The organism is Pseudonocardia kujensis, assembly GCF_021283305.1.
GTDB lineage: Bacteria > Actinomycetota > Actinomycetes > Mycobacteriales > Pseudonocardiaceae > Pseudonocardia > Pseudonocardia kujensis.
In genome coordinates this window covers 57,005-112,985 of the sequence record NZ_JAJSOK010000005.1, presented here as the reverse complement: position 1 = coordinate 112,985, position 55,981 = coordinate 57,005, and the positions used below count along the sequence as shown (strand labels likewise).

Genomic DNA, 55,981 nt, shown 5'->3' with positions numbered 1-55,981 from the left:
CGGCGCGGCGAGCCTCGACTCCGCGGTGGACGCGGCCCGGATCGGCCTGGGGCTGATCACCGGCACGGTGCTGCACGGGTTGGAGCCGGGGGAGACGTTTCCGGAGTACCAGGCGCGGGTGATCGAGGCGTACCGGGAGGCCTGGCGGGCGGAGCACCGCACCGAACCGCCGCCCGTCGCGGTGGCCGCGTCGATCCTGCCGGGAACGACGGCGGAGTTGCGGGAGACCTACGCGGCCTACGACCACGAGCGTCGGACGCAGGGCATGGCTGCGTCGCGACCGAAGGGTGCCCTGGAACCGGTGATCGGGGGGACCCCACCGAACGGCAACGTGATCAGCCCGGTGCACCACGGTGACCCCGAACAGGTCACGGAGGCGGTCCTGGCCGATCCCGGCCTCGCCGCTGCGGACGAGATCGTGCTCTTCCTGCCGCCGGCCTTCGGCCCCGACGCCAACCTGCGACTGATCACCGACCTGGCGCAGCAGGTCGCCCCGGCCCTCGGCTGGTCCCCCTAGCACTGCCCGTGAGCGGCGCTGGTCGTCATGGCGACCAGCGCCACCCACCCCCGCCACTCACAGGGGCGGGCGGTGGGCGCGGACCTCGCGGACCGGCTCGTCGTAGCGCTCGAGCTGCACGGTCGTGTGCTGGCCGGTGCAGCCCTGGGCCAGCGACGACGTGCCGTGGTCACGCGTGAGGACGTTCGGGTTGCCGTGCACGCAGAACGGCACCTCGGCCTCGGGGTCCAGGGGGTCGAACCAGGCACCCGTCGGAAGCTGGACCACCCCGGCCCGGACGTCGTCGGTCACGAGGGCGGCGGCGAGGCAGGAGCCGCGGTCGTTGACCAGCCGGACCAGGTCCCCCGAGGCGATGCCGCGCACGGCGGCGTCGTCCGGGTGCACGCGCACGACCTCGCGGCCGCGCACCTTGTGCGCCAGGGAGTGCGCGCCGAAGTCGAGCTGCGAGTGCAGGCGGGTCGCGGGCTGGTTGGCGACGAGCCACAGCGGGTGTCGTGAGTCCGGCAGCTCGGTGGGCGGCAGCCAGGCGGGGTGACCGGGGGCGTCGGCGTACCCGAATGCGCCGATCGTCGCGGAAGCGAGCTCGATCCGGCCGGAGGGGGTCGGCAGTGGAGCGGTGTCGGGATCCGCACGAAAGGCGCCGACCAGCGCCCCGTCGTCCGGCCGCTGCGGCAGCGACAGCTCCCCGGCTGCCCAGAACTCGTCGAACGGGGGCGCCGAAAGGCCCCGCGCCGCGAGCCCGTCACGAGTCCGCGCGTAGAGGTGCTCCAGCCACCCGCGCACGTCCCGGCCCTCGGTGAACGCCGCGCCGACCCCGAGCCGCTCGGCGAGCCCCGTGAAGATCGCGTAGTCGTCGCGGGCCTCGCCCGGCGGGTCGACCAGCCGGTGCATCGCCGTCATGACCGGATCGAACGGGCCGGCGCCGATGTCCTCCCGCTCCAGGGTCCAGGTCGTGGGCAGCACGACGTCCGCGTGCCGCGCGGTTGCCGTCCAGACCGGCTCGTGCACGACGAAGGTGTCGAGCCGCCCGAACGCCCGGCGCAGCCGACCCAGGTCCTGATGGTGGTGGAACGGGTTGCCGCCCGCCCAGTACGCGAGCCGGACGTGCGGATAGCGCCGGCGCTCGCCGTCGAAGTCGTACCCCGCCCCAGGATGCAGCAGCATCTCGGCGACCCGCGCGACCGGGATGGCCACGTCGATCCCGTTGGCTCCCTGCGGGAGGGTGCCGACCGGGACGTCCACCCTGCGGCGCCCGTAGTGCCCGATCGAGCCGAGGCCATAGCAGAACCCGCCGCCCGGCAGGCCGATCTGCCCGAGGGCCGCGGCGAGCGCCAGGCCGGCCCAGACCGGCTGCTCACCGAACTCCGCGCGCTGCAGCGACTGGGCGACGGTGACCAGCGTCCGCCCACCGGCAGCGCGGCGGGCCAGCTCACGGATCTCGTCGGCGGGGACGCCCGTGATCCCGGCGGCCCAGGCCGCGTCCTTCGGGGTGCCGTCGTCCGCGCCGAGCAGGTGCTTAGCCACGCGCTCCCATCCAACGCAGTACCGGTCCAGGAACGCCGTGTCGTGCCGGTCCTCGACGAGGAGGGTGTGCAGTAGCCCGAACATCAGCGCGGTGTCCGAGCCCGGCGGTATGGACAACCATCGCGCTCCGGTCTCCGCAGGCAGGTCTGAGCGCAGCGGCCCGATGTTCACGAACAGTGCGCCGCGGCGGGCGGCGGCAGCCATCGCACCCCGCTCGACGTGCGCGCTGATCCCACCGCCGGCGACCGCGCTGTTCTTGAGGTTCATCCCGCCGAAGGCGAGCACGGTGTCGGTGTGGGCCGCGACCTGGTCCCAGGTCACGGTCCCCTTCGACACCAGTTCGGAGGGGCCGAGGACGTGGCGCAGGACCACCTGGGCTGCCGCGCCGCTGTAGTCGCCGACGGACCGGACGTACCCGCCGACAGCGTGGTTGAGGAAACGGTGCACCTGGCTCTGGGCGTGGTGGAACCGCCCGGCGCTGGCCCAGCCGTAGCTGCCGCCGTAGACGGCCTGCGGCCCGAACGCGTCCCGAACCCGGGCGAGTTCCGCTGCCAGCCGGTCGAGCACCTCGTCCCAGCCGACCTCGACGAACCCCTCGCGTCCCCGGCGGTCCGTGGGGCCCGGCCCGTCCTCCCACCACCCTCGCCGGACGGCGGGCCGGCGCACCCGCGCGGGGTGGTCGACCGCCGACGGGACGTTGTGCAGGATCGGCGAGGGATCCGGGTCGCCGTCACGCGGGTGCAGCCGCAGAGTGCCCGCGACCATCTCGCCGCGGAACGAGCCCCAGTGTGTGCTGTGCGGACGGCTCATCGCACTCTCTCCACGTCGGGCGCGGGATCCGTGGCGGAGCTGACGAGCGGCATACCCCGAGCCAATCCGAGGGCGCGCCCCTCGTCCAACGACGATCCTGCATCACGACCGATCAGGACCGGCGATCGATCCGTACGAGAGAACCCGATCAGCTCGCACCGAGCAGGTCCGAGGTCAGCAGCACCAGGCCGAGCGAGCAGCCTGCCACGACGACCAGGCCGAGCGCGGCCACGATCAACGGTCGCACACCGCTGCGGGCGACCTCGCGCAGGTCGAAGTTCAGGCCGACACCGGCGAAGCAGAGGAGGAAGGCCCACTTCGACAGGTTCCCGAGGCTGGTGATCTCGGCCTTGCCGAGCACCCCGGCGGTGGCCAGGGCCGAGACCGCGATGAACCCGAGCACGAACTTCGGGAAGGTGCGCCACACGAACGCGCCGCGCGCCCGCCAGCCCGGCGCGACGGCCACGCCGCCGCGGGTGGACCAGTACAGCGCGTAGATCAGCACGACCACGCCGATCAGGGCGTTGCGGGTGTTCTTCACCGCCACGGCGACCTGCTGGGCCTCTTGCGAGAACGCGGCGCCCGTCGCCGTCGTCTCCGCGGTGTTGTCCACGGCGAGCCCCGCCCACAGGCCGAACTGCGCGTCGGTCAGGGCGAGTGCGTGCCCGATCGCGGGAAAGCTGAACAGGGCGACGGCACCGAGCGCGAGGATGGCGGCGATGGCGTAGCCGGAGTCCTCGTCGTCGGCGTCGATGGCGCCCTTGCCCGCGATGATCGCGGAGACGCCACAGATCGAGGTCCCCACCGCGAGCAGGGTGGACAGCTTGCCGCCGAGTCCGAAGGCCCGCCCCACCAGCAGGATCACCGTCGTCGCGACGACCATGTCGACCAGGATCAGGCCGAGGCTGAACCCGCCGAGCTTGGCCAGCTCGCCGAGCAGGAAGCGGGCACCCAAGAGCACGATGCCGATCTTGAGCCAGAACTCGTAGGTCGCGACGCCCGGGCGGAACACTGCCGGCACACCCACGGTGTTGCGCACGGCGAGCCCGATGAGGATGGCCCAGAGCACGTACTCGATGTCCGGGAGCTTGGTGCCGGTCGCGGTGCCGAGGGCGCGGAGCCCGGCCTGGAGGGCGACCCCCACGAGCCCGACCACGAGCAGGAGCAGCAAGCCGGGGAGCACTCGCGCGATGCCCCTGCCGGCTGCGCCGACTCGTGCGGCCGGGGCGGAGACGGCGGTGGACGCGGGGGCGTTCACTTGACCAGGAAGGGGATCGACGGCAGCAGGCCGGTCGCTGCCAGCAGGACGAGGACGGCCGCGACGATCACGGCGATCCAGTCGGCGCCGAGCCGTCGGGCGGGGCGCTCGACGGTGACCGGATCGGTCGCCGCGGAAGTGGCGGGGCCGGTGGCGTGCGCGGCCGCAGGGTCGGACGAGGACATGGGTGCTCCTGGGTTCGCGCCCGCGGGTCGCGGGCGGTCGGCGGGTGACGGGGTCAGGCGTCAGCCGCGACAGCCGGACGTCGTGACGAGGCCGCGGTCGATCCACCGCCGCTGCGTCAGACGTCCGGGAAGCACGCGGAGGACGGTAGCTGCGTCGGTCGACTTGCCGCATCCCTCCCGTCCGGAGCATCCCGAATATCCAGATCAGCCCCAACCGTGGCCCGGGCGACACGGACGACCGATCGCATCTGCTTCTCGATTGCGATGCGGTTTCGTCGTTGGACATCACCAGGGGCCATCGGCTTTGCTCATGTCCGTGCCTCGAACGCCGCGCTCCGTCACGTCCGGACCCCGTCCGGGCGCCTCGGCGTCGCTGCGTGTGCTCGTCCGCGCGGCGGGAGGCCTGACGCAGCGTCGGGTCATCGACCACGGCACCGTCCACTCCGCGAGCTGTCTCGCCCGCTGACCGCCCGACCGCCGCGCGCGGTCCGGCCTTCGCCGTGTCCCGTCCCGGGCACGCTCCCCGGGCGTGTGCCCTCGTTCTTCCCGGACCCCCGTTCGACGTGCGCCCGTCGAGGCGCTGCCGCACGGGCCGGTCCGGCCCGTCCTGCAGAGGTGATGCCGCGTGACCGACGCGCACCCCGTCCCCGGCCCGCGCGGGCGGGAACCCGCCCGCACCGTCGAGTTCGTGGGCATGATCGGCGCCTCGTACTACAGCGAGGCGACCGTGCCGACCGGCGAGCCCGTCGACCACGACTATCTGGCCGAGTTCGCCCGCGCCTACGAGGACGGGGGGTTCGACTGGACCCTCGTGCCGTACAGCTCGGGCGCACCGGAGTCGGGCCAGCTCGCCGGCTGGGTCCTCGCCCACACGGAGCGGCTCAAGGTCATGCTCGCGCACCGGACCGGTGTGGTGCACCCCGTCCACGCCGCCCGCACGTTCGCGACACTCGACCGGCTCTCCCGCGGGCGCCTCGGCATCCACGTGCTGGCCGGCAGCGACGCCGAGCAGCGGCGGGAGGGCGACTACTTGGACAAGGACACGCGCTACCGCCGGGCCGCGGAGTACATCCGCATCCTGCGGCGGCTCTGGAGCGGTCCGGGCCCGCACGACCACCGCGGCGAGTTCTACCGGTTCGACGGTTTCACCGCCGCTGTGCGGCCGGTCGGCGGCCCGCTCACCATCTCCGTGGGCGGGTCCTCCGAGGCGGCCTACCGGCTCGGGGGCACCGAGGGCGACGTGTTCGGCCTGTGGGGTGAGCCCCTCGCCGAGACCGCGGAGCAGATCGCCGCGGTCGACGCGCACGCCGACGCCGTCGGCCGGGCCCGCCCGCGGATCTGGGTGTCGTTCCGTCCCATCCTCGCGCCGACCGATGCCCAGGCGTGGCGGCGGGCCGAGGACATCCTCGGCGGGATCCGCAACCACCACGTCCGCAACTCCACCACCGGCGGTCCGAACCCCCGGAACGTCGGCTCCCAGCGCCTGCTCGCGGTCGCGGCCCGCGGCGACCGGCACGACCGGGCACTGTGGACGGCTCCGGCGGCCGCGACCGACGCAGCCGGCGCCTCCACCGCGCTGGTCGGTTCGCCGGAAACCGTCGCCGCCGCGCTGCTCGACTACGTCGACATCGGCTGCGACATCCTCTCCGTGCGCGGCTACGACCCGCTGCGGGACGCGCGAGACCTGGGCCGTGAGGTCCTCCCGTTGGTGCGTGCCGAGCTCGCCCGCCGTGGGACGGCGGTGCCGGCATGACGGTCACTCGTCACGAGCCGAGCCCCCTCGAGGTCGGGCCACCACCCGGCGCCCCGGCGCGCCGCCCCCGCCGCCGGGCGCCTCTCTCGGCCCGTTACGTGGCGGGCCGGCTGGCGACCGCTCTGGTGGCGGTCTGGGCCGTGTTCACCCTTGTCTTCTTCTCCCTGTTGGCCACGGGCAACCCCGCCCAGCTGCTCGTCGCCCCCGACGCGCCACCCGGCGAGCTCGAGCGGATCACCGCCCTGATGGGCTTCGACCGGCCGCCGCTGGAGCAGTACGCGACCTTCCTCGGCCGCGTGGTGACCGGGGACCTGCCCGACTCGATCCGCTATGACGAGTCGCCGCTCGCCCTGGTGGCCGAGCGGTTGCCCGCGAGCATCACCCTGGGCCTGACCGGACTGTTGCTCGGCACGCTGCTCGGTGCCGCGGCCGGATACCTCGGGGCGACGGCCCGGCGGCCCCTGCTCCGCCGGCTCCCGCTGTCGCTGCTCACCGCGCTCGATGCGATCCCCAGCTTCTTCCTGGGCATCCTGCTGATCTTCGTGTTCGCGATCGTGCTCCGTTCGCTCCCCGCGACCGGAGGGGGCACGCTCGCGCACCTCGTCCTGCCCGCCCTGACGCTCGCCGTCGTCGTCGCGGCGCCGGTCGGGCGGATCTTCCGGACCGCGCTGCTCGACGTGGCCGAGCTCGACCACGTCCGCACGGCCAGGTCCAAGGGCATCGCGCCGGCCGCGGTGACGGCCCGGCACGTGGTCGCCAACGCCCTGCCGCCCGTGCTGAACGTCCTGGGTGTCCAGGCCGGCATGGTGCTCGGCGGCGCGATCGTCACCGAGGCCCTGTTCGGCTGGCCCGGGCTCGGGCAGCTCTCGGTGTCGGCCTTGAACAACCGCGACTACCCGCTCGTGCTCGCCTGCGTCTGCGTGATCGCGATCGGCTTCGTGTTGGTCAACCTGGCCGTCGACCTGCTCGCAGCCCTGCTGGACCCGAGGAACCGCCGATGAGCGTCATCACCACCTCCACCGACGCCGTCACCGCGGCACCGGCGCGCCGCCGGCCCGTCTACGGGATCGTCGGCTCCGTCGTGGTCGTCGCGGTCGCCGTCCTCACCATCGCGGCGCCCCTCGTCGCGCCGCACGATCCTCTTGCCCAGGACCTCACCGGCCTGCTCCGACCACCGTCCGCGGTGCACCCCTTCGGTACCGACGAGCTGGGCCGCGACGTGCTGAGCCGGGTGCTCCACGGAGGGCGGGTCGCCCTGGGCGTCTCGCTCGTCGCCACCGTGCTGTCCGCGGTGCTCGGCGTCGGCCTGGGCGTGGTCGCCGCGCTCGGCGGCCGGTACTGGGACGCCACGCTCGGTCGGCTCGCGGACGTACAGCTCGCGGTGCCGGGCATTCTGCTCGCCCTGGTCGTGCTCGCGTTCGCCGGATCGGGCACCGTCGCGCTGGTCGTCGTCCTCGCCCTCGGCTCGTGGGTGCTGAACTTCAGGATCGCGCGCGTCCATGCCACCTTCGTCGCGGCGCAACCTTTCATCGAGGCCGCCCGGTTGGCGGGTGCGTCCACGGTCGAGGTCGTGCGGCGGCACGTCGTGCCGGCGCTGGGCCCGCTCGTGCTCGTCGCCGCCACGTTGACCTTCTCCACGGTCCTTCTCCTCGAGTCCAGCCTCGGCTTCCTCGGCCTCGGGGTGCAGCCGCCGACCCCGGACTGGGGCCAGATGGTGGCCTCCGGACAGGCGCAGCTGGCCGGCGCCTGGTGGGTCTCGATCTTCCCCGGCGCCGCGTTGGTCGTGGTGATCGTCGGGGTCCAGCTCGCCGGCGACCGGCTGGCCGAACGCTTCTCCACGGCCGGGAGGGCCGACGAATGACCGGTGGACACCCCCTGCTCGAGGTCACCGACCTCCGCACGCGGATCAAGGAGGCGGACGTCGTCGACGGGGTCTCGCTGACCGTCGGTCGTGGCGAGACCGTCGGGCTGGTCGGCGAGTCGGGTTCGGGGAAGACCCTCACCGCGCTCTCCGTAGTGGGCCTGCTGCCCCGTGCCGCTCGGGTCGTCGGCGGCCGGGTCGCGCTCGACGGGCAGGACCTCCTGGCGCTGACCGACAAGCGGCGTCGGGCGATGCTGGCCGCCGACGTCGGGGTGATCTTCCAGAACCCGACCGTGGCCCTCAACCCGCGGTTGACCGTGGGGGCCCAGCTGCGGGAAGCGCTGCCCGCGGGGCTCCGGCGGGACCGCGCGGGGGCCCGCCGGCGGGTCCTCGAACTGCTCGACCAGGTCGGGATCGCGCGCGGCGCAGAGCGCCTCACCGCCTACCCGCACGAGTTCTCCGGTGGTCTGAACCAGCGGATCATGATCGCGATCGCGATCGCCCGGTCGCCCCGACTGCTCGTCGCGGACGAGCCGACCACGGCCCTCGACGTGAGTGTGCAGGCCCAGGTGCTCGACCTGCTCGACACCCTGCGCGCCGACCTCGGCCTGGGGGTCCTGCTGGTCACCCACGACGTCGGGGTCGTCGCCGACCGGGCGGACCGGGTCGCCGTCATGCACGCCGGCCGGATCGTCGAGCAGGCCACGACCGCCGAGGTTCTCGAGCGGCCGGCCCACGAGCGCACGCGCTCGCTGCTGGCGAACGTCCCACGGCTGGACGACCCGGCCCCTCCGCCGGTCGCCGCGGGTGGGCGGCCGGTCCTCGAGGTCCGGGGCGCCGTGCGCCAGTTCCGCTCGGGCGGCGGAGCGCCGATCCGCGCGGTCGGCGGCGTCGACCTCGTCCTCCACCCCGGCCAGGCGCTCGGCCTGGTCGGGGAGTCCGGCTCCGGGAAGACCACACTGGCCCGCCTCGTGGTGGGACTCGATCGGCCGACCGAGGGCACCGTCCTGCACGACGGCGACGACCCGCACACCCTGGACCGCGCGGGCCGGGCGCGCTGGCGGCGCCGCGTTCAGTACGTCTTCCAGGACCCGTACGGGTCGCTCGATCCCCGCCTGACGGTGGACCGCATCATCGGTGAGCCGATCGAGCTGTCCGGGACGCCCGCCGAGCGACGGGCCCGGCGCGAGCGCATCGAGGAGCTGCTGGCAGAGGTCGATCTGCCGGCCTCGTTCGCCGCACGGCAACCCGACCAGCTGTCCGGCGGGCAACGCCAGCGCGTCGCGATCGCCCGGGCCCTGGCCCTCGATCCGACGCTCGTCGTGGCCGACGAGCCCGTCTCGGCCCTGGACCTGTCCGTGCAGGCGACGATCCTCGCGCTGCTCCGACGGCTGCGTGAGACGCGTGGCCTGACCTACGTCGTGATCTCCCACGACCTCGCGGTGATCAAGGGGCTGTGCACCGACGTCGCCGTGATGCAGGGCGGCCGCATCGTCGAGCGCGGGCCGACCGAGGAGGTCCTCGGCCGACCGGAGCACCCGTACACCGCGTCGCTGCTCGCCGCTGTCCCCGGTCGCCGCCTCGCCGGGCCGGCCGTCGTGCCCACCTCCGCCTGAGAGCGAAAGGAACCACCATGTCCAGAACGAGCGGCCGCGCCCTGCGCGCAGCCCTGGCCGGCGCCGCCGTGCTGCTGATGGCAGGCTGCAGCGGTGCCCTCGGCGGTGGCTCCGGAGGTGCAGGGACCGACACCGACACCCTGACCCTCGGGCTGTCCCGCCAACTCACCAGCCTCGACCCGGGCAGCTCGGGCTCGATCGACGGGGACGCCACGGTACAGGGCGCGATCTTCTCCAGCCTGACGAAGATCGGACCGGACCAGAAGCTCGTCGGCGACCTGGCGACGTCGTGGCGGCAGGACAGCGACGTCCAATGGACCTTCGTGCTGCGTGACGGGGTGAAGTTCTCCAACGGCGACCCCCTCGACGCCGCCACGGTGAAGTGGAACTTCGACCGCCTGCTCGACCCGGCCACCAAGCTGACCTCGGGCCCGGCGCTCCGGGCGATCATCGCCCGCGTCGACGCACCCGACGCCCACACCGTCGTCGTCACCACGAAGAAGCCGTATCTCGACCTCGACGAACGCCTGAGCACCACCACCTTCACCGAGCAGAAGTGGGTCGAGTCCCACAACCCGGTGCTGGAGCCGCTCGGCAGCGGGCCGTACCAGCTCCAGTCGGTCGACCTGGAGAACGGCGCCACCCTGGTGCGCAACCCGAACTACTACGGGGACAGGCCCTACTACGACAAGGTGGCCTTCAAGGTCCTCGGCACCGAGGCCGCACGGGTGCAGGCCCTGCAGTCCGGCAGCGTCGACGCCGCCATCCAGCTCGACCCACAGAGCCTGACCCAGTTCGCCGGCAGCGACCGCTACACCACCGGGTCCCAGTGGAGCTCCTGGAACATGACGCTGCGGATCAACGAGACCAAGCCGCCGCTGCAGGATCCCCGCGTCCGGCAGGCCCTCAACTACGCCGTCGACAAGAAGACCATCGCCTCCAGCTTGCTCGGGCCCGACATCCAGCCCAGCTCCGGCCAGGTCCTCAACGCCCCCTACGACCAGGTCAACCCGGACCTGCAGGCCTACCCCCACGACCCCGCCAAGGCCAGGCAGCTGCTCGCCGAGGCCGGGTACCCGAACGGGCTCGACCTGGAGCTGGCGCTGTCCACCGGGACGTACATCGCCTCGGACCCGATCGCCCAGGCGATTGCCCAACAGCTGGGCGAGGTCGGTATCCGGATCAAGGTGACCACGGCGCAGTTCCCCAGCTGGGTCCAGCGGAGCTACACCGACGACGTCGCCGACCTGATCTACATCGGCTACTCCAGCGGCTACCGCGCGCCGGCAGAGCGTTTGCGCATCTACACGAGCACCTACAGCCAGAGCCACTTCTCCGACCCGGCCTACGACGCCCTGGTCGACCAGCTGACCACGGCAACCTCTCGGGAGCAGCAGACCAACCTGCTCGACCGGGCCACCCAGGAGTTCCACGACAACCCGCATGTCGTCTTCCTCTGGCCGCAACCCCTGACCTGGGCCGTGAACAAGAACCTCGACTGGGTCCCCCGGCCCGAGCACTGGCTCCTGCCGCAGGACTTCCGCCCGAAGAACGCCGACTGACCGGAGGTACCGATGACCGCCACTCTGCACGCCTCGCCCGACGGCGCGGCCCCCGGCCCCGCGCCCGAGCGCGACGACGAACGGCACAACCGGAAGGTCGCCCTCGCCGCGACACTTCGGCTGTTCGCCCGCCTGGGCTACGAGTTCGGGTTCAACGGACACCTCACCGTCCGCGAACCCGGCTCCGACGAGCTCTTCTGGGCCAACCCCTGGCAGGTCCCGTTCGGCCGGGTCCGGGTGTCCGACCTGCTCCTGGTCGACGCATCCGGGACGATCGTGCGCGGCCCGGCCGGCGCCACCGTCTCCGGGTTCGCGAGCCAGCACGTCCTGCACAGCGCCAGGCCGGACGCCGTCGCGGTCGTGCACGTGCACTCGCCGTACGGGTTCACCTGGGCCAGCCAGCCGCGGGTCCTCGACCCCCTGACCACCGACGCCGCCCTGATCCACGGCCTGCAGGCCGTGCACGAGGACTTCGGGCTGGTGGGAGAGGGGCGCCGGACCACCGCGGACTCGTTGGGACCGACCGCCAAGGTCCTGATCCAGCGCGGCCACGGGTTCATCACGGTCGGTCGCTCGCTGCCGGAGGCGGCCTTCTACTTCATCGCGGCCGAACGCGCGGCCAAGGCACAGCTCCTCCTCGAGGCCGCGGGCCGGGGCGAGCGGATCGCCGAGTCGCTGCTGGGGAAGTGGACGCTGACACCGGAGCTCGCCGAGCAGCACTACCAGCCGCACCTGCAGCAGGTGCTGCACGACGAACCGGACGTGCTGTCGTGACCGCCGGCGCGCCGCGTCGGATGCGGCTGGGCATGCTCATCGGCAGCGTGGGCAACCATCAGGGCGCCTGGCGCAGGCCGGGCAGCCGGGTCGAGGAGATCACCTCGCTCGACCTGTACACGGACCTGGCCCTATGGGCGGAGGCCGCGAAGCTCGACGCGTTGTTCATCGCCGACGGGCTGACGCTGGAGACGTCGAGGATCAAGGCCGGCCCTTTCGGGCACCTGGAGCCGATCACCCTGCTCTCCGCGTTGGCGGGGCGGACGGAGCGCATCGGCTTCATCGGAAGCATTTCCACCACGTTCACCGAGCCGTACAACCTGGCCCGCCAGATGGCGTCCCTCGATCACATCAGCGGCGGCCGAGCGGCTTGGAACATCGTCACGTCGGCCTGGGGGGAGGTGAACTTCGGCGGGCGACCGTTGCCCTCGCACGCCGAGCGCTATGCTCCTCTGCCGAGGAGTTCGTCGAGGTCGTGACCAAGCTGTGGGACAGCTGGTCCGACGATGCGATCGTCGCCGACCGAGCCGGTGGCACCTACGCCCGGCCTGAGCGAGTGCAGCGGATCGACCACGTGGGCCTGCACTTCCACGTGGAGGGCCCGCTCAACGTGCCGCGCGGTCCGCAGGGGCGGCCTGTGCTCGTGCAGGCCGGTTCGTCACCGGACGGGAAGGCCTTCGCCGCCCGCCACGCCGAGGTCGTCTTCACCGCACAGCAGACGCCCGAGGACTCTCGGGACTTCTACCGCGACCTGAAGGCACGGGTCGCCGCCGCGGGCCGGGACCCCGAGAAGGTCCTGATCCTGCCCGGAGTGAGCCCGATCGTCGCGCCGACCGAGACCGAGGCCAGGGCGCTGGCCAAGGAGCTGCGTGAGCTGATCAACGTCGAGATCGGGCTGGAGCGGCTGCAGAAGCAGCTCGGCGGCGTCGACCTGTCCGGTCTCGACCTGGACGGGACGATCCCCCCGGAGATCCTCCCGCCCGTCGAGACGGTGCAGGGCCGGCAGAGCCGCTACGGCGTGTTCAAGGAGCTCGCGGTCACCGAGGGCTACAGCATCCGACGCCTCATCGAGATGGAGGTCAGTTCGTCCGGGCACTGGGTCCCGGTCGGTGCTCCCGAGCAGATCGCCGACCTGCTCATCGAGCGCTTCACGGGCGGCGGATCCGACGGGTTCGTGCTGCTGCCCTCCTACCTGCCGGAAGGCGTCCGCCTGCTCACCGACGCAGTGGTGCCGATCCTGCGCGACCGCGGGCTCTTCCGCCGCGACTACGAGGGCGCGACCCTGCGGGAGAACCTCGGGCTGGACCGCCCTTCGGTGCGGCAATGAGCTCTGGTTGACTTCGGGGCCGCGGACGTGCAGGCAGCGTCTGCGCTGTCCAGCTCGACTCCCGGCTCCCCTCGGTAGGAACCCGACCGGCCGATCCATCGGGACGATGGGTACCTCGCCGGGGCGCAGGAGCGCCGTGGACGTGCTGGGGGAGCGGTTCGCACCGCGTCAGGCCGATCCTCCGAGATGCTCGCGCGCCCAGGTGTCGAAGCTGGTGAGCGGGATGCCGAGGTCCCTTGCGTACTGCGGACGCCCCGGCTGCTCAGCGACGTTGAGCCACTCGTGCCCTGCGCCCATCGCCGGCATCCCGGCGGCAAGGGCCTCCTCCTCCGTCATGTCCGGCGCGGACAGCGGGACGCCTAGTGCCTCGGACAGCACCTCCGCAACCTCCGTCATCGACAGGTGGTCGCTGGCGAACTCGAGCTCGACCTCGTCGAACCGCTCCGGTGCGGCGATGGCGGCCGCGGCGGCCGAGCCGATGTCCTGCACGGCCACCAGGGCCAGTCGGGTTCGAGGTTTCACGACGCTGACCAGGCCGCCCTCGATACCGCGTGGGAACAGGAAGGCCATGGACGGCAGGAAGTTGTCCATGAAGAAGCCCGGCTTGAGCAGGGTCCAATGGGGGAAACCGGCGGTGCGGACCCGGTCCTGGATCGCGGTCTTGGCTCCCAAGGTGGGTTCCATCGAGGTCCAGCGGCCCTCGGCCCAGCCGGGGGTGTCGGTGTGCTGTCCGGCCCCGGTCACGGAGGTGTGCACGAACTGCATCACGCCGGCGGCCTTCGCGGCCTCGATGAGGTTGACGCCCTGGGCCACCTCCCCGGCGAAGTCGAACCCCTCGGGGGTGAACTCGGGCATCTGGACGGAGAAGACGGCGCGGGCGCCCTCGGCGGCCAGGACGAGCGAGTCGCGGTCGCGGAGGTCGCCGGTCACGAGCTCGGCCCCGAGCGCCTCGACGGCCTTGGCGTGGTCGGTGGCCGGGTCGCGCACCAGGGCGCGCACGGGCACGCCCATCGCGAGCAGCGCCCGGGCGGTGGCGCCGCCCTGTCGGCCGGTGGCCCCGGTGACCAGCACGGGTGCGGACGCTCTCGGCACGGGCCTCCTCGAAACGCTAAACGGCGGGGCCCGCCGTTTCCGTCGAGTACGATACGGCGGGCCCCGCCACTTAGCAAGGTCGGAGAACTCTTGGGCGACCACCAGCGCGCCGACGCCCGGCGCAACTACGCGCGCATCCTCGCCGCGGCCGAGCAAGAGGTCGGCGTCCATGGCGCCGGCGCCTCACTGGAGCAGATCGCCCGCACGGCGGGAGTCGGTTCGGCGACCGTGCGCCGCCACTTCCCGACCCGCCGCGCACTGCTGGAGGCGGTGTCGCGTGAACGGATCGAGACCTTGTGCGTCCGCGCGCGTGATCTCGCCGGCGCGGACGACAGCCGGGAAGCACTCTTGGCGTGGCTGGCCGATCTGCTCGCTTACTCCGTGGCCGCCCGGGGGCTGGCGGCTGCGTTGTCCTACGACGACGCCGAGGCGGCCGGGTCCGATCCCGTGGCGAGCTCCTGTGCGGTGCTGATGGAGAAGGCCGCCGGCCCGCTGGTGCGCCGCGCCGTCCGGGACGGCGCGGTGGCGTCGGACGTCACCGTCTCCGACCTGATCGCACTGGTCGTCGGCGTCGTGCTGGCCACGGAGCACCGGGCTCACCCCGCCGCCCAGGCTGAGCGTCTCTTCCAGCTCGCGGTCACGGGCCTGAGCCCGGCGCGCTGACAACGGCCTCGGCGGCTGCCCACCTTCCACCCGCCGGTGGGGTGGGGGGCACTCAGCCGGGCTGCACGGTCTGCAGCAGCGGCAGCAGGTGGTCGCCGAGCCGGACGACCTCGCTGCGGTAGGGCGTGTCCGACAGGACGAAGTGGGTGACGCCGAGGCCCGCGTAGCGCTCCAGGGCGTCGGCGACCTCCCTGAAGGAGCCGACCAGCCAGGTGGTGCCCGCGCCGCCGCCCCCGTGGCGGCCCGGCGCGGTGTAGAGGCAGGTGTCCAGCACGTCACCGCGCGCGGCGAGATCGAGCAGCCGCTGCTGTCCGACGGACCCGCGGTGGCCGTCGATCTGCACCTCGCCGGTCTTCGCCATCTCCGCGACGCGTTCCTCGGCAACGCGCCAGGCCTCGTCCGAGGATTCCCGGGCGACGGTGGTGATCCGCAGCCCGAACTCCAGCGGCGGGTGCGCCCGGCCGAGCCTCTCGGCGAGCGCCTGGAGTCGGTCGACCCGCGCCGCGATGCCTTCCAGGGGCTCGCCCCAGAACAGCTGGACGTCCGCCTCGGTCGCGGACACCTCCTCGGCCTCGGGGGAGGCGCCGCCGAAGTACAGCCGGGGCGGCACGACCGGGCGCGGGACGACCGTGGAGTGCTCGACCCGGTAGAACTCGCCGGTGTAGGTCACGTCCTCCTCGGTCCAGAGCCTGCGGACGACCTGGAGGAACTCGCGGGTTCGGTCGTAGCGCCGCGCGTAGTCGGCCTCTGTGTCGCCGTAGGCGGCCAGGTCGTCCCGCCCGGTGACGACATTGACGAGCACCCGCCCGCCGCTCAGCGCGCTCAGCGTCGCGGTGGCGCTGGCGAAGTGGGCAGGCTGCCAGTAGCCCGGCCGAGCGGCGATCAAGGGGGCGAAGGTGCGGGTCCGCGCCGCGACCGCGGCGGCCAGGGCGAACGTGTCGGGGCGTCCCCATCCCGTGCCGATCAGGGCGCCGCCCCAGCCGTGGTCCTCGGCGGAGCGGGCGAGCTCGACGGAGTAGTCGAGGCTGCCCCAACCGTCGACGGTGTCGTCGCCGCGATGGCCCGGCTGAACCATGTTGGGCAGGTACCAGAGGAAGTCCCGGCGCGGCAGGGGTTCGGGCACGGACGGCCTCCAGGTGGATCGACGGTCCCCGGTCCCGGGCGCACCGGGACCAGGGGCACGGGGTTCAGCCCGCCGGGACGTGCCGGCGCACCCAGTCCACGGCCGTTGTCGCGACCGCGTCCTGGCTCTCGTAGAAGGTGTGGGTGGCGCCGGGGATCACGACGACCTGTGAGCCGGCGGGCAGGAGGTGCTCGCCCTCCGCGGTGATCGCGGCCAGGGCCTGCTCCTGCTCGCCGGTGTCCCCGTGGATCACGAGGACGGGCACGGGCACCGCACCCAGCAGCTCCTCCTGGGTGCCGGTGGCTCCGAGCTTCGGCCGGCGTCGGTTGACGACGACGTGCGTGCGGCTCGGAGAGTCCACCGCCAACGCGACGTCCTCGTCCCGGTACCACGCGGCGAGCTGCTCGGAGTCGAGGAACGGGTACGGTGCGTCGCCGTTGCCCGCCCCGGTCAGCGCCCCCGTCAGGACGAGCGTGCGGACCCGTGGCCGTTGCGGGGCGACCCGCAGCGCGATGGCCGAGCCGAGGCTCTGCCCGTGCAGCACCTGACGGGTGTAGCCGAGCGAGTCGAGATGGTCCAGTCCGGCGTGGGCGTCCGCGAGCAGGTGGTCGGCGTCGACCACCTCCCCCTCGGACTCGCCGAACCCGCTGAGGTCCACGCGCAGGACCGCAAGGCCGAGGGCTGAGTACTCCGCGGCGAGCCGGTCGAAGCGACCGCCGGCCCGTCGGTCGGAGAGAAAGCCGTGCAGGAGCAGGACCGCGGTGTCGGCCGTCCCGGGGGTGAACGTGGCGGCGAGCGACCCGCCCCACCCGCTGGTCAGGCGCAGCTCGGTCTCGGTGCTGGTCATGAGAGCCCCAGGTTCTCACGCAGGGTGGTGCCCTCGTACTCGGTCCGGAACACCCCGAGCTTCTGCAGGTGCGGTACGACGGCCCGGCCGAAGTCGTCGAAGGACCCCGGGAAGTGGGTGGGGGTGATCAGGAACCCGTCGGCGGCGCCCGAGCCGAAGATCTCGGCGAGCTGCTCGGCGACCTGCTCGCCGGTGCCCACGATCTGGGGGGTGAGCTCGCTGGTCGAGAACTCGATGCCCGCCTCCGCGAGGGTGACTCGGTCCCGGCGGGCGCCCAGCAGGGCGTCGAGCTGGGTGATCGCCCTGGCCTCGGTCTGCCCCTCGGTTGCCCGTTCCTCGAGGACGTCGACGTAGCGGGCGGTCAGGTCGACCCCGGTCAGGTCGATGCGGGCGAAGTGACTCAGGAAGGTCGTCCCGGACTCGGGGGTGATCCTGGTCCGCAGGAAGTCCCGTCGAGCCTCGGCGATCTCGCGGGTCTCGCCCACGATGGGCTGCACCGCCGCGAACAGCCGGATCCGCTCGGGATCGCGGCCCGCCGCGCGCGCCTTGGCCCGCAGGTCGTCCTTCTTCGCTCGCAGGTCCGCCCGGGTGCGCTCGATCGCGAAGATCACCTCACCCCAGCGGGCGCCGAACTCGCGGCCCCGCTGCGAGTCGCCCGCCTGGATGATGACCGGGTGGTCCTGCGGGCTCGGCGGCAGGTTCAGCGGCCCGCGCACCGCGACGAAGCGGCCCTTGTAGTCCGGGACGGTGATCCTCGACGGGTCGGCGAAGACGCCGGATTCCTGGTCCTGGACCAGGGCGCCGGGCCCCCAGGACCGCCAGAGGGCGAGGACCGCCTCGACGAACTCGTCCCCGCGGTCGTAGAGCTCGGACCCGGTGAGCTCCTCGGCGTTCGGGAAGTTGAGGTAGTTCGCTGGTCCGTGGGACTGGATGACGTTCCAGGCGACCCGGCCGCCCGACAGGTGGTCCAGGCTGAGCAGCGTGCGGGCCAGGTTGTAGGGCTCGTTGAAGCTGGTGGACAGGGTGACGCCCACGCCGAGGTGGGAGGTGACGGCGGCGATCTGCCCGGCGACCTGGGCGGGATCGTGCTTGATGGCGTTGGAGTGCCCATGCCGGGTGAAGCCCTCGTGGTGGCTGACGGTCTCCGGGATGAAGGCGAGATCGAACTTCGCGGCCTCGAGGCTGCGGGCGGTCTGGTGCAGGAAGTCCCGCCCGAGCCAGTCCCGCGAGGAGTAGGGGTGGCGCCAGGCGCCGGCGTAGTGGCCGCTCGGGAACAGGACGTAGCCGCCGAGGAACAGGTGGCGTTCGGTCATGGTGAGTGCCTCCTTCGAGAGGTCAGGGGGAGACGCGCCCGACGCCCTGGGCGTACAGGTAGCGGTTCGGCTTCGGTGTCCACTGCAGGCCCTTGGACACGACTCCGGTGAACGGCGACGGGTACAGGAAGATCGCGTGGGCCTGGTCGTGGGCGTTCTGCACGGCCTGGTTCACGAGGTCGGTCTTCTCGGCCTCGGTGGTCGCGTTCTGCGCCCGCGTGGTGAGGTCGTCGAACTCCGGAGCGTTCAGGTGACTCTGGATGTGGTCGCTGCGGAAGGGGCCGAAGTTGCCCGTCACGTCGCCTCGGAAGGAGCCGCCCCACATGATGTAGTAGAAGTCCGCGGCCTGGTCGTCCGGCCCGTACTGGCTCTGCAGCCAGGCGGGGAAGGGCTGCTGCTCGATCTTCAGCGTCACTCCCACCTTCGCCCACTGCGCGGCGATAGCCTGGGTGGCGGCGTCCTGCGAGACGTAGGTGCCCGAGGACAGCAGGACGGTCAGCGTGAGCCCGTTCGCGTGTCCGGCCTCGGCGAGGAGCTGCTTGGCCTTCTCGGGGTCGTACGGGTAGGCGGAGACCGCCGCGTTGGGCTGCTGGAACGGGTCGTAGAGGACCTGGCCGGGCAGCGGCGTCACCGCGCCCTGCAGCAGGCTCTTGATGATCGTGTCCTTGTCGGTGGCGTAGTTCAGCGCCTGCCGCACCCGCGGGTCGGCGAGGGGGGTGCCGGTCTTGCGCTCGTTGATCGCGAGGGTGAGCGGCTGGTTGCCGACGCCGAGCACGGTGTCGTAGGTGTCCGAGTTCCGGAACTGGGCGAGGTCGAGCGGGTCGAGGTTGAGGATGAGGTCCTGCTCCCCGGCCCGCAGCGCCGCGACCCGCTGGGCCTCGGAGGCCAGCACCGTGTAGCGGACCTGGGCGAACTGTGGCTTCGGGCCGGCGTAGTAGGGGTTCAGCGACAAGGTGGCGCCGTTCTCCTGGTCGAGGGCGTCGAGCTTGTAGGGGCCGCTGCCGAGCGCCTCGTTGTCGAGGTTGTGCCCGTGGGCGAAGGTCGGCTGGACGATGTAGATGGACCAGAGCCGGCCGGGCAGGTCGAGGGCGGGCTGGGACAGGTTGAACTGAAGTGTGCTGTCGTCGACCTTGGTGACCGAGGTCAGGTACTTGCGCAGGGGTGCCCCCGCGGTGCCCTTGTAGTCCGGGTCGAGCAGCTGCTGGAAGTTCCACACCACGTCGTCGGCGGTCAGCGGGGTTCCGTCGGAGAACTTCGAGTCGGTGCGGATCGTGAACCGCCAGGTCAGCGGATCGACCGTCGTCCAGGAGGTGGCGAGCGAGGGTTGCACGGTGAGGTCCGGCGCGATCTGGGTCAAGGACTCGTAGATCGAGCCGACGATCGAGCCGGAGGAGTCCGGCGACCCGCCCTTGTGCGGGTTGATGCCGGTGATCTGACGCGAGAGCCCGAGCCGGAGGATGTCGCCCGCTCGCGGAGCGGAACCGCCGCCCGCCGCCCCGCCGCAGGCGCTCAGGACGGCGAGGAGGACCGCGGCGGCGGCGCCGACGAGCAAGCGGCGTGGTCTGGTGTTCATTCGTTCGTCTCCGTGGGATCAGGCGAAGGTGCGGCCGGGGACGGCCTCGACCAGCGCTCGGGTGTACGGGTTTTCGGGGTGGTGCAGCACGTCGTCGGTGCGCCCTTGTTCGACGACTCGGCCTTGCCGCAGGACGACCAGGTCCTCGCACAGGTACCGGACCACCGCCAGGTCGTGCGAGATGAACAGGTAGGTCAGGTTCCGCTCGACCCGCAGCCGGGCGAGCAGGCGGAGGATCCGGGCCTGCACGGACAGGTCGAGTGCCGAGACGGGCTCGTCCGCGATGATCAGGGAGGGCTCCGTCGCCAGCGCCCGGGCGATGCCGACCCGCTGCCGTTGCCCGCCGGACAGCTCGGACGGGTGCCGATCGCGGAAGGCCCGGGGGAGCTCGACCTCGTCGAGCAGGGAGTCGATGCGGGCCGCCAGCTCGTGGCGCGAGAGCGCGCGGTGGTGGATCTCCAGCGGCTCGCGCAGGGTCTGGGCGACGGTCAGGCGCGGGTCGAGCGAACTGTACGGGTCCTGGAAGACGTACTGCACCTCCCGCCGCCATCGCCGGCGCTGCTCGCGGGAGTGCCGCGTCAGCGGGGTCCCCTCGTACGAGACCACCCCCGAGTCCGCTCGCTCGAGACCCACCACGATCCGGGCGAGCGTGGTCTTCCCGGACCCGGACTCACCCACCAGACCGATCGCCTGTCCCCTCCTCACGGTCAACCCGACGCCGTCGAGCGCGACGTGCTGGGCACGGCCCGCACTGCTTCGCACCCCGAACGTTCGACGGACGTCCTCGAGGACCAGCTGTGCCGGCTCGTCCGCGGGGTCCTCGGACCCTGCGGCGCGCCCGACGGGCCGCACCGCATCGAGCCGGCCCGGCATCGCGGCCAACAGCTGCCGGGTGTAGTCGTGCCGGGGCTCGCGCAGCACCTCCGCCGTCGAACCGGACTCGACGATCTGCCCTGCGGACATCACGTACACGTCGTCCGTGCGGTCGGCGATCACCCCGATGTCGTGGCTGACCAGCAGCACCCCGAGACCGAGCCGGTCACGCAGCTCGTCGAGGAGATCGAGCACCTGCGCCTGCACGGACACGTCGAGCGCAGTGGTGGGTTCGTCGGCGAGGAGCACCTTCGGATCTCGGGCCAGGGCCATGGCGATGACGACGCGCTGGTTGAGGCCTCCGGACAGTTCGTGCGGGAACGCACCGAGGGTCTTGTGCACGTCGGGGATGCCGACGGCCACCAGCAGCTCGGCCACGCGCTCACGTGCCTGGCGGCGGGTCGTTCCGGCAGGTAGCGCCTCTCGCAGCTGCGCGGCGATGCGCATTCGGGGGTTGAGCGACGCCGTCGGGTTCTGGAAGACCACTCCCACCGACGCGGCGAGATGCGCCCGCGCCTCCTTCTGCGGGAGGCCGGTGACCTCCCGTCCCGCGAGCTCGATGCCGCCGGCCACGACGCGGACGGCCGGGGGCAGGAGCCCCGCGACGGCGAGCGCGGTCAGTGTCTTCCCCGAGCCTGACTCGCCGACGAGTCCCACGGCACGCCCCGCGGGCACCTGCAAGGAGACGCCAGTGACGATCGGATCCAGGGCCCCGCCACCGCGGGGGTCGATCCCGATCGTCAGGCCGGTCAGCTGCAGGACCGGTTCGGCGGCCTCTCCGGGAGCCGCCGCCGAGTCGGTGACGGTGAGCAGGCGTGGCGGGGCGGTCATCGGGCGAGTCCTCTCTCGAGGGCGGGTCCACCGACGAAGCGTTCGGCCAGGCCGTCCCCCAGCAGTTGCAGGCCCACCGCCGTCAGCACGACCGCCAGGCCGGGGAACAGCGCGATCCACGGTGCGGTGAAGATCTGGGCCTGACCTGCCGCGACCATCTGTCCCCAGTCGGGCTCGGGCGGCTGGACGCCCAGGCCGAGGTAGCCGAGGCTCGACTCGAGCAGCAGCGCGGAGGAGGCGTTGAGGGTGAACGCGACCGCGAGCAGCGGCAAGACGCTCGGGACGAGGTGCCGGCGGGCGATGCCGAACCGCCCGGAGCCGACGACCCGTGCCGCCTCGACGTACTGCTGGCGCACCACCGCGCGGGCATGCCCGCGGATCACCCGGAACGTGAGCACCCACGAGCCCAGCACCAGGACGAGCACGATCGGGACGAACGAGTTGCCCACGAAGGAGAGCACGACGATCGCGAGCACGATCGACGGCACCGCCAGCTGGACGTCCGCCAGCCTGCCGGTGAGCGCATCGACCCAGCCGCCGAACAGGGCGCCCAGCAGGGCGAGGGCCAACCCGAGCGCGGAGGCGACGACCGCGGACACCGCCGTGATCGCGAGCGCGGTCCGGCCGCCGAAGACCACCCTGACCAGGACGTCGCGACCCAGCTCGTCGGTGCCCATCACATGGGCGGACGAGGGCGCCTGCAGGATCGCGTCGAAGTTCTGCGCCAAGGGGTCACCGGAGGTCAGCGGGGCGAGCAGGGTGATTCCGACGACGGCGACGAGGATCGCCGCACCGAATCGGCCACCGACCCCGATCGTGCGCCGGTGTCCGGATCGCCGGTCGGGGGGAGATGCAACGACCTCGGGTGGGTCCGGCGGCGTCGTGTCCTCGACGCCCGAAGCCTGGACGAGACTCATGACCGCAACCTCGGTTCCACGATGGCCGCGAGGACGTCGACGACCAGGTTGATCAGGACGAACCCGAGGGAGATCACCAGCACGCAGACGATCACCAACGGGTAGTCGCGGTTCTGGACCGCGTTGACGGACAGCTGGCCGATCCCCGGCCAGCCGAACACGGACTCGGTGACCACGGCGCCGCCGAGCAGGACGCCGGCCTGGATCCCGACGACGTTGAGCGTGGTCCCGAGAGAGTTGGCGATGACGTGGCGCCACGCCAGGGTGTGCCGGGGTAGCCCCTTCGCTCGCGCGGTGCGGATGTGTTCCGCCTGCAGGACGTCGAGCAGTGCGGTGCGGAACACGCGGGCGATGGCCGGGACGAACGCGAAGGCCAACGTCAGCGCCGGCAGCACCAGGCTGGAGGCGTCGCCTGCGCTCGTGACCGGGAACCAACCGAGTTGCACGGCGAACACGATCACCAGCACGATGCCGACGAAGAACGTCGGCACGGACTCGATGCTGACCGCGAGGCCCAGTGGGACCCGGCCGAGCCAGGCCGACCTCGCCGTCGCCGAGAGGTAGCCGACCAGCCCGCCGAGGAGCGCACCGATCAGCAGGCCGGCGAGCCCGAGCGCGAGGCTGGCGGGGATCTTCTCCAGTGCGATGGGCAGCGGATCCCCGCCGTACCGGATCGAGTCCGGGAACGTCCCGCTGAGCACACTCGCCAGGAAGTGCGCGTACTGCACGGGGAGCGGGCGGTCGAAGCCCAGCAGATGGGTCAGTCTCGCGATCTCGTCCGGAGGTGCGTCCGGCGGCACGAGCAGGATGGCGGGATTGCCCGTGGCGTAGAGGGCGAAGAACACGAGGGTGACGGCACCCCAGACAGCGACGAGACCGGTCAGCAGCCGGCCGCCGATGTACCGCCAGCCGACGGGAGCGCGCAGGCGACGGGCGACGGTGGTCCGAGGTGGATCAGTTGGAGCGGGAACGATCGGTGGAACGGACACGTGGATCCTCAGGGCGGGAAGGTGGAGCAGGCCTCGGTGCGGGCAATGTCGGACAGAGGTCGGTCGAGATGTCGTCGAGGCACGGGCGGGCGAATCAGGACGGGTGGCGTCCTCGAACGAGAAGCGCCCGCGCCGAGCGCGCACCTGTGCTGTCGGATCCGGTCGCAAGCGCCGGCCGTACCGGAGGCATGCCGGCGTGCGTCCGCCCGTCGTCGCAGCGTTGCGCACTGGGTGGCGGTCCGGCGGTCTCCTCGCCGTCATTCCGTACGGGTCGACGAGCCGGGTCCGCCGACCAGGGCCCGGGCGAGCGCCGAGGTCTCGCCGTGTGGGCTGGAGGCGGTCGAAGGACGGGGCGTGCGTGGTCACCGGGACCGCGTACGGGCGGTCAGTGCAGCCGACAGCTCGCCGAGTGCACCGTGCCGTGGTCGATGAACCGGCGCTGGGTCAGGCTCCCGGCCCGCACCTCCGTGGGCGCACAGGGTGACACCGTCATCCCTGGACACAAGCCGGGGGAACGTCGACACGGTGTCTGCACACGGAGAGTAGAACCCATCACCATGATGGGTGTCCAACCGCGAATGCTCATCGGAAGCGATAAGCGTACGTGATCGGTCGCGGATCTCGTCAGGAGGTGGTGCGTCGGCCGCGCGGGCCCCGCGGGTCCGGTCAGGTGGACGGCGGAGCGGGAAGCCCGGACGTTCTGCCTGCTGAGCGGCGTGTGCCGGTTCCGTCACTTGCGTGTTCATGCGCTTGACAACCGGAACGGGTGACGGGTTGAGTGCGAGTTGTCCATCCAGAGCGGCCGAGAAACCTGGTTCGACGACGCCGCAGCACCCGCACCGCTCGGTGCGGTGCTTCAGCCGGGAGCGATGAGGGAGCCGTGCTCACGAGGAGCCAGGAAATCTGGTCCCGGCGCCGGCACGTGGACTTCTGCCGCACCGAGGCCGCCCTTTGTCGGTGACGACCAGTGCGTCCGCCCGCCGGCGGTACCGCCGGCCGCACGGATGCCCCGTCGTCCCGATCCTGCGTCCTCCCGGAGCACAGCCATGTCTGCACTCGTTCCTCCCGACCCGACGTTCCCGACGCGCCTCGACGACCGCCACGCCGACCTCGGCGACCGGCTCCTCGCCTCGCTCGAGGCGCTGGTCGAACGGCACCGGAGGCGTTCGACCGGCGACGACACCGCAGACGGCGAACTGGTCGCGGCCGAGGCGGCCCACCGGCACCTGGTGGCCCGCATCGCTTCGCCGCGCATGCGGAGCTGAGGCCGACACCGGGAGCACGTCGCCGCGCTCAATCAGGTCCGAGGCGTACTGACCCGGCTGACGACGAGGGTCAACACATCCGCGTCGACGGCCCGGTCGAGGCGCTGCGCCTCTAGCGGTTGTCGTAGGCCGCGCGGGCGGCGTCGATGTGCGGCAGGTGCGTAATGCTCCACTCGATGAGCGGCGCGGTGGCTTCGCGCAGGGTTCGACCCATCGTGGTCAGCTCGTAGCTGACGTGCGGGGGCATGACGTTGTGGACAGTGCGCGTCAGGATGCCGTCGCGCTCGAGGTCGCGCAGTGTCACGGTCAGCATCCGCTGGCTGATGCCGTCGATGGCCCGCTTGAGCTCGGTGAAGCGCCGCGGTCCGTCCTTGAGCATGCGGACGATCAACAGTGCCCACTTGTCCCCGACGATCCCGAGGACTTCGCGGGCTTGGCACGGGTCCTGCATGGTTACCTCCTGAGAACCAGGGCACCGGAAAGTGCCGTATTGCCGGTGCGCGTCGTGGGGATCACGCTGTTTCGGTTACCAAAGGGTACCGAGGCACGAGGAGGAACCGACGACAATGGCCACCTTTCTGCTGGTGCACGGCGCCTGGCACAGTGGGCGGAGCTGGGACCGAGTGGTACCGCTGCTGGAATCGGCCGGGCACCGGGTGCTCGCGCCGTCGCTGACCGGCTATGGCGACAAGGCGCACCTGCTGGGCCCTGAGGTCGGGCTCGGCACTCACGTCGAGGACGTCGCTGGTCTGATCGAGAGCGAGCGTCTCGACGGCGTCGTGCTCGTCGGGCACAGCTACGCCGGGATGGTCATCTCGGGGGTTGCCAACCGGGTCCCGGAGCGGATTGCGCATCTGGTGTTCCTCGACGCGATGGTCCCCGAGGACGGGGAAACCGCAGTCGATGTCCTTCCGGTCACCAAGCAGCTCATCGACGCCGTGGACGGCTGGCGCGTTCCGCCGATGCCGGAGCAGCCGCCACCCCTCGGCCTGTTCGGGGTCACCGATCCCGACGACGTCGCCTGGTTGCGCTCGATCCTGTCGGACCACCCGGTGCGGTGCCTTGAGGAGCCGGTCAGGTTCGACGCGCCGGCCGCGCGCACGATCCCGCGCACGCACATCCACTGCGTCGGGGGTCGGCCTGCGGCCATCACCCGGCGTCCCGTCCCGGCTGGCGAGCGGGTACGTGAGCTGCCGACCGGCCACGACTGCATGATCACCATGCCCGCCGAACTCACCGGGCTGCTGCTCGAGGCGGCGGCCTGACAACGGCGCCGACATCGGTTCGTGCGGAAGCTCGGGTCGAGTGTGCACGTGCCGGATCGGGGCCATGGCAGCGACCTCGGCGACCTGGGCGGCGTGCTTCCTGGTCGCCCGGCCGCGGCTCGCCACCGCGGCGAGCTGGTCGGTGATCACCGTGGAATGCCTGTTCCCGTTGGCGCTGCTCGGCCTCCGCCCGCTCACCCGTCGGCGCCGGCGCGATCGTAGGCGCCGTGGAGGGGGACCGCCCCTCGGTTCTTGGCGAGGGGATCCGATCCCGTGTCACGGCAGGCCGTCGCCCGGCGGCGGCGTCCGGTGCAAGAGGTGGTCGCCGATCGTGCGGGCTGCGTGGGCGGCGGGATCGTGGCTGGCCACGGTGCGGGCGTTACGCCAGTGACGGTCCAGCCCGGCGGAGGTGAGGGTGGCCGACGCGCCGGCGGCGTCGAAGACGATCGTGGCCGCCCTCTGGGCGGCGCGGTCGGCCGCGACCTTCGCCTGCGTGACCTCGATCGCGGCTGCGGCGAGCTCCTCGGGCGTGCGGTGGCCGGCCGCGGCGTCGAGGGCACGCGCTGCACTGAGCACCACGGAGCGGGCGGTGTAGGCGAGGATGCCGGCCTCGCCGACCGCGGCCTGCACGAAGGGGTCCTCGGCGGCCCGCTCGGCCTCGGCCGTCTGCGCGGTGCGTGGGTTGGCACGGGTGAAGGCGATGATGTCGGAGACCGCGCCCGTGGCGATCCCGGCCGCCACCGCAGCGAGGTGCAGGGCACGGAAGCTGGAGGTCACGGTCGGTCCGGACCGCCCCGGTACGGCGTGCAGCACGTCGGCGGGGTCCACCTCGACGTCGGTGAAGACGGCTGATCCGGTGGCGGTCAGGCGTTGCCCCATTCCCTCCCAGTCGTCCCACAGCTCGATGCCGGGGGCGTCGGCGGGCACGAGGGCCCAGACCGGTCGATCGTCGTCGTCGAGGGCGAGGACGGTGAGGTGGGTGGCGAACAGCCCGCCGGTGGCGTACTGCTTCTCGCCGGTGAGGAGGAGACGCCCCTCCGTGTGCCGCAGTCGGGTGCCCAGGTCGAAGGGCCGAGAGCCGGTGCGTTCGGAGGTCGCCTCGCCGATCAGCATGCCGCGCACGGCGCGGAGCCGGCGGGCGGCGTCGGGGACGTCGGGCTCGAGGAGCCGTTCGACATGAACGAAATGAGCGCGGGTGGCCTGGGCGACGTTGGAGTCGGCCGCGGCGAGTCGCACCACGGTCCGGACGACGTCGGCGATCGACCCGCCTGCCCCGCCGAGGGCGACCGGGACGCGCAGCGAGCCCAGCCCGGAGTCCCGGAAGGCGTGCATCTCGCGGTAGGGCAGGGTGCGCTGTTCCTCGCGGCCGCGTGAGCCTGCCCGGACGCTGTCGGCGAGGGTGGGAAGCACTCGCGTGAGGAGCTCGTGGCGGTCGCTCGTGGCGTGCGGACGACCGGGGGCCTCGCCGTGGCAGGCGCGACGGGTCAGCGGGTCACGGGTGGGCATGGGTCCTTCCGGGGGTGATCGGTCGGCGGTCGGTATGCCGACAGATCGCGCTCGCCTGTCGTCGGAGATCGACGTGGCGGCGCGCCCGGAAGAGCGGCCGAAGGGCCTCGGACGGTGCCATCACTCGGATGGTCGCACGAGCGAGGCGCGCAGCGGAACCGCCCGGCGCGGGCTCGGCCACTGCGCGGTGGGCCGTCGGTCGTGGTCCACCACGGAGCTCCGGCTGCATCTCCCGGTGCCGGATGTCCGAACCTTCCTCCGGCGTCGGCCCTCGATGTTTCTCCTGGTGGGACTGCCCGGGTGGCTGTCCGGACAGGTCCGTGGCCGGTACGGCGGTGGGGCTCACAGATGTCGTTCGGACCCTTGACTCACGTGCGGTCGTGATCCCTAGAGTGACTTCCGGGCCCACGGGCCACACCCATCCAGAGCGGCCGAGAGACCCGGCTCGACGACGCCGCAGCAACCCCCCGTCAGACGGGTGCGGGTGCTACCGCCGGGAGCGATGGAGGAGCGATGTTCGTCGGGGTGCGGCGGCGCCACGTGGATCTCCTGCGCACGGCCAGCGCGGGCTGTCGGCCTCGAGGTGGTCCCGACAGCCCCGGCTGCCGGCGTGAGCCGTCGTAGTCGGTCCACTTCCGCTTCGGAGGAGCACTCCATGACCTGCGCCCCGCCCCCGGGTGCGGCGACGTGAGCGCGTCGTCGCCGTCCGAGGCCGCACCGGCTCCCAGGGCCTCGGCTCCCGCCTCTCAGCGCGGTGCCACCGTCTGGCTGACCGGTCTGCCCAGTGCGGGCAAGTCCACGATCGCGCACGCCTGCGAGCCCAGGCTCCGGGCCCGCGGGTTGCGGGTCGAGGTTGCGCCCGCCAGCGCGTCGGCGAGATCTCCGGCCTCACCGGCGTCGACGACCCCTACGAGGTGCCGCTGGAGCCCGACCTCGTCATCCCCGCCCACGAGCAGCCGGTGGAGAACTCGGTCGCGCTGCTGCTCGCGCACCTGACCGACCGCGGGCTGACGGGCCCGGCCACACCCGAGGAGTCCTTGAGTTGAGCACCGCCCCTGAACCTCCGCCCTTGCTGCCGATCCCGCGGTGGGAGGACGCCGCGATCGCGGTGGCGGCCCCCGGCGCCGGTGCCGGCAACTGGGTGGGGGCCCCGAGCGTCGTCCTCGCCGACGGCGTCTACCACGCCGCCTATCGCTTGCGTGCCCCGTTGGGACACGGCCGCGGCCTGGCCACCGTGCTCGCCCGCTCGACGGACGGGATCCGGTTCACCGAGGTCGCCCGGGTGACCAAGGAACGCTTCGGTGCGGAGTCGCTGGAGCGCCCGGCCCTGGTCCGCACGCCCGAGGGGCGGTGGCGGCTCTACGTCAGTTGTGCCACGCCCGGGAGCAAGCACTGGTGGGTCGACGTCTTGGAGGCCGACGCCCCCGAGGAGCTGGCCGAGGCTCCGCGCCGCACGGTCCTGCCCGGCGACGAGCGGCACGCCGTGAAGGACCCGGTGATCGTCATCGAGGGCGGGCGCTGGCATCTGTGGGCGTCGGTCCATCCGTTGGACGTGCCGGAGCACGAGGACCGGATGACCACCGAGTACTACACCAGCACGGACGGCCTGGCGTGGCGGCACGAGGGCACCGCGCTCGGGCCGCGCGAGGGGCGGTGGGACGCGAGGGGGGTGCGGATCAGCGCGGTCTTCCGGGTCGACGGCCGCTGGGCCGCCACCTACGACGGCCGCGCCACGGCGGCGGAGAACTGGGAGGAGCGGACCGGCCTGGCCTACGCCACCGGGACCCCCGGTGTCTTCACCGCCCAGGGGCACGAGCCGGTCGCGGAGTCGCCCCATGCCGGGCACGGGCTGCGCTACCTCAGCGTGGTGCCACAGGTGGCCGGCGGGTACCGGCTCTACTACGAGGGCACCCGCGAGGACGGGGCGCACGAGCTGCGCACGGAGCTGCTGCTGCCGCCGGTCCGCTCCGCCGATCGGCGCCCGGCGGCGGCGGTCTGAGCCGGTGGGTTCGCGTCTGCCGGACTTCCTGCTGCTCGGGGCGCCGAAGTGCGGGACGTCCGCCCTGCACAACGCCCTGAGCGGCCACCCGCAGCTGTTCCTGTCCACCCCGAAAGAGCCGAAGTTCTTCCTCACCGACGGCCCACCGCCGGACTCCGGTGGAGGCCCCGGTGACCTCGCGACCTGGGGCGAGCACGTCTGGCGCCGGGACGAGTACGAGGCCCTGTTCACCGCTGCCGATCCCGACGCGTTGTGCGGCGAGTCGACGGTCTTCTACCTCTACGACCGCGACGCGCAGCGGCGGATCCGGGAGCTTCTGCCGCAGGCCCGGCTGATCGCCGTGCTGCGCGATCCGGTCGAGCGGGCCCACTCGAACTGGGCGCACCTGCGCGGCGCGGGCCTCGAGCCGGAGGCGGACTTCGTGCGCGCTCTGGAGCGCGAGGAGGAGCGGATCGCCGCGGGTTGGGCGCACTTCTGGCACTACACCGCCCAGGGCCGCTACGGCGGCCAGCTCGAGCACCTCTTCTCGCTCTTCCCGCGCGAGCAGGTGCTGCTGCTGCGTTACCGGGAGCTCCGCGACGATCCCGCCGGAACGACGGATCGGGTGTGCCGGTTCCTCGGGGTCGAGACCGGCATCGTGGCGGGGGTGTCCCGGCACCAGGTCCGCCCGGACGTGCGCGGCCGCGTGTCCGGGCCGGCGAGCGCGGAGCGCGCCGCGACGCTGCCGCGCTTTGCCGACGACGTCCCGCGGGTGGCCGCGCTGACCGGTTGGGAGCTGGACGAATGGCTGCGATGACTCCGGGGGTGATCTCCCCGGTACCGCTCTCGGTGCTGGACCTGGCGCCGATCGCGGCGGGATCGACGGTGGCGGAGGCGCTGCGCAACACGGTCGACCTGGCCCGGCACGCCGAGCGGCAGGGCTACCGGCGCTACTGGCTGGCCGAGCACCACCTCAACCCCGGTGTGGCCGGAGCGTCGCCGCCGCTGCTGATCCAGGCGGTCGCGCAGGCCACGAGCACGATCCGGGTGGGTTCAGGTGCGGTGCAGACGGGCCACCGGACCGCGCTGTCGGTGGTCGAGGAGTTCGGGATCCTCGACGCCCTGTACCCCGGGCGCGTCGATCTCGGCCTGGGCCGGTCGGGTGGGCCGCGCACCCGCGAGGAGCGGTCCGGGCCGCCGGAGGACCGCGTCGTCGACGGGGTGCTGATCCCGCGGCCGTTCTCGATCGCCGGGCTACTGGGGTCGCCGCGGTTCCGGGCCCAGCTGGAGCTCTTGCGCCAGCCGGGCGCGACGACACCGGCCTACGAGCGGATCGTCGACGACGTGCTCGCCCTGCTCGCCGGGCGGTACCAGTCGGCAGAGGGCGTGAAGGTGCACGCGGTGCCGGGGGAGGGGGCCGGCGTCGAGCCCTGGGTGCTGGGCAGCAGCGGCGGGGAGAGTGCGGTGGTGGCGGGGGAGCGCGGGCTGGCGTTCGCGGCGAACTACCACGTCAGCCCGGGCACGGTGCTCGAGGCGGTGGCGGCCTATCGCGAGGCGTTCCGGCCGTCGGAGCGCCTGCGCGCGCCGTATGTGATGGTGTCGGCGGATGTCGTCGTCGCCGAGGACGACGCGAGGGCCCGTGAGCTGGCGGCCGGGTACGGGGCGTGGGTGCACAGCATCCGCACCGGCGCCGGGGCGATCCCGTTCCCCGAGCCGGCCACAGCGGCGGCGCACCCGTTGTCCGAGAGGGAGCGGGCGTTGGTGGCCGACCGACTGGCCACCCGGTTCGTGGGCACGCCGGGGACCGTCGCCGAGCGCCTCGAGGCGCTGCAGCGGGTCACCGGCGCCGACGAGCTGCTGGTCACCACGATCACCCACCGGCATACCGACCGGGTCGCCTCCCAGGCCCTCCTGGCCGAGGAGTGGGCGGCCCGCGGCGGTTCCCGGGGCCCGTCCGTGACCGCGGGTCGAACCGCGGCGACCTGACCGATCACCCTTCCCACGGAGTTGTTCATGAGCCGGCGGATGTCGTGAGTGCGGGCGCGCGCCGGGCCACGGCGAGCTTGTGGCGGCGGTGGCGGGCGCGGCTCGCTCGGCTGGAGCGGGAGCGTGCCGAGGAGCAGGTCGCCGCGCTCACTCAGGTCCGGGCCGTGCTGACGCAGGCGATGCTGACGGTGGACACGTCCGCGTCGGGCGACCCGGTCGAGGCCCTGCGCCTGGCGGCCGCCCGGCTCCCCGGCGACGACCCGGTTCCCCGCCGCCAGGCACTGGAGTACCTGTGGCACGTGCTCGGTGGCGAGCCCGACCGGCCGGTGCGGTGGAACGTCGTCTCCGGGGTGCACGACATCCACCTGGGCGATCTGGCCCGCTGGACCCGAGGGCCCGGCGACGGCGAGACGGTGCTCCGAGCGGCGACCGAGCGGGTCGAGGCCGACATCGCGAGTCTCGGGAAGGAGCCTTCCTGAGTGCGCGCCACTGCTGGGCCAGGGTTTTGTGTGCGAAGGGTTACGCACACGGCGACGCCTGCGAACTCGCCGTTCGCAGACCTTCCGTGTTCCTGTCGAGGAACGGGAGGGAGCGCGCTGACCCGGCGGCTGTGGGTCGACCTCGGCCGCGTTCGCACTGCCGTCTGTCCGGGCTGACGCCGGCGCCTGCGGCCCGTCCGGGCCGACGCCGCACCCGCCCACCCACCGTTTCCCGAAGGACCCCCATGCCCCCGCTCACCCTGCACTGGTTCCTGCCCACCAACGGCGACGGCCGCCAGCTCGTCGGCGGCGGCCACGGCGTCGGAACCGGCTCGGCCGGGTCCATCCGCCCGGCCTCGATCGAGTACCTGACCCAGGTCGCCCGCGCCGCCGAACAGGTCGGCTTCACCGGCGCGCTGACCCCGACCGGCGCCTGGTGCGAGGACGCCTGGCTGACCACGGCGATGCTCGTCGCGCACACGGAACGGCTGAAGTTCCTGGTCGCCTTCCGGCCCGGCTCGATCTCCCCGACCCTGGCCGCCCAGCAGGCCGCGACCTACCAGCGCCACTCCGGTGGGCGGCTGCTGCTCAACGTCGTGACCGGCGGCGAGTCGAAGGAGCAGCGCGCCTACGGCGACTTCCTCGACAAGGACGGCCGCTACGCCCGCACCCGCGAGTTCCTCCAGGTCGTTCGGGGGCTGTGGCACGGCGAGACCGTCGACCTCGACGGCGAGCACGTGCACGTCGAGGGCGCGTTCCTCGACCGGCTGCCCGACCCGGTGCCGCCGATCTACTTCGGCGGGTCCTCGCCCGCCGCCGGTGACGTGGCCGCCGAGCACGCCGACGTCTATCTGACCTGGGGCGAGTCGCCCGCGCAGGTCGCCGAGAAGATCGGATGGATCCGCAAACTGGCCGCCGACCGCGGGCGCACCGTGCGGTTCGGCATCCGGCTGCACGTGATCACCCGCGACACCGCCGACCAGGCCTGGACGCAGGCGGAGTCGCTGCTCGCCGCGCTCGACCCGGCCACGATCGAGCAGGTGCAGGCCGGGCTCGCGGCCAGCGAGTCCGAGGGGCAGCGCCGGATGCGTGCCCTGCACCATGGCAGGCACGGCGGTACCGCGAGGAGCCTGGAGATCGCGCCGAACCTGTGGGCCGGCGTCGGTCTGGTCCGCGGCGGGGCCGGGACTGCGCTGGTCGGCAGCCACATCGAGGTCGCGGACCGGATGAGCGAGTACCACGAGGCCGGCATCGACGAGTTCGTGCTCTCCGGCTACCCGCACCTCGAGGAGGCGTGGTGGATGGGGGAGGGCGTGCTGCCCGTCCTGCAGCGCCGGGGGCTGTGGGAACCCCCGCCCGGCGGCGGGCTGCGCACCGACGCGGCCCGGACCGTGCCCTTCGCCGCGCCGGCGGCCCGCCGATGACAGCCGCGGGGACGCGGTCGAGAACCGCCCGGTCACCCGCTCTCGCACCGTCCTCCTCGCGAGTTGGTCCTGCAGCTCGGGGTCTGGTACGCGCTGATGACCGGCGCGGAGTCCACGCTGTTCGCCGAACTGTTCGACACCGACGTCCGCTACACGGGCATGTCGCTGGTCTTCAAAGGTTCCGGAATCTACGCGTCCGGCCTCACCCCGGTCATTCTCACCGGGTCGCTCGCCGCGAGTGGGGGCGGCCCGTGGTGGACCGCAGGCTACCTGGCCCTCACCGCGGTGGTCAGCCTCGCCGCCGTCGTCGCCATGCTGCGATGGATCGGCTGGCGTCCGCCGCGGACCCATGCCTACCGCTGGTGAGACTGAGGAGGACAATGCGGCAGAGCTCTGTTGGATCCGGCAGAACAAGCGAATCTCCGAACAGCTGACTCCGTGGGGGAATGATTCCATGGGGGAGCGGGGTCAGCGAGACGCGCGGGCCGGCCTGATCGCCGGGGTGCATCGTCTGTGCGACCCCGATCTGCTGACGCAAACGCACCCGGGAGCCTTCGATCCCCGAGGAATTGTCGGCTCGGTTGGCCTGGCCCGGAGCGGCCAGGGGGTGGTTAGCGCTCGGGAAGAAGTGCCGCGGCAAGGGGCGTAGGCCCCGCCCCCGACGCACGTGTCCGACCGCCCGCCTCGGCGCCTACGGACGAGGGTCACAGCGCGAGGCCCTTGCCGAACACATCGCGCGCGGGCGGTTGCAGGGCAGCCAAGTCCGGGCGGCCGTCCACCGGAGGTGATCGAGACTTCCTGAGGCATTTGAAGCGCGCTCCGGCGAGGAGCACGCAGCTGCTCGCGCCAAGACGAGAGGGCCGCATGCAGCATCGCCGGTCGGCGGAGTACGACGTTGCCGTCGTCCAGCACGAAACTTGTCGCCCGTGTGACGACTCGAGAGCCGGTTTGCCGTCCGCTTGCCTTGCGTTTGCCGTTCGAGCACGCGGACCTTCCTACGTTCCGGCCATGACGAACCCGATCACCGCTGCCGTCCCCGGTCCGGTTGAGCGGGTCGATGTCCCGCGAAGAAGGCCGGTCACCGCCGCGTTGTGGGTCGCGCTCGGGCTCGTGACCGCTGCGGTGGTTGCCGTCCCCGCCCGACTTCCGTTCTACGACTACGCGGAGTGGTTGCTGCAGGGTCGCATCGTGCACGACATCCTCACCGGCGGGACGGCGGGAGGGCAGCCGGTCACAGACGTCTACGCGCTGCTCCCGGTCCCGGTACCGAACCTCGCCGCGCCGGGCGGGATCGCGCTGCTGAACATGGTGCTGCCGATCCAGACGGCCGGCCGCGTCTTCCTGGTGATCGGGTGCCTCGGCTTCGTGGCCGGCTACGCCTTCCTCGTGCGTCGTCTGCAAGGCAGACCGACCGTGCTGGAGTACACGGGACCACTGTGGGTCCTCGGCTACTTCCTCTACCGCGGATACGTCAGCTACCTGTTCGGCCTGCCGCTGGCGTTCGTCGGCATCGCCACTCTCCAGCCGCTCCTCGCCGGGCACGCCCTGACCCGCCGGCGGGTGGCCGGCCTGACGGCTCTGGGGCTGGTCACCTTCCTGTCGCACCTGGTCCCGTGGGGTGTCCTGATGCTGGCGCTGCTCGTCCACGCCGCCGTACTGGCGCGGCGGGGACTGCGCCGCGAAGCCGCTGCGCTGGCCGCAACCGGGGCGCCCGCCGTAGTGCTGCTCGCCTGGTACACGGCCGCCGGCCCTGGGGACAGGCATCTGTCCTTCTACTCCTCGCTGCGCGACAAGGCGCTGGCGTTGGCCGAGCCGTTCCAGTTCTTCCTGCGGCTCGACCCGTTCCCGAGTGCGCTGCCGACGACCGTGGTGGAGATCGTCGTCGTGCTCGGGCTCGGCGGGCTGGCCGTCGACGGACTCCGCGCTCGCCGGCGGGATTTCGTGCATCCCGTCGTGCTGACGGCACTGACGCTCGTGGTGGTCGCGGTGCTCGACCCGGTCGGCAACCTCAACAGCCTGACCAAGCCGGACCAACGGCTGCTGTTCCCCGGGATACTGCTGCTGGTGGCCGCGCTGCCCTGGAAGCGGGCGACGCTCGGCCGTCGAGCCGTCGTCGCCGCCGGGGTGGTGGTTCTCTCCGGTCTGCATCTTGTGCAGCTGCTGGCGGTACAGGCGAGTCAGCGCGAGCTGGCCGCCGCGGCGTTGCGCGTGGTTCCCCCGGCGGCACGCGTCGCGACCGTCGCGGTCCCGGCCGACGGGGGCTGCGCTCCAACCATCGGGCCGACGATCGGCCTGCCGGCGCTCAAGTGGGCCGATGTCGACCGACTCCTGGCCTACGGCCAGGTTCGCGCCGACCTGCAGGAGACCTCTGGGATCGTCCTGCGCCCCGGCCTGCCCGCCGCGGGCCTCACCTCGCTCACTGCCGCCCCGGACAGGGTCGGGGAGGCACTCGCATCCACCGGGTCACCACGCTATGCCGAAGTGTTCGCCTGTCCCTCCGTTCTCCTCGATGTTCGGATCCAGCTCGAGGGGCAGTATCGGGCGGCCGCTGTGGGAGAGACCTACTTGATCCTCGAGCGGGAGACGCCGGGCTAAGCTGCCCGCGCTCACCGCGGACGCCCTTGTGAACCCTTGTCGCCCCTTGACCCCCAGTCGGACGACGCACGGATTGTCCGCCACGACTCGACGTGTGAGCCGGTGTCAACGGCGGGGAGGCGGTCGACCATGGCTGCGGCGAGTGACGTCGTCGGAGCACGTCTCGCCCCGGCGTCCGAAGGGCAGGTTCGAGGTGACCATGCAGAGCGGGACGGGCGCGCGGCCGGACGGGGCCGGGTGAGCAGGTTGTCCGGGGAGTCCCCGGTGCGGATCGCCTCGGTCTCACCGGACCTTCTGGGCACCCACGGGGACAAGGAAACGCCATGGTGCTCCGGCGGCGGCGGTGCTGGCGGGGCGTCCCGCCGAGATCGCGCTCCTGCACGGCATCGGCCCGATCGACCCGCCTGCCGGCGGTAGCGCGCGGGAGGAGCTAGGGAGCGGGCGGACTGCCGGCCGGAGGTCGGGCCGGCGGCTCGCGCCGGGCGCCTGACAACGGGCCCGACCGATCGTGTGGTCGTCCTCCACGACGAGCAGGCGAGCCATGGGCCGGAGGCTACGCCCCGACCGATGCCGAAGCCGGCACGCGACGGAGGCCGACCGGCCGGGGGGACGCACACAGCGCCCTCTCAGGGCGTTTTGCCTCTCGCTCACCCGTGGTTGGCCGAGAGCGAGCCCGCCCGTGCCTAGCGTCGCCGACAGATGGCGGCGACTCCGGTGACTCCGACGAGGACGTGACATGAACGATCTCCCCACGGTGCTCGCGATCAACCCGCTGAGCGCCACAGACTTGCTGACGTCGTTCGGCACCGTCGGGATCCTGGTGGTCCTGTTGGCCGAGACCGGACTGCTGATCGGCTTCGTCCTGCCCGGCGACTCGTTGCTCTTCACCGCCGGGCTGCTCTGCGCGACCGGCGCCGGGACCCTGCACCTGCAGCTGGGCTGGGTGCTCGTCGCCGCGGCGGCCGGAGCGCTCCTGGGTGCGCAGATGGGCTTCTGGATCGGCCGACGCGCGGGGCGGGCGCTGCACGGGCGCACCGGGCGACGGCGCCTGCTGGCGGGGATGGCCCGCTCGGAGGAGCTCTTCGCCCGGTACGGCCCGGCGAAAGCGATCGTGCTCGCCCGGTTCATCCCGGTCGTGCGCACGGTGCTGAACTCGGTCGCGGGCGCGCTGAACACCCCGACCGCCACCTTCACCCTCTGGCAGAGCGTCGGCGGGCTGGTCTGGACCGTCGGACTCGTCTGCGCCGGCTACGGCCTGGGGCGGTTCGTGCCCGGCATCGACGCCTACCTGCTCCCGGCCATCGCGGTGATCGTCGTCCTCTCCCTGCTGCCGCTCGCTACCGAGCTCTACAGGGAACGCCGGCGCCGCCGCGCCGACGCGACCCGCTGACACCCCGGCGGCGGCCTGCGATCCCTTCCTGCGGTAACAGAGGTCTACATGGTCGACAGTGCGTCCCGCCGGAGAGGTCGCCGGGACGCGGTGAGTCGAGGAGAGGGGAGCTGATCGTGGTGGGCATTCCCGCAACCATGCGCGCGTTACAGCAGACCTCGTCGAAGGGGCCGCAGGACACCAGGCTGATCACCGACGCGCCGGTGCCGCGCCCCGGCCGGGGCGAGGTGCTGATCCGGGTCGTCGCCGCCGGGGTCAACTTCGCCGACATCTCGAGGGCCCACGGCACGTTCTCGGGCGGGCCGCGACCCCCGTACCTGGCCGGTTTCGAGGCCGCCGGCGAGGTCGTGGCGATGGGCGAGGAGGTGGCCGGCCTGCGACCGGGGAACCGCGTGATCGGCGTGGGGTACGGGGCCTTCGCCGAGTACATGGTCCTGCCCGCGGCCGCGGCGGCGCCGGTGCCGGCCGGCTGGACGGCCGAGCAGGCGCTGGGCCTGGTCGTGAACTGGCCGACCGCACTCGCCGCGCTCAGGCCGTTGGGCCGTCTCGCCGCCGGGGAGACCGTGCTGGTCCACGCCGGGGCGGGCGCGACCGGCCAGGCCGCGGTGGCCATCGCCAAGCACTACGGCGCGACGGTCATCGCCACCGCGTCGTCGGGCAAGCACGGGGCGGTGCTCGGGCTGGGCGCCGACCACGTGCTGAATTCCCTCGACGGCGACATCGCTGCCGAGGTGCTGCGGCTGACCGGTGGTGCCGGTGCCGACCTGGTGCTGGAGTCGGCGGGTGGTGCCACGTTCGAGGCCGGTCTCGCCGCGGCCAAGCCGGTCACCGGCCGGGTCGTCGTCTACGGCCTGGCCGGTGGCGACGCCTCGATCACGAACTGGGACCTGGTGTACAGGCACCAGGTTCACCTGATCGGCCTCAACATCGGCGTGTTGATGGAGGCCGCGCCCCGGATCTTCGGCGAGATCGTGGGTGAGCTGTCGACCCTCGTCGCCGCCGGTGTCCTCGCCCCCGCTCGCCCCGCCGTCTACGACCTGGCCGACGGCCCGAGGGCTCTCACGGAACTGGAATCCCGGGCGACCGTCGGCAAGCTGGCCCTGCTGCCCTGAGCGCCCGGCCACCGCGGGAACGCGCGGTGAGCTGGGATTCGATTCCTTCGGACCGGTGTCCCGGTCGTCATGGACGACGGCCCCGACGAGCGGAGCCGGTCCGGAGGAAGGGCAGCAGCGCATGAGGAGCACACATCCGGCGGCGGAGGTTCCCCTGTGGTCGACGGTCCGGGCATCGGATCGCGAGCAGGCGCCGCGGGTCCGCCGCCCACCGAAGGAGGACTGCGGCACGATCGCGGACCTCACCATGCGGCCGCGGCCTACCCTCGCGGCGTGAAGGGGCAGACGCGGAGGGCGGCGGACCAGGACCGGTTCGTCGCCGAGACCGAGCGGTTCCGCCGGGAGCTGCTGGCGCACTGTTACCGCATGGTCGGCTCGGCGCACCAGGCCGAGGACCTCGTGCAGGAGACGTATCTTCGGGCCTGGCGCTCCTACGCCGGCTTCGAGGGCCGTGCGTCGATCCGGTCCTGGCTCTACACGATCGCCACCAACGTCTGCCTGACCGCCCTGGAGCCGCGCCGGATCCGGGTGCTGCCCACGGGCCTGACGGCTTCCTGCGATGGACCCGACCGCCCGCCGAGTCACGTTCCGCCGGGCGAGGTCTCGTGGCTGGAACCGTTGCCGGACCACCGGGTCACCCCGGCCGCCGGCGATCCGGCCGCGACAGTGGTCGCGCGCGAGTCGCTCCGGCTGGCGCTCATCGCGTGCCTGCAGCACCTGCCCGCCCGCCAGCGCGCGATCCTCATCCTGCGCGAGGTGCTGGCGTTCTCCGCGGCGGAAACGGCACGGATCCTCGGCACCACGACGGCGGCGGTCAAGAGCGGACTGCAGCGGGCCCGCGCCCGGCTGGACGAGCTGGAGCCGGCACCCGGGGGACTGCTCGAACCGACCGATCCGCGGGCACGTGCGCTGCTCGAGGGCTACATCGCCGCCTTCGAATGCTCCGACGCCGGCCTGTTGCAACAGGTGCTGCGCGCCGACGCCACGCTCGAGGCCACGCCGTTCCGCGAGTGGTACGCGGGCCGGGTGGACTGCATCCACGTGCTGGACACCTACGTGCTGGGCGCGCCGGGCGACTGGCGGATGATCGCCACGACCGCCAACGACCAGCCCGCCGCCGTCGTGTACAACCGGCACACCGACGGCGCGCTCCGCGCCCACGGCATCGTCGTGCTGACCGCAACCGCCACCGGCATCTCGCGCGTGATCGAGTTCCACGATCCGGCGCTGGTCGCGCTGTTCGGCCTGCCGGGATTGCTTGCGGACTCGTCCTGACCGGCGGAAGTGCCCCGCCGTCGCCGTCTCGGCCGAGGACCTGGACGTCGGTGAGCACGGCGAGGCGGTTGGCGTTGAAGCTGCCCTCCATGTCCCGGTGCCGCAGCAGGTTGGCCTTCACCGACTCGGCGTCGAACGGGGCATCGTCGTGGTAGTGCCAGCCGTCGATGAGCCGCATGTCCACGCTGCGGCCGTCGGGGGAGAGCTGCCAGGACTCTGCGAGCATCGGCTCGGTCTCGCCCGCGGCGTTGACGTGCACCAGGCTGTCGTAGACCGGATACAGGTACATCTGGCTGTTGTTCGTCGTGATCCTTCGGGGTCGAAGCTGGTGTTGTCGACGGTGTAGATCCAGGTCAGGTTCGCGTCCCGGTTCCCGGGGCCCTGCATCGGCGGGCAGTCGACCGGACCGGTGTCGGCCTGGGGCAGCGCCCGCTGCCGCGGCCGCAGGCGGCCAGGAGCAGCAGGGCGAGAGCCGGCCCGACGATCCGTGCTGTGGTGTGGCGTGCCGAGTCCGGGACCTCCTTGTCCCTTGCAGCGCAGCGTGCTCGGTTGCTCGTGGCGGCCGGTCAGCTGCTGTTACGGCGGCGCTGCGACCACATCTGCGTGGCCCGCTCGAACTCGACGGCGGCGTCCCACCCGATCGCGGGCGGGCCCAGCTCGGTGCGGAAGGACCGGACGGCCTCGCGGGCCAGGGCGGGGTCCTTGGCCGGGCCCGTGGCCAGCCGGTGGGCGGTGTCCTCGACCTCGGCATCGGGGACGGCGGCCCAGGCCAGTCCGATCTCGACGGCCCGGCGGCCGTCGATCTCCTGGCTGAACAGGCCCATCGCGGCGGTGGCCTCGCGGCCCGCGGTGCGCCCGGCGATGGTGAAGAACCCGCCGCCGGGGTGCAGGCCGATCCGCAGGAACCCCGCCAGAAGCCGGGCGTCCTCGGCGACGATCCGCAGGTCCGTGGCCAGCGCCAGGTTCAGCCCGGCGCCCACGGCGGCGCCGCGGACGGCGGCGATCGTCGGCACGGCGAGCCTCCCGACGCGGACGAACGCCTGGTAGACCGCGCCGCTGTTGCGGTAGGTCTCGTCCTCGGCCTGGTCGGCGCCGGGCTGCCAGCGGCGCCGGTCGGCCCCGGAGCAGAAGGTGCCCGCCGCACCCCTGACGACGGCCGCGCCGATCCGCGCGTCGGCGTCGATCTCCTCGCAGGCCGCGACGAGCTCACGACCCATCTCCGGCGTGAGGCCGTTCCTGACGTCGGGCGAGTCGACGGTGAGCGTCGCGATCCCGTCGGCCTTGTCCAGCACGATGCGGCCCATCAGCGTCCTCCCGTCCGGCCCGTGTCGGTGTGTCGGAGCAGGACGTCGACGGCGACCGCGCCCTCGCGTCCCACGATCAGCGGGTTGATCTCGAGCTCGGCGACGCGCGGATGCGCCGCGGCCCGGGAGACGGCGACCACCGCGGCGGCCGCGGCGTCGACGTCGAGCGGTGGGGAGCCGCGGTGGCCGGCGAGCAACGGCCAGCTGCGCAGGGTGCGCAGCAGTGCCAGGGCGGCGTCGTGGTCGAGCGGGCCGAGCGCCGTGGCCAGGTCGCGGTGGACCTCGGTGGCCACCCCGCCCAGCCCGACGGTGATCACCGGCGGCCAGCCGTCCGCGCTGCCGGTGGCGCCGATCAGCAGCTCGAACCCCGCGGGTGCGGTTTCCTGGACCAGGACCTCCGCCCCGAGGGCGAACAGGCCCACGGACTCCGCGGCGACCCGGTCGAGCGGGACCCCGACCCGCACGCCGCCGACGTCGGACTTGTGGGCCAGGCCCTCGGCCTTGAGGACGACCGGGCGGCCGAGCTCCGCGGCGATCCCCGCGGCCTCCTCGGGGTTGCGGGCCACGCGGCCCGCCGGGCGGGCGATGCCGAGCGCGTCGAGCAGCTTCCAGCCGTCCTCGGGCAGGTCGGCGTGCGGCGCGGTGGCGGCGGGGGAGTCCGGGCCCGGCTCGCACACCAGCACCGCGAGCATCTTCGAGGCGACGGCGATCGAGCCGAACACCGGGATCCCCGCCGTGGTGAGCAGGGCGCGCGCCTCGGCGGTGCGGTCGGGACCCGCGAGCCAGGCCACGGCACACGGCACCGGGCTGCCCGCCATGGCGGCGGCGAGGTCCGCGGCCAGGTCCACGGCCTCCTGCCCGGTCACCATCGTGACCAGCACGAGCAGGGAGTCGACCGACGGATCGGCGCAGGCGATCCCGCAGACGTCGCCGAACGCGCGGTCACCCCGGTTGAAGAGCTGAGCCGTGACGTCGACGGGGTTCGCGATCGCCCCGAAGTCCGGGACGACCCGGGCGAGCTTGTCCTGCGTCTCCGGGGCGAGCACCGGCAGCACGAGGCCGAGCCCCTCGCACCGGTCCGCGGCGAGGATCCCGGCCCCGCCCGACGTCGTCACGGCGGCGACGCCGCGCCCCGCGGGCCGGGGCTGGCCGCGCAGCATCGTGGCCGCGGCGAGCAGCTCCTCGACGTCGTCGACGAGGACGACGCCGTGCCGGCGGGAGACGAGCCGGAAGGCGGTGTCGTCACCGGCCATCGCGCCGGTGTGTGACACCGCGGCCCGGCGTCCGGCCGCCGACCAGCCCGAACGCAGTACGACCAGGGCGGTGTCGTGCGTCGCGGCGGTCTCGGCGAGGCGGGCGTAGGCGGCGCCGTCCGGCACGTCCTCGGCGTAGACCGCGAGCACCGCGATCTCGGGGCGCTGCACCAGGTGCAGGCCGATCTCGGTCAGGTCGACGTCGGCCTGGTTGCCGGTGCTCACCCAGGTCGTCAGGTCGAGCCCGCGTTCGGCGGCGAGGTCCAGGACCGACCCGCCGATGGCCCCGCTCTGCCCCACGTACGCGATCCCGCTGCTGCCGATCAGCGGTCGCTCGGCCGCTGCGGAGAAGCTCGCGAAGAGCCTGCTCGGGGTGTGCACGATGCCCTGACAGTTCGGGCCGAGCACCCGCACGCCGGTCTCCCGGCCGGCGGCGACGAGTGACGCCTGCAGGGCAGCGCCCTCGGGGCCGACCTCGGCGAACCCGGACGCGAACACGATCACCGCCGCCGCGCCCGCCGCGCCCGAATCCCGGACGGCCTGCACCGCGCGGTCGGCCGGGACCATCGCGAGGACGAGGTCGACGGATCCCGCGACATCGGCCAGCGAGGCGGCACAGGGCAGGCCGGCGAGCTCAGGGTATTTCGGGTTCACCGGGACGACGCGGCCCGCGAAGCCGCGCTCGGCGAGCCAGCGCAGGGGACGGGCCATGGGGCTGTCCGCGCGCCCGGAGGCGCCCAGGACGGCGACGGTCCGCGGGTTCAGTACCCGCTCCCAGTCGGTGGGGGTGACGGCGGCCAACGGGGCGGTCCTCCTCGTCGTCGAGGGATCCGGGCAGGCGGGGCAGCGCGTTTGCCCAGTTCAAGAACAGTTCATGCGCCGTCCCGCCAGCTCACGCTAAGTCGACGTCGATATCGAATACAAGCCTTCCGGGCGATCGGCTCCTGTGGCATCCTTCGCCCGTCGCACGGAGGAGGCACGAATGGACGGCACCGGATTCGTGCCCGCTCGGTCGGGGGTCGGGCACCGGCGGCGCACCGCGATCGGGGACAGGCCGAGCACCGAGCGCGGGAAGCGCACCCGCGCCCAGCTGCTCGCGGCCGCGCGGACGGTCTTCGAGCGCGACGGCTACCTCGATGCCCGGGTGGCCGACATCGCCGCCCTCGCCGGCATCGCCCACGGCAGCTTCTACACCTACTTCGACTCCAAAGCCGCGATCTTCCGGACCCTCATCAACGACGTCATGGAGTCCGGCCTCTACGCCCCGCGCGAGCCGCGCCCCGCGACCGGTGGAGCGCCCTCGCTCGCCGAGGCGTGGGCCCGCATCGAGGCCGACAACCGCCGGTACCTGGCGATCTTCCGCAGGGACCGGGCCCTGATGGGGTTGTTCGAGCAGGTCGCGTCGTTCGATCCCGAGCTGCGCGCGTATCGGATCGAGCTGCGCCGGCGCACCGCCGCCCGCGCAGCCGCCGGGCTGCGCAGGCTGCAGGAATGGGGACTCGCGGACCGGGAGCTCGACCCGGACACCGCCTCCCTCGCGCTGAGCGCCATGGTCGGCAACTACGTCTACTACTGGCAGGTGATGGGCATCGAGGCCGAGGAGGAGCACGTGGTGGAGCAGCTGACGCGGTTGTGGGCGCGGGCGATCGGCCTCGCGGAGCCGTCGTGACCGGCTCCTGGCCCGAGCTCGTCCGCCGCTACTACGACGCCTGCTCGGCTGGCGACCTCCGCGGCCTGCACGCCACCCTGCATGCCGAGGTCGTGCACTGGTTCCTCGCCCCCAACGTCGGGTCCGCGCCGGTCCGGGGCCGCGAGCACCTCGCCCGGTACTGGCGCAAGGTGCAGGCGATGACCGAGGCACGCTGGATCGGGCCCATTCGTGGTGGAGCAGCAGGTAGGAGCCGAAGCCACCGGACTGCGTGGCGAGGCGCTCGATCTGCGCGATCGCGTCGTCGACGGTCCCGATGACGCCCAGCCCGGTCTCGTTCACCCAGGCCACCCGCTCCTCGAACGTCGCGCCGGCGGCACGGAAATGCGGGGCGGCGAGGACGTGCTGGGTGTAGTCGGCCCAGTCGTCGAGGCCGTGGCGGACGTCCTCGATCGCTTGCTCCTTGGTCTCGGCGAGGTGCATCGGGCCGACGAGGCGCCACTGGTCGCGCCGTGGGGGGTTGCCGAACTCGGCGCCGCGCTCCTGCATGACGTCCCAGTGCAGCGCCAGCGAGTCGAACCCGCCCTTGGCGGGCACCGGACCGCAGCCGCATCACGAGGTTCAGCCGCCGCGCGCCGGTATCCCGAAGCCCTGGGGCCGAAGACAAACCGGCGCATCGCGCTGCTGCCAGGGTTCCTCGCGTTGTACGGCTCGCCCGCTACGCGGGAAGCTCGAGGTCCCCGAGCACCTCGGCGTAGCCCAGCAGGTCCTCGCGCGGGGTGGCGCTCCTGTCGGCGTCGTCGCCGGCAGGAGCGCCTGATCAGGATTGCGGGGTTGTGGGCCCCCGACGGGCCCGCAGCCCCATCCGGCCCACGCAGCAGGCGACCGGTTCTCCGGGGCCTCCGCCGGGCGCGGGAAGGAGCTATGCGCGGGCGAGGATCGATGTTCCGATGTCGGCGATGTCCCGCTCGGCGGTGAACGGGTTGGACAGGAACACGCTCAGCATGTCCACACCCGCCTCGACCATGCCCTGGGCCTTCTCCCAGATCTCGTCGGGGGAGCCGTAGAGGCACCAGTAGTCGCACAGCTGCTTGGTGATCAGCGGCCGGTGTGAGTCGTCGAGCCCCTTCTGGTACTTGGACCAGGTTTCGAGGTAGTGCGGTTGCTCGGTGGTGTTCGGGTCGCCCAGGTAGGCGGTGGCCGCGGCTGCGCTGGCCTCGACGATGGAAGGGTCGAGCTCGGCAGCGTGCTCGCGCATGAACCCGATGTTGGTCAGGCACGAGCTGATCGGGCCGGAGGCGAAGCCGTGGTCGACGCCGTCCTCCCAGGTCTCGCCGTTGCGCAGCTGGTAGAACCAGGTCACCGCGACGAGCTTGACCGAACCGGGTGGGCGGCCGGCGTCGGCGACCGCCTTGTCCAGTTCCCGGCGCACCAGTGTGATCATCTCGGGGTCCGGCCCAAGGCAGTAGGCCACGTAGTCCGCGTAGCGGGCGGCGACCTTGATGCCGCGCGGGCCACCGGCGGCCATCCACACCGGGACCGGGTCGGCGAGGTTGTACCAGCTGCCGTCCTTGTCGAGGAACTCCAGCTCGCGCTCCTTGCCCCGCCACTTCTCGGTGACCCGCTGGCCCTTGAGCAGGCCGGTGGTGACCCGGAGCGCGTCGTCGAGCTGGGCGATGCTCGCCGGGCTGTGGCCCATGGAGCGCAGTGCGTTGTTCGCCGTGCCGATGCCGAGGAAGGTGCGGCCGGGGGCGAGGGCGTTGAGGGTGGCGTGGGAGTTGGCGGTGACGGCGGGAATGCGGGTCAGGGGGTTGGTGACCCAGGTACCGAGGTTGATCGTGGACGTCTCCCGGGCGGCGAGCGCGAGGTACTGGTAGGGGTCGCTGAACAGCAGCGGCCCCTCGCCGACGCCGAAGTGGCTGACCCCGGTGTCCTCGGCCTGCTTGACGATGCCGACCTGGTCGATCTTGGCGCATGTGCCGATGAAGAACTCCATCAACTGCTCCTTTGCAGTAGAGAGGCGTGCGAGCGGCTCACCACGGGGCGGAGAGCAGCCATTCCTGTGGTGCGGACGCGGCGGCGCGTTCCCAGTCGGGGGCGGGGAGGTCGAGGAACGCCCCCTGGGCGTAGAGCAGTGGCTCACCCGCGTGCACCGCCACCGCGTCGACCAGGCCGAGGACGATCACGTGGTCCCCGCCGGCGCGGATCTCGTACAGCGCGCAGTCGAGGTGGACGATTGCGCCGTCGAGGTGCGGGCCGTAGCGACCGGGGGAGTGGGCGACACCGGCGAACCGGTCCGCCGGTCGCGCGAAGTCCCGGGCGAGCACCCCCTGGTCCGAGGCGAGGATGCTGACCCCGAACCCCGGCGCGGACGTCAGCGCGCGGTGCATCGACCGATCCCGGCCGAGGCAGGCGAGCACCAGGGGCGGCTCGAGCGAGAGCGAGCAGAAGGCGCTGACCGTAGCGCCGACCGGCCCGGCGGGGGTGGTCGTGGTGATCACGGTGACGCCGCTGGCGAACTGGCCCAGGGCGTGGCGGAACTGCGGTGGGCTGATCGGGTCCCGGTCGAGCGGGGCGGGCGCGGCCATCAGGACGCCGGGGCGTCCGGGCCGCCGGCGAGCGCGAGCGCGCGGTCGACCAGGGCGAAGCAGTCGGACTTGTCGTAGGCCAGGTAGTTCATCGCGAGGATGCGCACGGGGTCGCCGGCGTAGTAGCGCTCGTACTGCACGGCGCGCTGCCCGAACGCGTCGCCGCACAGGTCCCAGGCCAGCTTGTAGAGCCGGATCCGGTCCACGGCGGACATCTCGGCGCCGCGGTAGTAGCGCGCGATGTCCTCGGCGATCGGCGAGCCGAAGTCCTCGGCCGAGGGCATCATCAGCAGACCGCCCGCGCCGAGGGTCTGCAGCACCTCGACCAGCTTGGGGTACTGCGTCGCCAGCACCACCCGCAGCGTCTGCAGTGCGTTGAAGCGGGGCCGGACCGTGCCGGTCGCGGTGGTCTCGTACTCGGCCTCGGCCGCGACGAGCAGCGCGTGCGCCTGCTCGACGGCGGCGATGCACTCGCCGAGCTTCTGCTGCACGTGCAGGAAGCCATCGATCTTCACCGACTGGCTGAGCTTCATCGCCAGCCCGGTGACGAACTGCAGCTTGACCAGGCCGCGCACGCCGGTCTGGTGCGCGGTGTGCTGGCGCAGGTTGGTCTCGGCGTAGAGGGCGTTGGCCAGTTCCACGTCGCCGTGCAGGAACACCCGGTCCCACGGCACCAGCACGTCGTCGAACACGACGAGGCAGTCCGCCTCCTCGAAGTGGGAGGAGAGCGGGTGGTCGAACGGATGCCGGGTGCCGTCGTCGAAGGGGGCGCGGGAGATCAGCCGCAGGCCGGGGGTGTCGATCGGGATCGCGAAGCAGGCGGCGTGGCGCTCGTCGCCGGGGCGCAGGCCGGGCAGGCTGTAGATGATCAGCTCGTCGGCCATCGGCGCGAGCGTCGCCAGCATCCGGGCACCGCGGACGACCAGTCCCTCGGCGGTCTCGGACACCACGCCCATGTGCAGGAACTGCTCCTGCTGCTCCGACGCGCCCTTCGACCGGTCGGTCTGCGGGGTGATCAGCGCGTGGGTGAGGAAGAGGTCGTTGTCGCGGACGTAGGAGTAGTAGCGCGCGATGTTGTCCGCATACCGCTGCCCGAGCCTGGCGAACACCCCTGGTGACTCGGTGAACGCCATCAGCGTGGTGTTCAGAAAGTCCGGCGAGCGGCCCATCAGGCCCAGCGTCGGTTCGGCCCACGCCCGGTACGCGGCCCGTCTCGCGGCCAGGTCCTCCGGCGTGCGGCACGGCAGGAACGCGCGTCCGATCCGGGCCCCACCGGGGCCCGGCGCGGTGAGCACCGGGGCGAGGTCGGGATCGTGCTGCAGGTCGTAGAGCCGGGCGATCTGCTGGATCGGCCGACGGAGGGCGGGATGCATGGTGACGTCGTCGACGCGCTCGCCGCGGAGCCACACCTCGCGAGGGTGTTTCTGCAGGTTCTCGACGTACTGCGCACCGGTACGGACGGGCATCGACGGTCCCTTCTCGGACACTGGAATGCTAGCGTGCCTGGACACGCTAACCGGAGGCGCAGATCACATCAAGAGCTTCCGGTCCCGACGCCGGCCCGGCCGTCACACGTCCAAGTCGAGCCCTTGACATTGATCAACGGCACGTGTTGCATGCTTGCATGCTAGGAGACCGGCAGGGTCTCCTGCGGTCGATGGAGGATTCTCAACGATGAGATTGGGAACGTTCCTGCTGCCCAGTGCAGCGGCGACTCCGGAGCAGTACCGGCAGGGCTACGCCGGCGCGAATCCGAACTTCTACCAACGCGCGCTCCTCGAGAACGCCGCTGTGCTGCGTCAGCTCGACGACCTCGGCTTCGACTTCGCGGCCTTCTCCGAACACCACTTCCATCTCGAGGGCCTCGAGATCTCGAACAACCCGATCCTGCTCGGCGCGTGGGCCGCGGGGATCACGAAGAAGCTGCGCCTCGGGCAGATGGCGACCGTCCTGCCGGCCCGCAATCCCGTGCTGGTGGCCGAGGACCTGGCCATGCTCGACCACTTCAGCGGCGGCCGGATGCTCGCCGGGTTCGCCCGCGGCTACCAGAGTCGCCACGTCACCACGATCGGCCAGAAGAACGGGGCGGTTGCGACGTACGCGACCGACCCGCAGTACGCCGAGCACGACGCGATCAACCGCGTGTTGTTCGAAGAGGCCTACCAGGTCGTGCGCGGCCTCTGGGCGAATCGCGAGTTCTCCTACCAGGGCAAGCACTGGCAGGTCCCGCCCCGCGGGATCACCTGGGACCACCCCGGGACGCGGGAGATGGCGCCGTCCACCGTGAGCGCCGACGGCACCGTGGAGAAGATCGGCATCGCACCGAACACCCTGCAGGACCCGGCCTCGATCGAGCTGATGGTGCCCTTCACGCTCAGCCCCAACACCATCCGGTGGGCGGCGCGCGAGGGCGGCTGGCCGATCATCTTCAGCCCGATCGAGGAGACGGTGAAGGCCTGCCTCGATGCCTACCACGACGAGGCGAGGCTCCGGGACCCGTCGATCGGCTGGGGCCACAACGTCGGGCACTTCCGCGAGGTCGTCGTGGCCGACACCGACGAGGAGGCCATGGCGATCGGCGAGGACGCCCTGGGCTTCATCTGGCCGGCTTGGCACGACCACTTCGGGTTCAACGAGGCCCTGCGCTACCCGGGCGAGGAGGGGCCGATCCCGAACAACTACCGGACCATGGTCGACCGCGGGTACTCGATCACCGGCTCGGTCGACACCGTGGCCCGCAAGCTCGAGAAGACCATCGAGATGTTCGGCATGGAACTGCTCGTGCTGTGGATGGGCATCGGCCCCGCGCCGATCGACAAGCTGCTCCGCAGCAACGAGCTGCTGGTCGAACAGGTCCTGCCGAAGATCGGCATCAAGCTCGACCGGTTCGAGCCGACCTTACGCCCGGAGTTCAACACGCCGGCCTGGAACGCCCGCTCCCGCTGATCCGCCTTCTCCGAGATCTGACAGCAATCAGCAAGTCGAGGGAGCGTTGTCCATCTTCACCACAGGCGCGGACGTCGAGAGCCGGGAGGCCGTGTTCCTCCGCGAAGGGGCGCGAGCTTGAGTATCGCCGCGGCGGTGCGGATCGGGATCGGGCTGCCCGCGGCGGTCCCGGGGGTCCGGCCCGACCAGCTCGTGGAGTGGGCCCGGCGGTCCGACGCCGCCGGGTTCTCCTCGCTGGCGACCCTCGACCGGCTGGTACATGACGGGCTCGAGCCGCTCGTCACGCTAGGGGCCGCCGCGGCGGTCACCGAGCGGATCGGGCTGGGCAGCTACGTGCTGCTGGCGCCGGCCAGGGGCCCGTCGGCGCTGCTGGCCCGGCAGGCCGCGACGCTCGATCGGCTCTCCGGTGGCCGGTTCACCCTCGGTCTTGGCGTCGGCACCCGGCAGGACGACTACCGGGCCACCAACATCGAATTCCGCACCCGGGGACGACGGCTGGACACGATGCTCGACGAGCTGCAGGCGATCTGGGCGGCGCCCGGGCCGGAGCGGGTCGGCCCCACACCGAGGAGCGGTCGTCCACGGATCGTGCTGGGCGGCCGGTCGGCTGCCGCGCTGGAACGGGCCGCCCGTGCAGGCGACGGCTGGGTCTCCGGCAGCACCGGGTTCTTCGCCGAGGGCGCGGCCGCGGTGCGGGCAGCCTGGCAGCAGCACGGCCGCGACGGTGCCCCGCAGCTGCAGGCGGTGGCGTACTTCTCCCTCGGGGCGGCTGCGACCAGGCACGCCCGGGAGTACCTGACGAGCTACTACGGGTTCGTCGGCCCCGGGGCCGCCGCGATCGCCGACTCCGCGCTGACCACCCCCGCCGCGGTACGCGGGGCTGTCGAGGAGATGGGGCGTGCGGGTTGCGACGAGCTGCTGCTGTTCCCCTGCCGGCCCGGTCCCGAGCAGGTGGACCTCCTGGCGGCGGCCCTGCTGTGAGCGCCCCCGCGTGAGGCCTGGCGTGGGAGCCCCGCCGAGGGGGCTCCCAGGGCACAGGACTTCGGTCAGGCGGGACTGGCGCCGTTGAGGGCCTTCTTGTCTTCGGCGCCCGGCCCGGTCTCCAGGCGGATGATGTCCACGGTGCCCGAGATGTGGCGCTCCATCTCGCGCCGCGCCGCTGCACCGTCGTGGCTCCGCAGCGCCGCGATGATCCGCTCGTGATCAGCGTGGCGGCCGTCGAGGGCGTCGGACAGCGGAGTGGCGGTGCCGGTCGTGTTGATCAGAAAGTCGCTGAGGTCGAACATCCGCTGGCAGGTGGCCGCCATGATCGTGGACCGGGACATCTCGTGCACGATTGCGTGGAACTGCCGGTTGTACACCCGGTAGCCATGGCTGCGACGATCGGCGTCGGCCTCGCCGCGCAGGTCGGCGATCAGGGACTCAACCTGCTCGAGCTGCTGCAACTGAGCCTCGGTGCGCCGGTCGGCGGCAACCTCGGCGAGGATGCCCTCCATGCCGGCGAAGAACCGAAAGAAGTCCACGACCTCCTGGGGCGAGTAGCGGCAGACCTCGCAACCGACCTGCGGAATGATCTCGACCAGGCCTTCGCCGGACAGCCGACGCAGAGCCTCCATCACAGGCTGCTTGCTCACCTGGAACTGGCTCCTGAGCGCCTCGACCTGCAGCCGCTCGCCCGCGGCGTAGGCGCCCTCGAGCAGTTGTTCCTTGATCTGCATGTAGATCATCGAGCTGAGTCGCACGGACGACGAACGTACGTCGCCCAGTCCGGGCCGGAGCTCGAAGCCGCCGGTCATCGTCATCCATCGAGCGTAACGGAGAGGCGGTCCCGCCCCGGCCGCCGCGCGGACGGACAAGGTCTTGCCCGCTCCTCGCGGCGAGCTCTACGATTCTGGAACGCTAGAATGCTAGGGAGCACACAATGACGTTGGCCCTCTGCACGACCTCGCACACTCCGTTGATGGGGCGGTCGGAGCCCGCAACCGGTGTCGCTGCCCGGGTCGAGGCCGCGTTCAGCCGGGCCCGCGCATTCGTCCGGGACTACGACCCCGAGCTCGTGGTCCTGTTCGGTCCGGACCACTACAACGGCTTCTTCTACGATGTGATGCCGCCGTTCTGCATCGGCGCCGCAGCCGAATCAGTCGGTGACTACGGCATGCCGAAGGGCCCCCTGCCGGTCGCCGCCGACGTCGCTCGCAGCCTCGCGCGCGAGGTCCTCGCCGCGGGCGTTGACATCGCGGTCTCCGAACGCATGCACGTCGACCACGGCTTCACCCAGCCCCTGGTGCTGCTCCTCGGCGCCATCGACACCGTGCCGGTGGTCCCGGTCTTCATCAACTGCGTCGCCGAGCCGCTCGGCCCGGTCGCTCGCATCCGCCTGCTCGGTGAAGCGATCGGACGCGGTGTCGCCGGCTTGGACAAGCGGGTGCTGCTGATGGGGTCCGGCGGGCTGTCGCACGACCCACCGGTACCGCAATTCGCGGGCGCCCCGCCTGCCGTGGCCGAGCGGCTCATCGCCGGCCGCAACCCGACGGCCGAGGAGCGCTCCGTCCGCGAGGCCAGGGTCATTGACGCCGTCGGCGCGTTCGCCGCCGGCATGTCGGACCTGATGCCCCTCAACCCGGAGTGGGACACCGCCCTGCTCGACGTGCTCGCCTCCGGCGACCTGGAGCAGATCGACGCCTGGCCCAACGACTGGTTCGTCGAGCAGGCGGGGCACTCCTCGCACGAGGTGCGCACGTGGATCGCGGCCTACGCCGCGCTCGGCTCGGCGGGCCGCTACGAGATCGAGAGCTCCTTCTACGAGGCGATTCCCGAGTGGATCGCCGGCTTCGGGCTGACCACTGCCCGTTCCCTCACCTGAGACCCCCCGAAAGGCTTGCCATGGAACTCGACCCGTGCCGGACGGCATTCATCGCGGTGCACTACCAGAACGACGTGATCACGCCGGAGGGCGCGTTCGGCGCCATTTTCGCCGAGCAGGCCGCCGCGGTCGGAGTCGTGCCGACCACGAAGACCCTGCATACCGCCGCCCGCGCCGCAGGCTCCCAGGTCGTCTACACGCGGGTGGCGTTCCAGCCCGGCTACGGCGACCTCGTGGGTAACTTCCCGCTGCTCGCGATGGTCGGCCAGCAGGGCTGCCTGGTCGACGGCACCTCGGCTGCCGCCATCGTCGACGAGCTCACCCCACTCGACGGCGACACCGTCGTGACACACCAGCGGGTCAGCGGGTTCGTCGGCAGCGAGTTGGACACCGTCCTGCGCGGCCGTGGCATCGACACCGTCGTGATCACCGGCGTGGCCACCAACATGTCGGTCGAGAGCACCGCGCGCAGCGCGGGAGACCTCGGCTACCGCACGATCGTCGTCTCCGATGCCAGCAGCGCGGCTACGCCCGAGGTCCACCAAGCGTCACTGGACAGCCTGCGCATGCTGGGGGAGGTCGCCACCAGCGCCGATGTCCTGGCGGCGCTGAAGACCCCGGTGACGGCGTGAGCCGCCCCTCGGTGTGGTCCGCGCTCGCGGGTCTCGAGCTCAGCATCAGGTATGTGCAGGTCGGGGAGTGGCGGACCCGAGTGCTGGAGGCGGGCGAAGGTGAACCGCTGGTGCTCATGCACGGCACCGGCGGGCACCTCGAGGCGTATGCCCACAACATCGGGCCGCTCGCGGAGCGCTTCCGCGTGATCGCCTACGAGTACCCGGGCCACGGCCACACCACCCACACCACCCGAGACCTCGAGCTGCCCGACTACGTCGCGCACCTCGACGGACTGTTCGACGCGCTCGGGGTCGACCGCACGAATCTGTCCGGCGAGTCGCTCGGCGGCTGGGTGGCGCTCAAGTACGCGGCCGCGCACCCCGAGCGGGTGGGAAAGGTCGTGCTCAACACCCCGGGCGGCACCATGGCCACCCCCGAGGTCATGGAGCGGATCCGCAGCCTTTCCCAGGCCGCCGCGGACGACCCGACCGAGGAGCGGATCCGGGCCCGGCTGGAGTGGCTGATGGCGGACCCGTCCTCGGTCACCGACGAGCTCGTCGACATCCGGCGCGCCATCTACGCCCGTCCCGGCTTCGCCGAGTCCATGCGCCACATCCTGTGTTTGCAGGACCCGGTGATCCGTGCACGCAACCTGGTCACCGACGCCGAGCTCGCCGCGGTGACCGGCCCGGCGCTCGTCGTCTGGACCAGCGATGACCCGTCCGGTCCCGCCGCAGCCGGGATGAGCATGGCGGCCAAGATGCCCGACGCGCGGTTCGAGGTGATCAAGGACGCCGGGCACTGGCCGCAGTGGGAGCAATCCGAGACCTTCAACGCCCTCGCGCTGGAGTTCCTGACCGGCGGGAAGCCCTGATGGCGCTGTTCGCGGTGGTCTGGCGCTACACCGACGACACCCGCCTGCTCGACGAAATTCGTCCGCTGCATCGGGACTACCTGCAGGACATGGTGAAACAGGGCGTCGTGCGGCAGGCCGGCCCGTTCCGCGACGGCTCGGGCGGTCTGCTCGTCTACGACGTAGCCGACGAAACCGAACTGGCCGAGCGGATCGGCGAGGACCCGTTCAGCGTCAACGGCGTGATCGTCGAGTCCCACTCCTGGCCCTGGACGCCGGTCGTCGGCCCTCTGGCCGACTGACACGACCTGCGCGTGCTCAACCTGGCGGCGGGGCACGCGCAGGTCGCCTTCATGCTGCACGAGTGGACGAAGTGTCGAGCGGCTGTCCGAGGGAGGTGTCCACGACCACCGATATGCGCGGCGGGCCGTCGGATCAAGAGCCGTCCGGCTACGGCTGGGCGGGGCCGACGGGGTCCGGGCGGAGAGGTATCGGGGTCGTCAGGCGCGGTCGAGGTCGGCGAGGACGCGGCGGAGGCGGGCGCGGGCCCCTGTCGGCGACCCCGGGTCGACGGGGAGGGAGAGCACGTCGGCCTCGACGCACGGAGGTGCTCGTCGAAGGTGGGGTCGATCGGGGTGGCCGCGGGGGCGGCGTCGGCGGCGTACTTCGCGGGTCGGCGGGCCGACTCCCGGACGCGGTCCTGGCCGGTAGCGTCCTACCGGTGGCCACTGCTGCTTCGCCCACCGTCGGCGCTGTCACGGCGCGGCCGGTGCTCGCACCGCTGGACCCGCCGGTGCAGACCGCCGCGGGGGAGGTGCCGGTGGCGCCGCTCGTGCTCATCGACGTCACCACCTCGGACGGGATCGTCGGGCACGCGTATCTGTTCTGCTACACGCCCTCGGTCCTCCCGGCGCTGACGAGCCTGGTCGAGGAGCTCGGCGCGGCGGTCGTCGGGACGTCGGCCGCGCCTGCGACGGTCGAGGCCGACCTGCGTGGACGGCTGCGGCTACTCCGCCCGCAAGGCCTGCCGACCATGGCGATCTCCGGGATCGACATGGCGTGCTGGGACGCAGTGGCCCGGCGGGCCGAGCTGCCCCTCGTGCGGCTGCTCGGCGGCGAGGCACGTCCGATCCGCGCCTACGGCAGCCTGCGCTCGATGGCCCCTGACGCCGTGCGCGCCGAGGCTGCGCACCTTGCCGGTCTGGGATTCACGGCCTACAAGGTCAAGGTCGGTGCGGGTGATCTCAGCCGCGACCGGGAGGTCCTGCGGGCCCTGCGCGACGCGGTCGGCCCCGTGGCCGACCTGTCCATCGACTACAACCAGACGTTGCCGGTGCCGGAGGCGATCCGGCGGATCCGGGCGTTGTCCGAGGAGAACCTGCTCTGGGTCGAGGAACCCACTCGGGCCGACGACGCTGCCGGACACGCACGCATTCGGGCGGCGGTGTCGACCCCGATCCAGCTCGGCGAGAGCTGGTGGGGCGTCGACGAGATGACTGCGAGCATCACGGCGGGCGCGGGCGACCATGCGATGCTCGATGTCGCGCGCATCGGCGGGGTCACCGGCTGGTTGCGGGCGGCACCCGTGGCGTATGCAGCCGGGCTACCGGTGTCGAGCCATCTGTGGCCGGAGGTCAGCGCCGCGCTGCTCGCCGTGACGCCGGGGGCGTTCCTGCTGGAGTACCTCGACGTCGCGTCGGGCGTGCTGCGCGATCCGGTGTGCGTCGTGGACGGTGCGATGATGCCGTCGGAGCGGCCAGGGAGCGGTGTCGAGTGGCACGACGCCGCCGTCGAGCGCTACCGATGCTGATCGAGAGGTGGAGTTTCCCCTCGGGAGATGGGCACCCGATCGTCCGAAGGGTTCGACCAGGCCAGGGTTCTCGCAGGCCGCCTCGGCCAGCCCGACGACCCCTCGATGGGAACCTCCAGTGCCCCGCAGCAGCATGTCCTGGAGTCGCACTCGTCGCTTCCGAAGGGGCTCGAGAGAGTTCTCGCGCCAGAGTTGTCGCTGGTAGGTGGCCTGTGAAGGGGCTGCCGCGCGCTGGATCTAGAGGTGGTTGGTGTAGAAGTCGGCGAGGCGGTCGACGGCGGCGTCGACGTATTCCGGTTCGTCGTACATCTCGTAGTGGCCGGCACGCTCGACGACCATGAGGTCGACCGGGTTGGGGGCCCTCTTCCAGAGCTGCATGCCCGCCTCGTAGGAGCCGGTGGTGCCTTTGCGGCCGGCG

53 protein-coding genes, 3 pseudogenes and 2 riboswitches (2 of these 58 cut by a window edge) are annotated in these 55,981 nt (G+C 72.3%); of the genes and pseudogenes, 34 read left to right on the top strand and 22 right to left on the bottom strand.

The annotated features are described in order from the left end of the window. Positions 1-517, top strand: the end of a protein-coding gene (locus LWC35_RS05815; RefSeq protein ID WP_232868849.1) for an LLM class flavin-dependent oxidoreductase. It extends 539 nt beyond the left edge of the window; only the last 517 of its 1,056 coding nucleotides appear in the window; the start codon falls outside the window, past its left edge; it ends in the stop codon at positions 515-517. Between the two features lie 57 nt (positions 518-574). Here the strand turns inward: LWC35_RS05815 and LWC35_RS05810 are convergent, their stop codons facing one another. From LWC35_RS05810 to LWC35_RS05800, 3 genes are all read right to left on the bottom strand, one after another. Beyond that, complete coding sequence (locus LWC35_RS05810; protein ID WP_232868848.1) at positions 575-2,851, bottom strand: molybdopterin-dependent oxidoreductase; 2,277 nt, start codon at positions 2,849-2,851, stop codon at positions 575-577. Between the two features lie 148 nt (positions 2,852-2,999). Then, positions 3,000-4,109: a YeiH family protein gene (locus LWC35_RS05805; protein WP_232868847.1), complete on the bottom strand. Its 1,110-nt coding sequence runs from the start codon at positions 4,107-4,109 to the stop codon at positions 3,000-3,002. After that, on the bottom strand, positions 4,106-4,294 hold the full coding sequence (locus LWC35_RS05800) for a hypothetical protein (RefSeq protein WP_232868846.1): 189 nt from the start codon (positions 4,292-4,294) through the stop codon (positions 4,106-4,108). Before LWC35_RS05800 ends, LWC35_RS05805 begins: the two co-directional genes overlap by 4 nt. Positions 4,295-4,919: 625 nt before the next feature. Here LWC35_RS05800 and LWC35_RS05795 point away from each other — a divergent pair. The 8 genes from LWC35_RS05795 to LWC35_RS05760 are packed head-to-tail and all read left to right on the top strand — an operon-like array spanning position 4,920 to position 13,187. After that, on the top strand, positions 4,920-6,047 hold the full coding sequence (locus LWC35_RS05795) for an LLM class flavin-dependent oxidoreductase (protein ID WP_232868845.1): 1,128 nt from the start codon (positions 4,920-4,922) through the stop codon (positions 6,045-6,047). After that, positions 6,044-7,048: an ABC transporter permease gene (locus tag LWC35_RS05790; RefSeq protein ID WP_232868844.1), complete on the top strand. Its 1,005-nt coding sequence runs from the start codon at positions 6,044-6,046 to the stop codon at positions 7,046-7,048. The genes LWC35_RS05795 and LWC35_RS05790 overlap by 4 nt, the downstream gene beginning before the upstream one ends. Then, positions 7,045-7,908 (top strand): ABC transporter permease, encoded by an 864-nt coding sequence (locus LWC35_RS05785; RefSeq protein WP_232868843.1) that lies wholly within the window; start codon positions 7,045-7,047, stop codon positions 7,906-7,908. The genes LWC35_RS05790 and LWC35_RS05785 overlap by 4 nt, the downstream gene beginning before the upstream one ends. Next, complete coding sequence (locus LWC35_RS05780; protein WP_232868842.1) at positions 7,905-9,524, top strand: dipeptide ABC transporter ATP-binding protein; 1,620 nt, start codon at positions 7,905-7,907, stop codon at positions 9,522-9,524. Before LWC35_RS05785 ends, LWC35_RS05780 begins: the two co-directional genes overlap by 4 nt. A gap of 17 nt (positions 9,525-9,541) precedes the next feature. Then, entirely contained in the window at positions 9,542-11,086 is a 1,545-nt protein-coding gene (locus tag LWC35_RS05775; protein WP_232868841.1) for an ABC transporter substrate-binding protein, read from the top strand. 12 nt (positions 11,087-11,098) lie between these two features. Continuing rightward, positions 11,099-11,860 (top strand): class II aldolase/adducin family protein, encoded by a 762-nt coding sequence (locus LWC35_RS05770; RefSeq protein ID WP_232868840.1) that lies wholly within the window; start codon positions 11,099-11,101, stop codon positions 11,858-11,860. Then, the gene (locus LWC35_RS05765; protein WP_232868839.1) at positions 11,857-12,339 is read left to right on the top strand and encodes an LLM class flavin-dependent oxidoreductase; all 483 of its coding nucleotides are present in this window, start codon (positions 11,857-11,859) and stop codon (positions 12,337-12,339) included. The genes LWC35_RS05770 and LWC35_RS05765 overlap by 4 nt, the downstream gene beginning before the upstream one ends. Beyond that, positions 12,336-13,187 carry an NtaA/DmoA family FMN-dependent monooxygenase gene (locus LWC35_RS05760; protein WP_232868838.1) on the top strand — a complete coding sequence of 284 codons (852 nt, stop codon included), beginning with the start codon at positions 12,336-12,338 and terminating at the stop codon, positions 13,185-13,187. Before LWC35_RS05765 ends, LWC35_RS05760 begins: the two co-directional genes overlap by 4 nt. Before the next feature lie 168 nt (positions 13,188-13,355). Here the strand turns inward: LWC35_RS05760 and LWC35_RS05755 are convergent, their stop codons facing one another. Beyond that, complete coding sequence (locus tag LWC35_RS05755) at positions 13,356-14,279, bottom strand: NmrA family NAD(P)-binding protein (protein ID WP_232868837.1); 924 nt, start codon at positions 14,277-14,279, stop codon at positions 13,356-13,358. A gap of 90 nt (positions 14,280-14,369) precedes the next feature. Here LWC35_RS05755 and LWC35_RS05750 point away from each other — a divergent pair, with 90 nt between their 5' ends. Then, positions 14,370-14,942 carry a TetR/AcrR family transcriptional regulator gene (locus LWC35_RS05750; RefSeq protein WP_232868836.1) on the top strand — a complete coding sequence of 191 codons (573 nt, stop codon included), beginning with the start codon at positions 14,370-14,372 and terminating at the stop codon, positions 14,940-14,942. Between the two features lie 52 nt (positions 14,943-14,994). Here LWC35_RS05750 and LWC35_RS05745 read toward each other — a convergent pair whose 3' ends face one another. From LWC35_RS05745 to LWC35_RS05715, 7 genes are all read right to left on the bottom strand, one after another. Beyond that, positions 14,995-16,065: an LLM class flavin-dependent oxidoreductase gene (locus LWC35_RS05745; RefSeq protein ID WP_232868835.1), complete on the bottom strand. Its 1,071-nt coding sequence runs from the start codon at positions 16,063-16,065 to the stop codon at positions 14,995-14,997. A gap of 64 nt (positions 16,066-16,129) precedes the next feature. Next, positions 16,130-16,912 (bottom strand): alpha/beta hydrolase, encoded by a 783-nt coding sequence (locus LWC35_RS05740; protein WP_232868834.1) that lies wholly within the window; start codon positions 16,910-16,912, stop codon positions 16,130-16,132. Continuing rightward, entirely contained in the window at positions 16,909-18,225 is a 1,317-nt protein-coding gene (locus LWC35_RS05735) for an NtaA/DmoA family FMN-dependent monooxygenase (RefSeq protein WP_232868833.1), read from the bottom strand. The genes LWC35_RS05740 and LWC35_RS05735 overlap by 4 nt, the downstream gene beginning before the upstream one ends. 22 nt (positions 18,226-18,247) lie before the next feature. Next, positions 18,248-19,798, bottom strand: a complete 1,551-nt coding sequence (locus LWC35_RS05730; protein WP_232868832.1) for an ABC transporter substrate-binding protein — start codon at positions 19,796-19,798, stop codon at positions 18,248-18,250. A gap of 18 nt (positions 19,799-19,816) precedes the next feature. Further along, positions 19,817-21,502: a dipeptide ABC transporter ATP-binding protein gene (locus LWC35_RS05725; protein ID WP_232868831.1), complete on the bottom strand. Its 1,686-nt coding sequence runs from the start codon at positions 21,500-21,502 to the stop codon at positions 19,817-19,819. Then, the gene (locus tag LWC35_RS05720) at positions 21,499-22,419 is read right to left on the bottom strand and encodes an ABC transporter permease (RefSeq protein ID WP_232868830.1); all 921 of its coding nucleotides are present in this window, start codon (positions 22,417-22,419) and stop codon (positions 21,499-21,501) included. The genes LWC35_RS05725 and LWC35_RS05720 overlap by 4 nt, the downstream gene beginning before the upstream one ends. Next, positions 22,416-23,408 (bottom strand): ABC transporter permease, encoded by a 993-nt coding sequence (locus LWC35_RS05715; protein WP_232868829.1) that lies wholly within the window; start codon positions 23,406-23,408, stop codon positions 22,416-22,418. The genes LWC35_RS05720 and LWC35_RS05715 overlap by 4 nt, the downstream gene beginning before the upstream one ends. Before the next feature lie 786 nt (positions 23,409-24,194). Continuing rightward, a riboswitch (SAM riboswitch) is annotated at positions 24,195-24,284 on the top strand. Between the two features lie 170 nt (positions 24,285-24,454). Here LWC35_RS05715 and LWC35_RS05710 point away from each other — a divergent pair. Next, positions 24,455-24,673 (top strand): hypothetical protein, encoded by a 219-nt coding sequence (locus tag LWC35_RS05710; RefSeq protein WP_232868828.1) that lies wholly within the window; start codon positions 24,455-24,457, stop codon positions 24,671-24,673. 112 nt (positions 24,674-24,785) lie between these two features. On the opposite strand, the gene LWC35_RS05705 is transcribed toward LWC35_RS05710, so the two are convergent. Beyond that, positions 24,786-25,124 carry a winged helix-turn-helix transcriptional regulator gene (locus LWC35_RS05705; RefSeq protein WP_232868827.1) on the bottom strand — a complete coding sequence of 113 codons (339 nt, stop codon included), beginning with the start codon at positions 25,122-25,124 and terminating at the stop codon, positions 24,786-24,788. Between the two features lie 115 nt (positions 25,125-25,239). On the opposite strand from LWC35_RS05705, the gene LWC35_RS05700 reads away from it, so the two are divergent. Continuing rightward, complete coding sequence (locus LWC35_RS05700; protein ID WP_232868931.1) at positions 25,240-25,938, top strand: alpha/beta fold hydrolase; 699 nt, start codon at positions 25,240-25,242, stop codon at positions 25,936-25,938. Positions 25,939-26,214: 276 nt separating this feature from the next. On the opposite strand, the gene LWC35_RS05695 is transcribed toward LWC35_RS05700, so the two are convergent. Together LWC35_RS05695 and LWC35_RS40830 are read right to left on the bottom strand one after the other, a co-directional pair. Beyond that, positions 26,215-27,444 carry an acyl-CoA dehydrogenase family protein gene (locus LWC35_RS05695; protein WP_232868826.1) on the bottom strand — a complete coding sequence of 410 codons (1,230 nt, stop codon included), beginning with the start codon at positions 27,442-27,444 and terminating at the stop codon, positions 26,215-26,217. After that, positions 27,431-27,565 (bottom strand): putative leader peptide, encoded by a 135-nt coding sequence (locus LWC35_RS40830; protein ID WP_372462998.1) that lies wholly within the window; start codon positions 27,563-27,565, stop codon positions 27,431-27,433. The genes LWC35_RS05695 and LWC35_RS40830 overlap by 14 nt, the downstream gene beginning before the upstream one ends. Positions 27,566-27,859: 294 nt before the next feature. Beyond that, positions 27,860-27,953: riboswitch (SAM riboswitch) on the top strand. A 178-nt stretch (positions 27,954-28,131) separates the two neighbouring features. On the opposite strand from LWC35_RS40830, the pseudogene LWC35_RS40150 reads away from it, so the two are divergent. From LWC35_RS40150 to LWC35_RS05635, 13 genes and pseudogenes are all read left to right on the top strand, one after another. Beyond that, positions 28,132-28,251: pseudogene (locus tag LWC35_RS40150) on the top strand (hypothetical protein); the annotation flags it as partial. Next, positions 28,209-28,349 (top strand): annotated as a pseudogene (locus LWC35_RS05685) (hypothetical protein); the annotation flags it as partial. The pseudogenes LWC35_RS40150 and LWC35_RS05685, both read left to right, overlap by 43 nt. A 9-nt stretch (positions 28,350-28,358) precedes the next feature. Beyond that, positions 28,359-28,490, top strand: coding sequence for a hypothetical protein (locus LWC35_RS39015; protein ID WP_269803700.1), 132 nt, complete (start codon positions 28,359-28,361; stop codon positions 28,488-28,490). Further along, positions 28,487-29,443 carry a glycoside hydrolase family protein gene (locus LWC35_RS05680; RefSeq protein WP_232868825.1) on the top strand — a complete coding sequence of 319 codons (957 nt, stop codon included), beginning with the start codon at positions 28,487-28,489 and terminating at the stop codon, positions 29,441-29,443. Before LWC35_RS39015 ends, LWC35_RS05680 begins: the two co-directional genes overlap by 4 nt. 4 nt (positions 29,444-29,447) lie before the next feature. Next, on the top strand, positions 29,448-30,239 hold the full coding sequence (locus LWC35_RS05675) for a sulfotransferase family protein (RefSeq protein WP_232868824.1): 792 nt from the start codon (positions 29,448-29,450) through the stop codon (positions 30,237-30,239). Beyond that, positions 30,227-31,408 (top strand): LLM class flavin-dependent oxidoreductase, encoded by a 1,182-nt coding sequence (locus LWC35_RS05670; protein ID WP_232868823.1) that lies wholly within the window; start codon positions 30,227-30,229, stop codon positions 31,406-31,408. The genes LWC35_RS05675 and LWC35_RS05670 overlap by 13 nt, the downstream gene beginning before the upstream one ends. Before the next feature lie 44 nt (positions 31,409-31,452). Then, positions 31,453-31,887, top strand: a complete 435-nt coding sequence (locus tag LWC35_RS05665) for a hypothetical protein (protein WP_232868822.1) — start codon at positions 31,453-31,455, stop codon at positions 31,885-31,887. A gap of 245 nt (positions 31,888-32,132) precedes the next feature. Continuing rightward, complete coding sequence (locus tag LWC35_RS05660) at positions 32,133-33,311, top strand: LLM class flavin-dependent oxidoreductase (RefSeq protein ID WP_232868821.1); 1,179 nt, start codon at positions 32,133-32,135, stop codon at positions 33,309-33,311. A 63-nt stretch (positions 33,312-33,374) separates the two neighbouring features. Further along, positions 33,375-33,677, top strand: a complete 303-nt coding sequence (locus LWC35_RS05655) for a hypothetical protein (RefSeq protein ID WP_232868820.1) — start codon at positions 33,375-33,377, stop codon at positions 33,675-33,677. Between the two features lie 642 nt (positions 33,678-34,319). Beyond that, positions 34,320-35,906, top strand: coding sequence for a hypothetical protein (locus tag LWC35_RS05650; RefSeq protein ID WP_232868819.1), 1,587 nt, complete (start codon positions 34,320-34,322; stop codon positions 35,904-35,906). Positions 35,907-36,642: 736 nt separating this feature from the next. After that, a complete protein-coding gene (locus tag LWC35_RS05645; RefSeq protein WP_232868818.1) occupies positions 36,643-37,296 on the top strand; it encodes a DedA family protein in 654 nt (217 codons plus the stop codon). 116 nt (positions 37,297-37,412) lie between these two features. Next, on the top strand, positions 37,413-38,408 hold the full coding sequence (locus LWC35_RS05640; protein WP_232868817.1) for a zinc-binding dehydrogenase: 996 nt from the start codon (positions 37,413-37,415) through the stop codon (positions 38,406-38,408). A 273-nt stretch (positions 38,409-38,681) separates the two neighbouring features. Then, positions 38,682-39,683, top strand: coding sequence for a sigma-70 family RNA polymerase sigma factor (locus LWC35_RS05635; RefSeq protein WP_232868816.1), 1,002 nt, complete (start codon positions 38,682-38,684; stop codon positions 39,681-39,683). Between the two features lie 70 nt (positions 39,684-39,753). Here LWC35_RS05635 and LWC35_RS40825 read toward each other — a convergent pair. From LWC35_RS40825 to LWC35_RS05625, 3 genes and pseudogenes are all read right to left on the bottom strand, one after another. Further along, positions 39,754-39,909 (bottom strand): annotated as a pseudogene (locus LWC35_RS40825) (ABC transporter substrate-binding protein); the annotation flags it as partial. 340 nt (positions 39,910-40,249) lie between these two features. Beyond that, complete coding sequence (locus tag LWC35_RS05630; RefSeq protein WP_232868815.1) at positions 40,250-40,987, bottom strand: enoyl-CoA hydratase-related protein; 738 nt, start codon at positions 40,985-40,987, stop codon at positions 40,250-40,252. Next, positions 40,987-43,041 carry an acetate--CoA ligase family protein gene (locus LWC35_RS05625; protein WP_232868814.1) on the bottom strand — a complete coding sequence of 685 codons (2,055 nt, stop codon included), beginning with the start codon at positions 43,039-43,041 and terminating at the stop codon, positions 40,987-40,989. Before LWC35_RS05625 ends, LWC35_RS05630 begins: the two co-directional genes overlap by 1 nt. A gap of 181 nt (positions 43,042-43,222) precedes the next feature. Here LWC35_RS05625 and LWC35_RS05620 point away from each other — a divergent pair, with 181 nt between their 5' ends. Beyond that, positions 43,223-43,909, top strand: coding sequence for a TetR/AcrR family transcriptional regulator (locus LWC35_RS05620; RefSeq protein WP_232868813.1), 687 nt, complete (start codon positions 43,223-43,225; stop codon positions 43,907-43,909). Then, the gene (locus LWC35_RS40820) at positions 43,873-44,208 is read left to right on the top strand and encodes a nuclear transport factor 2 family protein (RefSeq protein WP_372462997.1); all 336 of its coding nucleotides are present in this window, start codon (positions 43,873-43,875) and stop codon (positions 44,206-44,208) included. The genes LWC35_RS05620 and LWC35_RS40820 overlap by 37 nt, the downstream gene beginning before the upstream one ends. Positions 44,209-44,810: 602 nt before the next feature. On the opposite strand, the gene LWC35_RS05615 is transcribed toward LWC35_RS40820, so the two are convergent. From LWC35_RS05615 to hpaB, 3 genes are read right to left on the bottom strand one after another with little or no spacing between them, the layout of a single operon-like run. Continuing rightward, positions 44,811-45,884: an LLM class flavin-dependent oxidoreductase gene (locus LWC35_RS05615; protein WP_232868812.1), complete on the bottom strand. Its 1,074-nt coding sequence runs from the start codon at positions 45,882-45,884 to the stop codon at positions 44,811-44,813. Positions 45,885-45,921: 37 nt separating this feature from the next. Further along, positions 45,922-46,476, bottom strand: a complete 555-nt coding sequence (locus LWC35_RS05610) for a flavin reductase family protein (protein ID WP_232868811.1) — start codon at positions 46,474-46,476, stop codon at positions 45,922-45,924. Further along, the gene (gene hpaB, locus LWC35_RS05605) at positions 46,476-47,942 is read right to left on the bottom strand and encodes a 4-hydroxyphenylacetate 3-monooxygenase, oxygenase component (RefSeq protein WP_232868810.1); all 1,467 of its coding nucleotides are present in this window, start codon (positions 47,940-47,942) and stop codon (positions 46,476-46,478) included. The genes LWC35_RS05610 and hpaB overlap by 1 nt, the downstream gene beginning before the upstream one ends. 208 nt (positions 47,943-48,150) lie before the next feature. On the opposite strand from hpaB, the gene LWC35_RS05600 reads away from it, so the two are divergent. Together LWC35_RS05600 and LWC35_RS05595 are read left to right on the top strand one after the other, a co-directional pair. Beyond that, positions 48,151-49,422 carry an LLM class flavin-dependent oxidoreductase gene (locus LWC35_RS05600; RefSeq protein WP_232868809.1) on the top strand — a complete coding sequence of 424 codons (1,272 nt, stop codon included), beginning with the start codon at positions 48,151-48,153 and terminating at the stop codon, positions 49,420-49,422. A gap of 117 nt (positions 49,423-49,539) precedes the next feature. Then, positions 49,540-50,403 (top strand): LLM class flavin-dependent oxidoreductase, encoded by an 864-nt coding sequence (locus LWC35_RS05595; RefSeq protein WP_232868808.1) that lies wholly within the window; start codon positions 49,540-49,542, stop codon positions 50,401-50,403. A gap of 65 nt (positions 50,404-50,468) precedes the next feature. On the opposite strand, the gene LWC35_RS05590 is transcribed toward LWC35_RS05595, so the two are convergent. Next, positions 50,469-51,224, bottom strand: coding sequence for a GntR family transcriptional regulator (locus LWC35_RS05590; protein WP_232868807.1), 756 nt, complete (start codon positions 51,222-51,224; stop codon positions 50,469-50,471). Positions 51,225-51,343: 119 nt separating this feature from the next. Between LWC35_RS05590 and LWC35_RS05585 the strand changes: the two genes are divergently transcribed. The 5 genes from LWC35_RS05585 (at position 51,344) to LWC35_RS05565 (ending at position 55,563) form a co-directional block, all read left to right on the top strand. Continuing rightward, complete coding sequence (locus tag LWC35_RS05585) at positions 51,344-52,285, top strand: 3-carboxyethylcatechol 2,3-dioxygenase (protein WP_269803644.1); 942 nt, start codon at positions 51,344-51,346, stop codon at positions 52,283-52,285. 20 nt (positions 52,286-52,305) lie between these two features. Continuing rightward, the gene (locus tag LWC35_RS05580) at positions 52,306-52,917 is read left to right on the top strand and encodes a cysteine hydrolase family protein (RefSeq protein ID WP_232868805.1); all 612 of its coding nucleotides are present in this window, start codon (positions 52,306-52,308) and stop codon (positions 52,915-52,917) included. Then, positions 52,914-53,774: an alpha/beta fold hydrolase gene (locus LWC35_RS05575; RefSeq protein ID WP_232868804.1), complete on the top strand. Its 861-nt coding sequence runs from the start codon at positions 52,914-52,916 to the stop codon at positions 53,772-53,774. Before LWC35_RS05580 ends, LWC35_RS05575 begins: the two co-directional genes overlap by 4 nt. Then, entirely contained in the window at positions 53,774-54,055 is a 282-nt protein-coding gene (locus tag LWC35_RS05570) for a YciI family protein (RefSeq protein ID WP_232868803.1), read from the top strand. Before LWC35_RS05575 ends, LWC35_RS05570 begins: the two co-directional genes overlap by 1 nt. A gap of 419 nt (positions 54,056-54,474) precedes the next feature. Then, positions 54,475-55,563 carry an enolase C-terminal domain-like protein gene (locus LWC35_RS05565; RefSeq protein WP_232868802.1) on the top strand — a complete coding sequence of 363 codons (1,089 nt, stop codon included), beginning with the start codon at positions 54,475-54,477 and terminating at the stop codon, positions 55,561-55,563. 237 nt (positions 55,564-55,800) lie between these two features. Here the strand turns inward: LWC35_RS05565 and LWC35_RS05560 are convergent, their stop codons facing one another. Further along, positions 55,801-55,981: the 3' end of an alpha/beta hydrolase gene (locus LWC35_RS05560; protein WP_232868801.1), read on the bottom strand. Its footprint extends 731 nt past the window's final position; the window shows 181 of its 912 coding nt (coding positions 732-912); its start codon lies beyond the right edge, outside the window — the gene reads right to left on this strand; it ends in the stop codon at positions 55,801-55,803.

What these genes read in the sequence shown, in the direction of transcription:
- LWC35_RS05730 (WP_232868832.1), bottom strand. Translation starts at nt 19,798, where the DNA reads ATGAACACCAGACCACGCCGCTTGCTCGTCGGCGCCGCCGCCGCGGTC.
- LWC35_RS05810 (WP_232868848.1), bottom strand. Translation starts at nt 2,851, where the DNA reads ATGAGCCGTCCGCACAGCACACACTGGGGCTCGTTCCGCGGCGAGATG.
- LWC35_RS05740 (WP_232868834.1), bottom strand. Translation starts at nt 16,912, where the DNA reads ATGACCAGCACCGAGACCGAGCTGCGCCTGACCAGCGGGTGGGGCGGG.
- LWC35_RS05610 (WP_232868811.1), bottom strand. Translation starts at nt 46,476, where the DNA reads ATGGCCGCGCCCGCCCCGCTCGACCGGGACCCGATCAGCCCACCGCAG.
- LWC35_RS05615 (WP_232868812.1), bottom strand. Translation starts at nt 45,884, where the DNA reads ATGGAGTTCTTCATCGGCACATGCGCCAAGATCGACCAGGTCGGCATC.
- LWC35_RS05600 (WP_232868809.1), top strand. Translation starts at nt 48,151, where the DNA reads ATGAGATTGGGAACGTTCCTGCTGCCCAGTGCAGCGGCGACTCCGGAG.
- hpaB (WP_232868810.1), bottom strand. Translation starts at nt 47,942, where the DNA reads ATGCCCGTCCGTACCGGTGCGCAGTACGTCGAGAACCTGCAGAAACAC.
- LWC35_RS05650 (WP_232868819.1), top strand. Translation starts at nt 34,320, where the DNA reads ATGACGAACCCGATCACCGCTGCCGTCCCCGGTCCGGTTGAGCGGGTC.
- LWC35_RS05695 (WP_232868826.1), bottom strand. Translation starts at nt 27,444, where the DNA reads ATGCCCACCCGTGACCCGCTGACCCGTCGCGCCTGCCACGGCGAGGCC.
- LWC35_RS05620 (WP_232868813.1), top strand. Translation starts at nt 43,223, where the DNA reads ATGGACGGCACCGGATTCGTGCCCGCTCGGTCGGGGGTCGGGCACCGG.
- LWC35_RS05770 (WP_232868840.1), top strand. Translation starts at nt 11,099, where the DNA reads ATGACCGCCACTCTGCACGCCTCGCCCGACGGCGCGGCCCCCGGCCCC.
- LWC35_RS40830 (WP_372462998.1), bottom strand. Translation starts at nt 27,565, where the DNA reads ATGGCACCGTCCGAGGCCCTTCGGCCGCTCTTCCGGGCGCGCCGCCAC.
- LWC35_RS05735 (WP_232868833.1), bottom strand. Translation starts at nt 18,225, where the DNA reads ATGACCGAACGCCACCTGTTCCTCGGCGGCTACGTCCTGTTCCCGAGC.
- LWC35_RS05780 (WP_232868842.1), top strand. Translation starts at nt 7,905, where the DNA reads ATGACCGGTGGACACCCCCTGCTCGAGGTCACCGACCTCCGCACGCGG.
- LWC35_RS05785 (WP_232868843.1), top strand. Translation starts at nt 7,045, where the DNA reads ATGAGCGTCATCACCACCTCCACCGACGCCGTCACCGCGGCACCGGCG.
- LWC35_RS05645 (WP_232868818.1), top strand. Translation starts at nt 36,643, where the DNA reads ATGAACGATCTCCCCACGGTGCTCGCGATCAACCCGCTGAGCGCCACA.
- LWC35_RS05700 (WP_232868931.1), top strand. Translation starts at nt 25,240, where the DNA reads ATGGCCACCTTTCTGCTGGTGCACGGCGCCTGGCACAGTGGGCGGAGC.
- LWC35_RS05660 (WP_232868821.1), top strand. Translation starts at nt 32,133, where the DNA reads ATGCCCCCGCTCACCCTGCACTGGTTCCTGCCCACCAACGGCGACGGC.
- LWC35_RS05580 (WP_232868805.1), top strand. Translation starts at nt 52,306, where the DNA reads ATGGAACTCGACCCGTGCCGGACGGCATTCATCGCGGTGCACTACCAG.
- LWC35_RS05775 (WP_232868841.1), top strand. Translation starts at nt 9,542, where the DNA reads ATGTCCAGAACGAGCGGCCGCGCCCTGCGCGCAGCCCTGGCCGGCGCC.
- LWC35_RS05790 (WP_232868844.1), top strand. Translation starts at nt 6,044, where the DNA reads ATGACGGTCACTCGTCACGAGCCGAGCCCCCTCGAGGTCGGGCCACCA.
- LWC35_RS05725 (WP_232868831.1), bottom strand. Translation starts at nt 21,502, where the DNA reads ATGACCGCCCCGCCACGCCTGCTCACCGTCACCGACTCGGCGGCGGCT.
- LWC35_RS05630 (WP_232868815.1), bottom strand. Translation starts at nt 40,987, where the DNA reads ATGGGCCGCATCGTGCTGGACAAGGCCGACGGGATCGCGACGCTCACC.
- LWC35_RS05590 (WP_232868807.1), bottom strand. Translation starts at nt 51,224, where the DNA reads ATGACGATGACCGGCGGCTTCGAGCTCCGGCCCGGACTGGGCGACGTA.
- LWC35_RS05705 (WP_232868827.1), bottom strand. Translation starts at nt 25,124, where the DNA reads ATGCAGGACCCGTGCCAAGCCCGCGAAGTCCTCGGGATCGTCGGGGAC.
- LWC35_RS05585 (WP_269803644.1), top strand. Translation starts at nt 51,344, where the DNA reads ATGACGTTGGCCCTCTGCACGACCTCGCACACTCCGTTGATGGGGCGG.
- LWC35_RS05720 (WP_232868830.1), bottom strand. Translation starts at nt 22,419, where the DNA reads ATGAGTCTCGTCCAGGCTTCGGGCGTCGAGGACACGACGCCGCCGGAC.
- LWC35_RS05570 (WP_232868803.1), top strand. Translation starts at nt 53,774, where the DNA reads ATGGCGCTGTTCGCGGTGGTCTGGCGCTACACCGACGACACCCGCCTG.
- LWC35_RS05670 (WP_232868823.1), top strand. Translation starts at nt 30,227, where the DNA reads ATGGCTGCGATGACTCCGGGGGTGATCTCCCCGGTACCGCTCTCGGTG.
- LWC35_RS05800 (WP_232868846.1), bottom strand. Translation starts at nt 4,294, where the DNA reads ATGTCCTCGTCCGACCCTGCGGCCGCGCACGCCACCGGCCCCGCCACT.
- LWC35_RS05710 (WP_232868828.1), top strand. Translation starts at nt 24,455, where the DNA reads ATGTCTGCACTCGTTCCTCCCGACCCGACGTTCCCGACGCGCCTCGAC.